The organism is Niveibacterium sp. COAC-50, assembly GCF_013184235.1.
GTDB classification, from domain to species: Bacteria; Pseudomonadota; Gammaproteobacteria; order Burkholderiales; family Rhodocyclaceae; genus Niveibacterium; species Niveibacterium microcysteis.
The window spans coordinates 172,335-229,337 of the sequence record NZ_JABCJM010000001.1; the positions used below are offsets into that span (position 1 = coordinate 172,335).

The following is a 57,003-nucleotide window of genomic DNA, read 5'->3' on the forward strand; positions in this document are numbered from 1 at the left end:
TCACGTAAGCCATGATCGACGCGAACGCGAGGCCGGCAAAGCCCGCCCAGATTACGCGCCGTGAGTAGGCGTAGCCATACACCTCGGTCAGGATGTCGCCAAAGATGTAGCTGATCGGGAAGAACAGTACGCCGGCGCCGAAGGTTAGCGTGCCCACCAGTGGCAGGTTCAGTTGCGCGGCCTTGGCGGGGCCGATCAGGTTGGAGCAGATCAGTACGGTGACGAAGGCGACCATCACCAGGTCGTAGTACTTGTACTGCCGGATAGGACGGTTCATTGGGGGGCTCTCTGTCTAGTGGATGGGGTTGAAGCCGATCTAGGTCTTGTGTCGCAATTCTGGCACGCGCGGACCAAGCCCGGAACCCATGCACTTCAGGGCAGGACAAACACCTCGATCGTAATTCTGCGGCGCGGGTCTGCGTCGTCAGTCAGTGAGCCGATGCGCGCTTCGATGCCGGTGCCGGCATCCATTGCGGCGGATACCGCGTCGTTTTCGGCGCGCGGCAGATAGCCGAGTTTCTGCCCTTGCCAGCTCACCGCGATCGCGCGGCGGTCGTGCGGGTTGTCGGGCTCGCGTTGCAGCGAGAGTGGTGCCCCAACGCGCAACTGCGTCCACACTCTCGGCGCTTCATAATGTGTGAACCCTGCGAGCGGTGTTCGCTGCACCAACACTCGCAGGCGCGGTGCGGCGAAGGCGGGTGCCAGTGCCGCGAACAGCGTGGCGGCGATCAGTACGCGTCGAACGCGCCGCGGATCCATTCGATGTGTGCAAGGTGAAGCCGATCGAGCAACACAACGTCGAAGCGGCACGGGCGCCCGGCCCAGGCCTTGCCGCCATTGGCGAGGAACCACTCCGCGGCGCGCACCAGCTTGGCCTGCTTGGCTGGCGTGATGCTGGCCGCGGCGCCGCCGAAACGCGGATCGGTGCGCATGCGGACTTCGACGAAGACCAGCATCTCGCCGTCGGTCGCTACCAGATCGATTTCGCCCAGCTTGCAGCGCACATTGCGTGCGATCACCTTGAGACCTTGTCGAGATAGCCAGGTTTCGGCCAGTCGTTCGGCCAGAGTGCCATCACGCAGATGCGGCGGAACTTGCGGTGCCTCGGGCCCGGCCGCAGAATGCCCGCCGCCCAGCACCTTTGAGAAGCCTTCATGGATTCGTCGGATCAGTCGCACGCTCTACCTCCTGCCAACCGCGTTTTGCTTGCGAAGCCGGCGCTCTACATCGTCGCGACCCCGCTCGGAAATCTATATGACATAACGATGCGTGCGCTGGCTGTGCTTGGCAAGGTGGACGCCATCGCGGCAGAGGACACACGTCACACCCGCCGCTTACTCGATCACTTCGGTATTCGCACGCGCCTGCTCGCGGTGCATCAACACAACGAGCAGGCGGCGGCCGATGGGCTCGTCGGCCTGCTTGAGCAGGGGCAGCACATCGCGCTGGTGACGGACGCGGGCACCCCGGCCGTTTCCGACCCCGGCGCGCGCGTCGTGGCGCGGGTTCAGGCCGCCGGTTTCCCGGTTGTGCCGGTTCCGGGGCCAAGTGCAGTCACCACCGCGCTGTCGGCGTCCGGCTTGGTCGAAGGGCGCTTCCTGTTCGTCGGTTTCCTGCCACCCAAGGCGACAGCACGCCGCGCGGAGCTCGAAGCCCTCACCAGCACGCCAGCCGCTCTGGTGTTTTACGAAGCGCCGCATCGGGTCGTGGAGTGCGTCGCCGACCTTGCCGCGGTGTTTGGCGGGCAACGCGAGTTGGTGGTGGCACGCGAGCTGACGAAGCTGCATGAGCAGATCGCGCGCATGCAGCTGGCGGAGGCCGCTGACTGGTTTGCGGCGGATTCCGACCGCAGTCGTGGCGAGTTCGTGCTGATCGTGGCGCCGCCGATCGCAACGGAGGGACTGTCGCCCGAGACCGAACGGACGCTGCGCCTGCTGCTTGACGAACTGCCGTTGAAGACGGCCGCAAAGCTTGCAGCCCAGCTGACCGGCGCCAACAAGAACGCGCTTTACGAGCGCGCGCTCGCGCTCAAGGACGCCGGCTGACGCCGGAGCGGCAAGCCCGGCTGGTAAACTGAAACATTCACCGTTTTCCGGATTCAAGCATGCAGACGATCACCATCACCCGACCCGACGACTGGCACCTGCACCTGCGCGATGACGCTGCGCTGGCGGCCGTGCTGCCCGATACGGCACGCCGTTTCGGTCGTGCGATCGTGATGCCGAACTTGCGTCCGCCGGTTACGACGGTCGCGCTGGCTGCGGAATACCGTGCGCGTATCCTCGGTGCGCTGCCGGCCGGCCTCAAGTTCGAGCCGCTGATGACGTTGTACCTCACAGACAACACGTCGCCAGACGAGATCGACCGCGCGAAGGCAAGCGGCTTCGTGCATGCCGTCAAGCTGTATCCGGCTGGCGCCACGACCAACTCGGACGCGGGGGTGACCGCGATCGACAAGGTCTATCCGGTGCTCGAGCGCATGGAGCGTGTTGGACTGCCGCTGCTGGTACACGGGGAGGTGACCCATGCTGACGTGGATGTCTTCGATCGCGAGCGCGTGTTTATTGATCGCGTATTTGCGCCGGTCACGGCGCGTTTCCCGGGTCTTCGCACGGTCTTCGAGCACATTACGACGGCGGATGCCGCGCGATTTGTGAGCGAAGCCGGCGACAACATCGCCGCCACGATTACCGCGCACCACTTGCTGATGAACCGCAATGCCATCTTCGCGGGTGGCATTCGGCCGCATCACTATTGCCTTCCGGTGCTCAAACGCGAGACGCATCGCCAGGCACTCGTTGCGGCGGCAATCTCTGGCTCACGCAAGTTCTTCCTCGGCACTGACTCGGCACCGCATGCCAAGTCGGCCAAGGAAGCGGCCTGCGGCTGCGCCGGCTGCTACACCGCCAACGCGGGCATCGAGCTGTACGCCGAAGCTTTCGACCAGGCCGGGGCGCTCGACAAGTTGGAAGCCTTCGCCAGCTTCAACGGGCCGGACTGGTACGGTCTGCCCCGCAATACCGATACGGTGACGCTGGCCAAGGAGGCGTGGACGGTGCCTGCGCAACTGGACTACCTCAACGGTGATCCGCTGGTGCCCTTGCGCGCCGGCGAGACGATTGCCTGGAAACTTCTCTGAGCAGAGCCATGCGCTTTAACCCACTGCTGCTGATTGCCGCTGCGACGACCCTGCCGCTCTTGCTCACGGGTTGCGAGAACAACGCGGCGGCGTATGAGGTGGACGGCCGCAATCACGCGATAACGCTGGTGCGCGAGCGCAACTACATCTGGAGCGACGAGGTGAAGCAGGCGCTCGTCGCGGCCCGGTTCCCTGCGTGCCAGCGCCGTTGGGAGATCGTGCCCGGCAATACCGAGGGGCCGAAGATGTCGCTGTACGGGATTCGCGATGGCTTGTTCGTGGCGGTGCAGGGCAAGCACTGGTACGCGATCGGCACTGAAAAATGTGAGGTCGCGAAGATGGAGCCCAGTGGCGATGCGCCACCGGGCCAGCTGCTCGGCGCCTTCGTGCGCAAAGATGGCGTGTTGAGTTTCGTGCCGGATCCTGCCGCCCGTGCCGCAACTGGCACGCCCGCCGACGGGCAGTCGGCTCCGCAGTGAGTGGCCTTGGGCCGGCGGCGTTTGCCGGGCGGCCACTGTTCGAACCCTACACCGACGCGTTGCTCGCCAGCGGCTGCCGCTTGCCGTCGCGCGACGCGCTCGATGATCTGCTGGGTCGGCCCGGCCCCCGCCCATGCTTGCAGGACGGTACGCGAATCCACCTTGTCGGCGAAACGCCTGCTCTCGGCTACGAGGCGGGCATCGCCGTGAGCGGTGGTGTGCCGACTCGCGAGTACGATTGGCATGACTACTTCAATGCGTTGGTGTGGCGCCGCTTTCCGCAGGCAAAGGCGGCGCTAAATGCGGCGCACATCGCGGCACTGCAGCAGCGTGGACCTCACGCGCCGCGTGGGCGGCGACGCGATGCGCTGACGCAATTCGATGAATGCGGGGTGGTCGTCTCGTCCTCTGATCCGACCCTGCTGGCGGCGCTGCGCGGCCATGAATGGCGCGAGCTCTTCTTCGACGCCCGAAACGCCTGGGGGCGTGCGATCGAGGTCACGGTGTTCGGGCATGCGACGCTCGACCAAATGCGAGCGCCGTTTGTCGGCCTGTGCGGAAAGGCGTTGCTGCAGCGCGTGCCGCATGACTGGTTCGAGCGTCCAGCAGCGCAGCGCTGCCAAGCGCTCGATCAGTGGCTGTCGGCGCAGATTGCCGACGAGGGCGGCATTGGTGGCGGCGTGCGTTTGCAGCCGATGCCGCTGCTGGGCATTCCTGGCGTGGCTGCCGAGAATGCGCACGCCGACTACTACGCGGATACGCGCCAGTTCCGGCCGCTGCGCGCGGCCGTGGCGCCTGCCTGACGGGCCGTCAGATGAAGGACTGAGCCTCGGCAAGCATTGCCGGGCCGTCGTCGAGGATCGTGCTCAGCTGTTCAGTGTCGAGCGCGAGTTTCTCCAGCCATTCTGCGGGCACCGCCTCGGCGATTGCGTCGCCGGACATGCCCTCCATCAGACCTTGCGCGCACGCGCTGGATACCGCAACGACAATGGCGAACGGGCTTGCTTGCTTGGAAACCGGGTAGGCATAGGCGCCCAGGGCATTCTGGATCGCGACTGGGAACTGCCACAGGCGTGCGAGTTCCGCTCCCGCGGCGCAGTGGTCCGCACCGAAGCGTTCGCGTTCCGCCTCGCAGCGCTCGGCCGGGCTTGAGTCGGCCATTTCCGCGGCAAGCGCCTGCGCCTCTGCCGGGTGGGCGAGGTGCAGCAGCAGGTCGCCAATGCGGTGCATCAGCGCTGCGGTGTACGAAAACTCGACGTCGATTCGCGCGCGGCGCGCGATCGCGCGGGCGAGCGCCGCGCTCAGCAGCGCATGGCGCCAGAACGGCTGCAGCTTGACGCCCGGCACCGCCTTGAAGGTGTTGGTCATGCCGGAGGCAATCACCAGCGTGCGCAACGCGTTAAGGCCGATGCGGGTCACCGCGTCTTCAATCGCGCCAATTTTGCGCGTGGCGCCGTAGTAGGCCGAATTGGCCATGCGCAACACGCGGGCGGAGAGGGTTGGATCGTGTTTGACGGAGTCAGCCAGATCGCTCAGATCCGCGCTGTCGTCCTCCATCGTACGCACCAGATCCTGCATGACCTTGGGCATGGCGGGCAGGTCAGGAATGCGTTCAAAGAGTTGTGCGATGGTACTCACGGTCGGACTCCGGCGGACTGTATTCCATGAATATCGGCGTCCCCCGGCCGGACTTGAATGCGGACGCGCCGACCGGCGTCACGGCCAGTCGGCGCTTGCAATGCTGACTCAGGTCTTCTTCATCGGGCAGGTATTGATGCCCAGTAGCCCGTAGGCCGGGCAAACGCCGAACAGGCCGGTTGCAAGTGGAACAATGCCGATCCAACCCCAGGCGCCAACGATGCCTGCGGCCGCGAGCCCTACCAGTACGGCGCCACCGCCGATGCGAACCACTTTGTCAATGCCACCCACATTTGCCTTCATGTCGTGCTCCTTTGCCGGTTTATGTGGGGCCATTTGAGCGCAGCGAGGGGGGCGATGTATGTAACCGCGGTTACATAGCCTCCGGCGCGGCAAGGCGGCGCAGGCCAGTCGGGTCGACAACCTCGATCTGCTCGCGCCCGAGGCGCACCAGGCCTTGGTCGGCGAATCCCTTGAGCAGACGGCTCACCATCTCACGCACGCTGCCCAATTCGTCCGCCAGCTGTTGATGCGTGACGTGAAGCAGGCGGCCACGGCCCAACAGATGGCTGGCGAGGCGGGCATCCAGGCGGCGGAATGCCACCTCCTCGACCAGTTGCATCAGATCGGCCATGCGTTCGGAGATCAGCCGGAAAATGAAGTCGCGGAAGGCGGGCTCCGCCATCAGTGCCTCGAATTCATTTGGCGGCAAAAGCAGTAGGGTGCTGTCGCGTTCGGCAATGCCGCTGGCGTTGTAGTCCGCATGCCCGAGCAGGCAGCTGGTTGAAACGATGCAGGTCTCACCCGGCAGTACGCGATAGAGCGGAAGCTCGCGCCCCTGTGCCGAGCGTTTGATCACGCGGATGGCGCCCTCCAGCACGAAGGGAAACCCGCCGCAGCGTTGATGCTCGTCGAACACCTGGGCGCCGGCCGGCACCTGGATCTGCTGGCTGTTTGTCAGTACGCGTTCGCGCGCCGCCGGCGAAAGCGCCGCGAGTGCGGTGTAACCGTCGAGCGGGTCGTTCATGAGCCGAAGATGGCGATCACCGGCGCATGATCGCTCGGCCGCTCAAGCACGCGGGTACTCTTGTCGACAGAGCATTGCTCCAGCGTCGCTGCCAGCGGCGCGCTGACGAGGATATGGTCGATGCGCAAGCCAAAGTTACGGCGGAAGGCGTTCATCCGGTAGTCCCACCACGAAAAGCTCTTCTCTGGCTGGTCGAACTTTCGGAATGCATCGACGAGACCGAGCCCGGTGAGCGCTGCAAATGCCTCGCGCTCAGGGGCCGAAACATGGATTTCTTCCTTCCAGTCGGGGGGGGCGTCGCGATCTTCCGGGGCGATGTTGAAATCGCCGGTCAGCACCAGTTTCGGATGCGCCGCGATTTCGACGCGCAGCCATTCGGTCAGCGCGGTGAGCCATTCGAGCTTATAGGCGAACTTCTCCGAGCCCACGGCCTGGCCGTTCGGGAAGTAGGCGCCCACGACGCGAACATCCCCGATGGTCGCTGCGATTACCCGCGCTTGCGGATCCGGGAAGCCCGGGATGTTGCGTTGCACGGCATCAATTGGCGCACGCGACAGGATCGCGACGCCGTTGTAGGTCTTCTGCCCGTGGGTTTCCAGCCGGTAACCCGCTGCTTCGATGTCGGCGCGCGGCACCGAAGCATCCTCGCATTTGAGCTCCTGCAGGCACACGACATCGGGTTGCTCGCGCGCGAGCCAGTCCAGCAGATGCGGCAGGCGGACCTTGAGCGAATTGACGTTCCAGGTGGCAAGCTTCAAGGCAGACCCCAAAAGAAAAAGACCCGCCGATTCTACCGGCGGGTCTCGTCTGGCGGGGGCTGTTCAGCGTGTCTTCGATGGGTATCCGGCGGTGGTGAGCGCCGCAGCCCAGCTCGATTCGGAGTAGCCCTCAAGCGGCTTACCGCCGACCAGCATGCTCGGGATCATGACATCCTTCGCTGCGTTCTTGCCGAGCAGCTTGGCGGCTTGCTCGCCTTCCGTCGTATTGGTGATCTTCACCTCGCTGAACGGCACGCCGCGGCTTTGCAGATACTGCCGCGCAGTGCCACAGGGTTCGCAGCTGTCCTGGGTGTAGAGCGTCACAGGAAAGCGTTCGGCAGCGACACGCGTTGCGTAGGGCTGCTTGTCCATCTGGATCGAGCTGCCCTTGAGCATGCGCTCCTCCACCCGCTTCGCGTCGGGCGGCGGTGGCATGTCCGAGTAGTGCACCCGGCCGGCCGAATCGACCCAGCGGATGATGCTCTCGGCGTGGGAGGCGGGCGCCGCGCCAAGGAGCCCAATCGCAAATATGGCGGAGTAAGCGATTTTGGTGTTCATGCCGTAATCATACCGTGATGGCGCAGCAATGCATCAGGCTTCGGTGGGCGACCGCGGAAAGCAGTGAAGGATTCCAGCGCTGGCCGCGAGCCGCCGACGCCGAGTACCTCCAGCATGAAGCGCTCGCCGGTTGCGCGGTCGAGCACGCTACCCGTCTTCTCGGCCGCTTCTTCGAAGGCAGAGTAGGCGTCGGCCGACAGCACCTCGGCCCAGTGGTAGCTGAAGTAGCCCGCCGAGTAGCCGCCGGCAAAGATGTGGCTGAACGCATTCGGGAAGCGCTGCCAGGCGGGCGGATGAATCACCGCGACTTCGTCACGCACCTGGCGCAACAGCGCCATCACGTCGTCCGCAGCGGGGTTGAATTCGCTGTGCAGGCGCATGTCGAACAGCGCGAACTCGACTTGCCGCAGCATGCCGAGGCCTGCGTGGAAGTTCTTTGCCGCGAGCACGCGATCGAACAACTCGCGCGGTAGCGGGGCGCCGGTTTCGGCATGCGCGGTCATATTGCGCAGCACTTCCCATTCCCAGCAGAAGTTCTCCATGAACTGGCTCGGCAGCTCCACCGCATCCCATTCGACGCCGTTGATGCCGGAAACGCCAGGCTCTGCCACCCGCGTCAGCAGGTGGTGCAGGCCATGGCCGGCTTCATGGAACAGCGTGATGACCTGGTCAAAGCTGTACAGCGCTGGGCGGCCATCGGCTGGGGGCGACGCGTTGCAGACAAGGTAGGCGATTGGCGCTTCGCGGCCGGCAGCGGTCTCGCGCAGCGAACGCGCTTCGTCCATCCACGCACCGCCGCGCTTGGTGTCGCGCGCATACGGGTCGAGGTAGAAGTGGCCGATGTCCTTGCCGTCGCGGGTTAGCGTGAAGTAGCGGACGTCCGGGTGCCACACGGGTGCCGTATCCGGCCGAATCGTCACGTCGTAAAGGCGTCCCACAACCCCAAACAGGCCGTCGAGTACCTTGTGCTCGGGGAAGTACTGCCGCAGCGCTTCTTCCGAGAAGTCGTAACGCGCTTGCCGCAGTTTCTCGGCGGCGTAACCCATATCCCAGGGCTGAAGGTCGGCGATACCCAGTGTTCCGGCGGCGAATTCGCGCAGCTCTGCCAAGTCGCGCTCTGCGGATGGCCGCGCACGGCGCGCAAGGTCGAGCAGGAACTCGATCACCTCGCCGGGCGAACCCGCCATCTTCGGCACCAGCGATACGCTGGCGTGGTTCGGGTAACCGAGCAGGCGCGCGGCCTCCTCGCGGAGCGTCAGGATGCGGGCGATCAGCGGGCCGTTGTCCCACTCGGGGTGGCCGATCTCGGCCGAGAACTCGGATGCGCGTGTGGCGTTGGCACGCCACACCCGTTCGCGCAGCCCGCGGTCGTCGGCCTGGCGCAGCACGGCCATCACGCAAGGGCCTTGCAGCGTGAGCCGATAGCCGGCAACGCCAGCCTTCGCCGCTACAGCCTTGGCATTCGCGATGGTGTCGGCCGGCAGGCCGGCAAGCGTCTCAGGGTTTGCGAAGTCCTCATGCCATGCGTTGGTGGCGTCGAGCAGGTTCTCGGAAAATTTGGCGGACAGGCCAGCCAGCTCTTCCTGGATCGCCTGAAAGCGCGGCTTGTCGGCCTCCGGCAACTCTGCGCCAGAAAGGCGGAAGTCGCGCACAGCATCCTCGACCACCTTGCGGCGTGCGCGTGGCCATGCTGCAAAGTCCGGGCGTGCTGCGAGGGCTTTGTAGCCGGCGAACAGCGCCGTGCTTTGACCGAGCTCGGCAAAGAAACGGGTTACCTCCGGCAGCATCGCGTTGTAGGCTTCGCGCCACGGCGGCAGATCCAGCACGGAATGCAAATGGCGTACGACTCCCCAGGCGCGACCGAGGCGGTCGGTCATGTCCGACAGCGGCTGAACAAAGTTCTCCCAGGTCGGCTCCCCGGGCTGGCTGGTCAGCGTCTCGACCAAGGCGCGGCCTTCATCGAGCAAGCTGGAAATTGCCGGCGAGACGTGTTCCGGGGTGACAATGTCGAAGCGCGGCGCGCCGGAGAAGTCGAGCAGGGGATTGTTCATGTCGATGACCCAAAAGTTGTGCCGCTATTGTGCCGAAAACACTGCCAGGGCGGGGCGGGCTTGAGAGCTGGCCCGGCGCGCCCGACCACCCCTTCACGGGGGGATCACTCTTCCGGAGGTAGGACCTGATGGACAACGCCCAGTCGCAGCGCGAGGCGCTTGGCGCCGAGATCGAGCGCGAACTCGCCGACGGCAGCCTGAGTTTCCCGACTTTTCTGGAGGTGTCGCAAAAAATCCAGAAGACGCTTGAACGGGAAGACGCCGGACTCGACGCGTTGGTTCCCCTGATCCAGCTTGAGCCGGTGCTGGCGGCGCGTGTCGTGGGTTTGGCGAACTCGGTTCTGTACGCATCAAGCGGCAACCCGGTGAAGGATGTGAAATCCGCGGTCATGCGCATTGGCCATGCTGCAGTGCGCAGCCTCGCGCTCGCGGTGGCAACCGCGCAACTGGCGCATGGCGAGCGCCTCGGCCCGGCACGGCGCTATGCCACGCTGCTATGGGATCACAGCCTTGATGTTGCGGGCTGGGCCTACGCGATCAGCGCAACATTCCGTACCGTGCGGCCCGACGACGCGCTGCTGGCCGGCATGCTGCACGACATCGGCCAGTTCTACCTGCTGGGCAAGGCCGCTGACTACCCCGCGCTGCTCGATTCCGAGAGCGAGTTGTCCGACATGCTGCTGTGCTGGCACAAACCCATCGGTGAAGCGGTCCTCAAGGCGCTGGGCATGGCACCCGAACTGGCGGATGCGGTGAACGACCGCGAGCTGTACGGTTCCATGTGGCCGCCGGCAAGCTTGCCGGACGTGCTGATGGTGGCTTGCCTGCTGGCGGATACACCAAGTCCGCTGACGCTGATGAGCGAGGACGCGCGTACCAGCCTGCGCAAGATCGTCGCGCACGGCATTCCAGAGGACGTGCTTGAGCAACTGCATCTGGATGCGGCGGACGAACGGCGCAAGGCGCTTGCCGCCTTGGCGGGTTGAGTTGGCTCGGCGCTGAACAACAAAACGCCCGCATCACGCGGGCGTTTTTATTGGGTCTGGCGGCGACTCAGCCGAGCGATTTGCCCGTCAGGCGTTCGTAGGCTTCAACGTACTTGGCCCCGGTGCGCTCGGCCACTTCGGCCGGCAGTTTCGGCCCTGGCGCTTGCTTGTTCCAGTCCAGCGTCTCCAGATAGTCGCGCACATATTGCTTGTCGTAGGAGGGCGGCGAGATCCCTTCACGATAGCTGTCGGCCGGCCAGAAACGCGACGAATCCGGCGTCAGCGCTTCGTCGATGATGTGCAGCGTGCCGGCAGCATCGAGACCGAATTCGAACTTCGTGTCGGCGATGATGATGCCGCGGCTGGCGGCATAGTCGCGTGCTTCGGAATACAGGCGGATCGCGGTGTCGCGTACCTGTGCGGCAAGGGCCGGGCCCACCAGTGCCTCACACTTCGCGAAGTCGATGTTCTCGTCGTGGGTGCCGAGTTCGGCCTTGGTCGACGGTGTGAAGATCGGCTGCGGCAGCTTGGCGGCCTGTTGCAGGCCGGCTGGCAGCGCGATGCCGCACACGGCGCCGGTTGCAAGGTAGTCCTTCCAGCCGCCACCAATGATATAGCCGCGCACCACCGCCTCGATCGGCAACGGCTTCAGGCGTTTGACGACCAGCGCACGACCGCGAACCTGGTTGCGTTCATCTTCAGCCACCACGCTTTCTGGATCGATGCCGGTGAGCTGGTTCGGCACGACGTGCGCGAGCTTGTCGAACCAGAAGTTCGCCAGCGCAGTCAGCACCTCGCCCTTGCGCGGGATCGGGTCGGGCAGCACGACGTCGAAGGCCGACAGGCGGTCGGTGGTGACGATCAGCAGCTTGTCGTCGCTGACGGCGTAGATGTCGCGCACCTTGCCGCGTCCGAGGAGCGGCAGGCTCTTGATCGAGGACTCGAAGAGCGGCTGGGTCATGGCTGGAATCCGGGCAAAACGCGGATTATACCGGTCGCGGCCGCCGTCTCAGATGCCCAGGAAGCGCATCGGATCCAGCTTCCACTTCACCGGGTCTTCGTGCCCGACGATACGGTCGCCACCACCACTGCCCAGCGGGCGCGAAAGGTCGAGCAAGTAGGGTTCGACATAGCCGTTCGACTTGGCAGAGAAGAACACCTTGATCACCGGCGTCAGCAGGCTGCTCTCGTTCTGTTCAGTGACCACGCCGAGCTTGCCTGATTCGAGCTTGACCAGGGTGCCGACCGGGTAAATGCCGACAATCCGCATGAAGGCCTGCACCAGCGTCGGCTCGAAGTGGAACTTGCTCCATTCGTAGAGCTTGCGAAGCGCGTCGGTGGCGGGCATGCCCTTGTGGTAGCAGCGGTCGGCGGTAATTGCGTCGTAGACGTCCACGATCGCGGCCATCTTGGCGAGCGTCGAGATCTTGTCGCCCGGCAGTTTGTCGGGGTAGCCGCTGCCATCGACACGCTCGTGGTGGTGCAGTGTGATGTCGAGCGGGATCTCGCCGATATCCGGCGTTTTCAACAGCACATCCCAGCCGTCCTTCGGATGGCGCTTGATCAGCTCGAACTCTTCGTCAGTCAGCCGGCCGGGTTTGTTCAGTACCTCGTCTGGCACGAAGGCCTTGCCGGTGTCGTGCAGCAGGCCACCGAGGCCGGCTTGGTGGGTCAGTTCGGCATCCATGCCGACGCCGCGGCAAAACGCGATCAGCAGCGTTCCAACGCTGACCGAATGCAGGAAGGTGTAGTCGTCCTTGTTCTTGATCCGCAGCAGCGTCAGCAGCGCGCCCCCGTTTCGCAGCACCGACTCGGTGATGTCCTGCACCAAGGGCTCAACGGCCTCCATCTCTACGGCCTTGCCCAGGCGCACGTCCTGCATCACGTTGCGCACCATCGCTTCGGCCTGGCTCTTGATCTGCTTGGCGCGCGCCATCTCGCTGGCTACGTCGACCTTCAGTGGCGCGGCGGGCTTTTGCGCCGCGAGTTCGATCATCTCGCGTTCGATCGTTGCACGGACCTCTTCTGCGGTCGGCGCATTCTCGACATCCAGCCCCCGCGAAGTGTCGATGTACACATCGTGTATCCCCGCGGCCATGACCTTCTCGATCTGCCCTTCATCGGACAGCAGGAAGCGGTTGCGCAGGAAGGGGTGCTCCATCCATCCGCAGTCCAGGTCATGCAGGAACATGCCAACGCGCAATTGTTCGGCGGAGATCTTCTTGATCGATGACACGGCAGGTGTTTCCGGGCGGTGTTGGTGACAACGCTTTAACGGCGGCGTCGGAAGGATCTGAACCGCCGCGGACGGCGGTGCGGTGCGGCCACATGCAATAATTGGTCAATTGGCGGCCCGCTTCCCTGCAGGGTCGCTCCAACCGAGACCGAGTCCTGTTCCTGGTTCCGTTCGCTCGGATTCAGCGCTCAAGTTACGCTTGGGTCTTCCTGTTGATCTGTAACCCCCGATTCTCCGACGAATGTCTTCTATTCCCCGCTTGCCGGCCGAGAGCGTGCCGGCTTGGCGTCATATCCTGAGCGCCGATCTTGCTGCCCATGCGCAGCACCCGGCCGCCAGTTTCGTGCAGCTCGCAACCCTTGATGCGGACGGTTTCCCTGCCAATCGCACGCTCACTTTTCGCTGCTTCGGGCGCGAGGGGGAGCTTGTGTTCACAACCGACCTGCGCAGCCAGAAATGCGAGCAGATCGCCCATCAGGGGAAGGCCGAGGCCTGTTGGTACTTTGCCGATGCCCGGGTGCAGTGGCGCTTGCGCGGGCGCGCGGTGGTGGCCGGCCCTCGAGCCCGAAAGCATTACGCATTGCGCGAGCGTGTTTGGGCGCGGCTGTCCGAGTCGTCTCGGCAGCGCTTCGTGTGGCCGGCGCCCGGGCAGATACTTGCCGCGGCATCCAAGGCTGGCGCAATCCCACCGACCGTGCCGCCCGCCAGTTTTGGCCTGCTGATTTTGTCGCCACAGCGTGCCGAGCGCCTTGACCTGCGCGCTGAGCCGAATCGCCATTTGCGCTGGTTGGCCATTCGCGGCGACTGGGCGATGACCGAGCTCAACCCGTGACGGGGTACAATCCGTCTCGGAAGTCCGCCAGGCAGTCGCGGTATCGCAAGGTATCGAGGAAAGTCCGGGCCCCGCAGGGCAGAATGCCGGCTAACGGCCGGGCGCTATAAGCCGAAAGGCCCAAGGCGACGGAAAGTGCAACAGAGAGCAGACCGCCGATGGCCCCGCAAGGGGATCAGGTAAGGGTGAAACGGTGGGGTAAGAGCCCACCGCGTCCGTGGTGACACGTACGGCACGGTAAACCCCATTCGGGGCAAGGCCAAATAGGGGAGCGTTGAGGCGGCCCGCTGAGCTCCCGGGTAGGCTGCTAGAGCTTCGCAGCAATGCGTCGACCAGAGGAATGACTGCCCCGTCTCCGCAAGGGGGCGCGACAGAACCCGGCTTATCGGCGGACTTCCACTTCCCGCCTTTTCTCTCCCGCCATGTTCGACCCGGATACGCATCTTGGGTATCGGGCCAATCGCGCGTCGCGCCTGCGATGCGGCGGATGACGACCTTCCGCTAGGCCATAAATTTCAAGCGCTTTCTGCGCTTGTCTCTCTATCCCATTGGATTGATTGAATATTTCTCTTCGTGAAATCTGGCGGAGAGCGATAAGTCATTGTGTTGCTTGAGAAAAACGTCGCGGGGCTCGCTTGACCGGGGTGTTTCTTTTACCTAAAGTGGTGCGAAGTGGAGAAAAATGGGAAAAAGTGGACGTAAGTCAGTCGCGCGTGTCGCGAAGTGGCTCAACCACCTCCCGATGAGCTGAAAGGGTTTCGATGTTTCAGGGCGCTGCCGCGCTGAGTCTCGATGCGAAGGGTCGCCTGGCGATCCCGTCGCGGCATCGTGACGCCCTGACAGTCATGTCGAGTGGTCAGCTCGTGATCACTGCACACCCGCATCGCTGCCTGCTCGTCTACCCGGTGCCCGCCTGGGAACCGATTCGCGACAAGGTGCTCGCTGCGCCCAGCCTTGAGGCGCGTTCCGCATTGCTCAAACGTTTGCTGGTTGGCTTCGCGCGCGACGAAGAAATGGACGCCGCCGGCCGCGTACTGATCGCGCCGGAGCTGCGCCAGTTCGCCCAGCTCGACAAGCAGGTCTGGCTGGTCGGCCAGGGCAACCACTTTGAGCTGTGGTCCGACGCTGGCTGGCAGAAGCAGCAGGAAGAAATGCTGGCGCTGGGCGCCGATTTGCTCCCACCTGGCCTGGAGACCTTGTCGCTGTGAGCGCCGAACTGGCGCACGTGACAGTCCTGCTGGACGAGGCGGTCGACGCACTCGCAGTCCGGCCGGACGGCATTTATGTCGACGGCACCTTCGGTCGCGGAGGTCACAGCGGCGCGATTCTGAAGCGTTTGGGGCCAGCCGGTCGCCTGATCGCCTTCGATCGCGATCCGGTTGCCATCGCGGCCGGCAAGGCGCTTGGCGATGCGCGGCTGACGCTGGTGCATGAGCCGTTTTCCGCGTTCTCCAACGCTTTGGAAGAACTGGGTATCGCGAAAGTGGATGGCGTGCTGCTGGATCTCGGGGTGTCTTCCCCGCAGCTTGACGACGCCGCGCGCGGCATGAGTTTCCGATTCGATGCGCCGCTCGACATGCGCATGGATACGACCCGCGGCGAAACCGCCGCGGAATGGCTTGCGCGGGCATCCGTGCAGGAAATCACCGAAGTAGTGAGGGGGTACGGTGAAGAACGGTTTGCTTACCAGATTGCAAAGGCGCTTGTTGCTGCTCGGGCAGGGCAACCTGTTACAACCACACGGCAACTTGCCGCGCTCGTGGAAAAGGTCGTGCGCACGCGCGAGCCGGGGCAGCACCCTGCGACGCGCACCTTCCAGGCTCTACGGATTCACGTCAATCGCGAGCTTGAGGAGCTGTCGCTGATCCTGCCGCAGTGCGTGGATCGGCTTGCGACAGGCGGGCGGATTGCCGTGATTGCCTTTCATTCCCTCGAAGACCGCATCGCAAAGCAGTTTCTGCGCGATGCCTCGCATTCGGTTGAGCCGCCGCGTGGCGTGCCGGTGCGTGCGGCAGATCTGCCGCCGCCGCCGATGCGCCTGATCGGCAAGCCGGTGCGGCCGAGCGCTGCCGAGGTGGCGGCCAACCCGCGCGCGCGCAGCGCAATCATGCGTATCGCGGAGCGGATCTGATCCATGGTTCGCCTCAACGTCATCCTGATCGTGCTGGTGCTGGCAAGCGCGCTTGCGCTGGTCTCGGCGCAGCACCAGTCGCGCAAGCTGTTTATCGAGCTTGAACGCCTGCAGACCCGTGAGCGGGCGCTGGAGGTGGAGTGGGGGCAGCTGCAGCTTGAGCAGAGCACCTGGGCGGCGCACTCGCGCGTCGAGAAGGTGGCTCGCGAGCGGCTTCACCTTGTTACCCCGGATCCGCGCCACGTGCTGGTGCTTGATGGCGACGCTGGAGCTGCACGGTGAAGAAGAATTTCACCTTCAACCACAACCCGCTGCTGTCCGAGAAGCTGCCGGTCTGGCGCGCGCGTTTCGTGCTGGTGATGCTGCTCTCGGCATCCGTGGCGCTGGTGTGCCGCGCGGTGTGGCTGCAAGGCGTGAAGACGGACTTCCTGCAGGCCAAGGGCGAGTCGCGCTATGCCCGCGTGATCGAGCTGCCGGCCGATCGCGGCAAGATCGTCGATCGCCACGGCGACGTGCTGGCGGTGAGCACGCCGGTTCGTTCGGTGTGGGCGATTCCGGACGATGTCACGCTGACGCCGGCGCAGTCGCGTGAGCTGGCGCGCATGCTTGGCATGGATGCGAGCGAACTCAACCGCAAGCTCGCGTCGGAGAAGGAATTTGTCTACCTGAAGCGTCAGGTGCCGCCGGAACTGGCTGATCGCATCGCGGCGTTGAACCTGCCCGGCATTCACGAACAGAACGAATTCCGCCGGTTCTACCCGACCGGCGAGGTCGCAGCCCACGTTGTGGGCTTCACCGATGTCGACGACAAGGGGCAGGAGGGCATCGAGCTGGCGTTCCAGAAGGATCTGGTTGGCCAGGCGGGCAGCCGTCGCGTGATCAAGGATCGCCGCGGCCACATCGTCGAGGACGTGGAGTCGATCAAGAAGCCGCGCGAAGGCGCCGACGTCGTTCTGGCGCTGGACTCCAAGATCCAGTACCTCGCCTACAGTGCGCTCAAGCAGGCGGTTACGGTCAATAAGGCCAAGGCCGGCAGCGCGGTTGTGATTGATGTGAAGACCGGCGAGATCCTCGCGCTGGTGAATAACCCCACTTACAACCCGAACAACCGTGTGCGCCTCTCCGGCGCACAGCTGCGCAACCGCGCGCTGACCGATACGTTCGAGCCGGGTTCGACGATGAAGCCCTTCACCGCAGCGCTGGCGCTGGACAAGGGCAAGTTCCGCTTCGATACCATCATCAACTGCGCGCCGGGCCGCATGACGATCGGTTCAGCGACGATTTCCGACGCCCACCCGCACGGCGCGCTGACGGTCGCCCAGGTGATCCAGAAGTCCTCGAACATCGGCTCGGCGAAGATGGCGCTGTCGATGCCGCCCGAAGAAATGTGGCAGATGTTCGATTCGCTTGGCTTCGGCTCGCAGCTCAAGCTGGGCTTCCCGGGCGAGGCGCCCGGCCGTCTGCGCCCTGCACGGATCTGGCGTCCGATCGAGCAGGCCACGATGTCCTACGGCCACGGCATCTCGGTGAACCTGATGCAGATCGCCCAGGCCTATCTGGTGTTCGCGCGCCAGGGTGATCTGATTCCGCTCTCGCTTACCCGTGTCGATACGCCGCCGCTGCACGGCAAGCCGGTCTTCTCCGAGCAAACGGCGCGTGAAGTGCGCGCGATGCTGGAAAGCGTGACGCAGCCCGGCGGTACCGCCACGCTCGCGCAGGTGCCGGGCTATCGCGTTGGTGGAAAGACCGGCACCGCGATGAAGATCGAGGGCGGTGTATACGCCAACAAGTATGTGTCCTCCTTCGTGGGGCTCGGTCCGATCTCGAATCCGCGACTGGTCGTCGCGGTCATGATCGACGAGCCAACCGGCGGCAAACACTACGGCGGTGAGGTTGCTGCGCCGGTGTTCTCCGAGGTGATGGCGGGTTCGTTGCGTGCGCTTGGCGTGCCGCCCGACGCACCGCTGCGCCCGATGCAGGTCGCGCAAACCCAGCGCACCGACGCCGACGTGAAGGAGGGCATGTGAGCCAGCGCGAAGCCCGTCTGATCCTGGATGCGCTGGCTTCCAGCGGCGTCGTGCCGACACGTCTCTGTGCCGATTCGCGCGCGATCGAGCCGGGCGACGTCTTCCTGGCGTATCCCGGTGCGCGCAGCGATGGCCGCCGCTACATCGCCGAAGCCGTGCGCCGTGGTGCCGCTGCGGTGTTGTGGGAGCGTACCGGCTATCACTGGGATGGCGCGGTTGTCGTGCCGCATCTGGGCTGGGAAGGCCTTGCGCATGTCGCGGGCGACCTCGCGAATCTCGTCTACGGCGAGCCGTCGCGCCAGTTGCGCCTGATCGGCATCACCGGCACCAACGGCAAGACCTCGTCATCGCAATGGCTGGCACGGTGTTTCACCGCACTGCATGAACGCTGCGGCGTGGTTGGCACCCTTGGCATCGGCTACCCCGACGCGCTTGAAGAAGGCCTCAACACCACGCCGGATTCGCTGGTGCTGCACGCCGCACTGGCGAACTTTGTTGCGGACGGCGCTCGCGCAGCCGCGATGGAGGTCTCCTCGATCGGTCTCGATCAGGATCGTGTTGCCGGCGCGCACTTCGATACCGCCGTATTCACGAACCTGACGCGCGATCACCTCGACTATCACGGCTCGATGGAGGCCTACGCGGCCGCCAAGGCGAAGCTGTTTCACTGGCCTGCGCTGCGTGCAGCGGTGATCAACGTTGACGACGAATTCGGTCTCGAGCTGGCGGCCGATTGCGGTGGGCGCTTGCCGCTCACGATTGGCTATACCGCCGGCGACTGCCTGGAGCATCTGCCTGCCGGGGTGCGTCCGCTGGTCGCGGCGGACATCCACGGTACCGCCACTGGCCAGCGCTTTACGCTGATGTGGAGTGGCATGCGCGAAGAGGTCGAGGTTGGCATCGTCGGCCGCTTCAATGTCAGCAACCTGCTCGCAGTCGCGGGTAGTTTGCTCGCCGCCGGCCATGCGCTGGACGATGTGGCCGGCGTGCTGCAGGCGCTTCACGCGCCGCCTGGCCGGATGCAGGCGATTGGCGGTGTGATGCAGCCGTTGGTGGTGGTCGATTACGCCCATACGCCGGATGCTCTTGAGCAGGCGCTGAAGGCGCTGCGCCCGGCTGCGCAGGCGCGCGGTGGGCAGCTCGTTTGCGTGTTCGGTTGCGGCGGCGATCGCGACCCCGGCAAGCGGCCGATGATGGGCGCAGTTGCGACACGGCTGGCAGACCGTGTGGTGCTGACGAGCGACAACCCGCGTAGCGAAGATCCGCTCGCGATTCTCGATCAGGTTCGCGCCGGGGCAGGTGCGACCGCCGTCGTGGTTGCTGATCGCGACCGCGCAATCGCCGAGGCGATCGTTCAGGCGGCGCCCGACGACGTGATCCTGCTTGCCGGTAAGGGGCACGAACCCTACCAGGAAGTGGCGGGCGAGCGGCATCCGTTCTCAGACCTTGAACATGCACAACTTGCGTTGAAGCAGTGGAAGGATCCGCAAGGAGCGTCAGCATGATGAAACTGAGTGAAGCCGCTGCTGCGTTGGGCGCTGAACTGCGTGGCGCCGATGCCGAGCTGACATCGGTCGGCAGTGACACCCGCGCGCTCGCGGCGGGCCAGCTCTTTGTTGCGCTGCGCGGTGACAACTTCGATGGCCACGACTTTCTCGCGCAGGCTGCCGAGGGTGGTGCCGCCGCTGCGCTGATCGATCAGCGCCATGCCGACGCAGCGACGGAATGGCCATTGCCGTGCGTGGTAGTCGCTGATACGCGTCTGGCGCTCGGCACGCTTGCCGCCTGGTGGCGCGGGCGCTTCAACCTGCCGCTGATTGGTGTAACCGGCAGCAACGGCAAGACCACGGTCAAGGAAATGTGCGCGGCGATTCTTCGTGCGCAAGCCCGGCTCGACGGGGCTGACGACTCGGCGGTGCTGGCAACGGTTGGCAATCTGAATAACGACATCGGCATGCCGATGATGCTGTTGCGCCTGCGGCCAACGCACCGTTTCGCCGTGATCGAAATGGGCATGAACCACCCGGGCGAGATCGACTACCTGACGCGCATCGCGCGCCCCACCGTTGCGCTGGTGAACAATGCGCAGCGTGCGCATCTGGCCGGTATGGGCGGGCTCGATGCAGTGGCGATCGAGAAGGGCGCGATCTACAACGGCCTCGGTGATACCGGCATTGCAGTGGTGAATGCGGACGATCCGCACGCTGATCGCTGGATCGCGGCCAATGCGGGTCGGCCTTGCAGTCGCTTCGCGATGAACGCCGACGCGGAAGTGCGTGCTTCGGCTGATTTGGGTGCGCTGGATGCGCGCGTCGTACTCGATACGCCGCAAGGCGAGGTGCGATTCACGCTGCAGGTGCCGGGCGTACACAACGTGCGCAATGCGGCGGCCGCTGCCGCGGCTGCGCTCGCTGCAGGGGCGTCGCTGCAGGCCGTGAGCGATGGCCTTGGCGGCTATACCGGTACCAAGGGGCGTCTGCAGTTGCGTCGTGCGACCGGTTCCGGCGCCACGCTGCTGGACGACACCTACAACGCCAACCCCGATTCGGTACGCGCAGGGCTTGATGTGCTTGCGATGACCGCAGGACGCAAGGTCTTCGTGTTCGGCGACATGGGCGAGATCGGTGACCGCGCGGCGCAGTATCACGATGAAATCGGCGGCTACGCGAAAAGCCAGGGTGTCGATGTGATGTTCGCGCTTGGCGAGCACGCGGCGGTGGCGGCCAGAAATTTCGGCGAGGGCGGTCGTCACTTCGGCGACATCGAAACGCTTATCGCTGCGCTGCGTGAAACGCTGACACCCGACACCGTCGTGCTGGTGAAGGGTTCTCGCTTCATGAAGATGGAACGTGTGGTCGACGCGCTGGCGTCGGCCGATTGATCGGCAGGACTCAAGGCAATGCTTCTCGAACTCGCTCTCTGGCTCGGTCAGGACATCCGCACCTTCAACGTGTTCGGCTACATCACGCTGCGCACGATGTTGGCGGCGCTGACCGCGCTGGTGATCTCCTTCATCTTCGGCCCGGGCGTGATCCGCTGGCTTGCCGCGAAGAAGATCGGCCAGGCAGTGCGGGATGACGGCCCGAAATCGCACCTGACGAAGGCGGGTACGCCGACGATGGGCGGCGCGCTGATCCTGATCGCGATCGCGATCACCACGCTACTGTGGGGCGACCTGAAAAATCGTTACATCTGGGTTGTCCTGTTGGTGACGCTGGGCTTTGGCGCAGTGGGCTGGGTCGATGACTGGCGCAAGGTCGTGTATCGCGATCCGAAGGGTCTGGCATCGCGCTGGAAGTACTTGTGGACCTCGCTGATCGCCGGTGGCGCAGCGGTGTACCTCGGCATGACGGCAACGGTGCCCGCGCAGACCGAACTGATCGTTCCCTTCTTCAAGAGTGCGGTCTATCCGCTTGGCGCGGTCGGTTTCATGGTGCTCGGCTATTTCGTGATCAACGGCACCAGCCACTCGGTGAACCTGACGGACGGCCTCGACGGCCTCGCGATCATGCCGACGGTGATGGTGTCCGCGGCGCTGGCGGTGTTTGCATACGTCGCCGGTCACATCGGTTTCTCGAAATACCTTGGGGTGCCCTACGTTGCGGGTGCTGGCGAGCTGGCCGTGTTCTGTGGCGCGCTGTGTGGCGCGGGACTTGGCTTCCTCTGGTTCAACGCCTATCCCGCCGACGTGTTCATGGGTGACGTGGGTGCGCTCGCGCTTGGCGCGGCGATGGGTACCGTCGCCGTGATCGTGCGCCAGGAAATCGTGCTCTTCATCATGGGCGGTCTGTTCGTTGCCGAAGCGATGTCGGTGATGGTGCAGGTGGCCTACTTCAAGTACTCCGGCGGCAAGCGGATCTTCCGCATGGCGCCGCTGCACCACCATTACGAACTCGGTGGCTGGAAGGAAACGCAGGTGGTCGTCCGTTTCTGGATCATCACGCTGATGCTTGTCCTGTTCGGCCTCTCCACGCTGAAGCTGCGCTGAGCATGGGTAATGCAGTGATCCTCCGCGACAAACCAGTGCTGGTGCTGGTGCTCGGGCTGGGTGAGTCCGGCCTGGCCATGGTGCGCCATCTGGTCAGGCAGGGCGCGCGCGTGCGCGTTGCCGACTCGCGTGCGACACCGCCGGGGCGCGAGGCGCTCGCCGCGTTGCCGCAAGTGGACCTGCGCTGCGGCACCTTCAGCGCCGACTTGCTCGATGGCATCGAGATGCTCGCGATCAGCCCCGGTTTGGATCCGCGCCAGGACCTGGTCGCTACCGCCCGGGAGCGCGGCATCCGCATTACCGGCGAGATCGAACTGTTTGCCGAGGCGCTCGCAGCGAGCGGACAGCGAGTGCCGGTCGTTGCGATCACCGGCACCAATGGAAAGACCACTACGACGGCATTGACCGGTGCGCTGTGCCGCGCGGCAGGTTTGGACGTCGCAGTCGCCGGCAATATCAGCCCCGCCGCGCTGGACGAGTGGATGCGCCGTGAGGACGCTGGCACACCGGCTCAAGCCTGGGTTCTCGAACTGTCGAGCTTTCAGCTCGAAACCTGCGACAGCTTTGCGCCGGATGCAGCCACGGTGTTGAACATCAGCGACGATCACCTCGATCGCTATGATGGTCTGGACGCGTATGCCGCAGCGAAGGCCGCGATCTACGATCGCTGCCGGGTGCAAGTGTTCAACCGCGACGATGCGCGCGTGGCGGCGATGCGCCGCGCTGGCGAGGCGTTCACTTTCGGGCTGGGCACACCGGCCGGTGAGTCTGAGTTCGGATTGATGGAGCAGGTGGGCGCAGCGTGGCTCGCCAAGGGCACACAGCCCTTGATGCCGCGTGCTGAATTGCCGCTGGCCGGGGCTCACAACGTCGCGAACGCGCTCGCGGCGCTGGCGCTCGGGCACGCGATCGGATTGCCGATGCCGGCGATGCTCGATGCTTTGCGCAACTTCCGTGGCTTGCCGCATCGTGTCGAACCGGTCGCCAAGCGTGCCGATGGCGTTGTGTTCTACGACGACTCCAAGGGGACGAACGTTGGCGCAACGCTGGCGGCGCTCGAAGGCCTTGGCCAGCGTGTTGCCCTGATCGCCGGCGGTGATGGCAAGGGCCAGGATTTCACGCCGCTGCGCGACGCCTTTGCGCGCCACGCCCGCGTCGTCGTGTTGATCGGTCGGGACGCCAAGCAGATTGAGGTCGCCGCAGAAGGCTGTGGCGTGCCGATGGTTCACGCCGCCGATTTGCCGGCTGCGGTAGAGCAGGCCAATGCGCACGCCCAGGCGGGTGATGCCGTGATGCTGTCGCCCGCTTGCGCCAGCCTGGACATGTTCCGCAACTATGCGCACCGCGCCGAAGTCTTCTGCGAAGCGGTTTGGCAACTGCCGGGGGTGGTGAGGCTATGAGCGTATTCGCCCGCTTTGCCGGCATGTTTGCGCGCCCCGAGCCGGGCTTGCCGATGGGCTCGCACGCGGCGCATCGCGCGGTTGGGCGCTTGACCGGCACGCCGCAGACGCCGCGCGAACTCGATCCGCTTCTGATCTGGTCGGCTGCTGCGCTGCTGCTGTTCGGCGTGGTGATGGTGTTCTCGTCGTCGATCGCAACCGCCGAAGGTAACCGCTTTACGCACTACCAGCCGACCTTCTTCCTGGTCCGCCATGTCGTGTTTCTGCTGATCGGGCTCACGGCGGGTGCGATGGTCTTCCAGGTGCCGATCGGGACGCTGCAAAAACTTGCGCCGGCCCTGTTTGCTGTTGGCGTCGTGCTCTTGCTGCTGGTACTGATTCCGCACGTCGGGCGCGATGTGAACGGCGCACGGCGCTGGATCGGATTCGGCTTCGCGAACCTGCAACCGTCCGAGCTGATGAAGCTGGGCGTTGCGCTGTACGCCGCCGACTACACGGTGCGCAAGCTTGGCGACATGAAGAGCTTCCGGCGCGGCTTCATGCCGCTCGCGGCGGTAGTGTTGTTCGTCGGTTTCCTGCTGCTGCGCGAACCGGACTTCGGCGCCTTTGTCGTGATCACCGCGATCGCATTCGGCATCCTGTTCCTCGGTGGCATCAACGTTCGCATCTTCGGCATGCTGATCGCGGTTGCGATCGTCGGCTTCGTGCTGTTGATCTGGCTGTCGCCTTATCGCCGCGAACGCATTCTCGGTTTCATGGACCCCTGGCAGGACGCCTTCGGCAAAGGCTATCAGCTCTCGCACGCGTTGATCGCGTTCGGCCGTGGTGAGTGGTTCGGTGTCGGTTTGGGCGCGAGCGTCGAAAAGCTCTTCTATCTGCCCGAAGCGCATACCGACTTCCTGCTCGCCGTGATCGCCGAGGAACTTGGGTTCGTCGGCGTGCTGGCGGTCATCACGCTGTTCGCGATTCTTGTGCAACGTGCGTTTGCGATCGGGCGGCAGGCGCATCTGATCGAGCGCCACTTTGCGGGCCTTGTGGCGCAGGGCATCGGCATTTGGCTTGGCGTCCAGTCCTTCATCAACATGGGCGTGAACATGGGCCTGCTGCCGACCAAGGGCCTCACGCTGCCGATGATGAGCTTTGGCGGCTCCGGCATTCTTGCCAACTGCGTTGCCTTGGCGGTGCTGCTGCGCATCGATTGGGAAACACGCCAACTGACCCGCGGAGGCCGCGCGTGAGCGCGCCGTCTCGTACCCTCATGGTGATGGCGGCCGGCACCGGCGGCCACATCTTCCCCGGCCTCGCGATCGCGCAGGCGATGCAGGCACGCGGATGGTCGGTGCGTTGGTTGGGCACCGCACATGGCATGGAAGGTGAGATCGTTCCGCGCCACGGCCTCGCGCTGGACACCATCGAATTTGCAGGCCTGCGTGGCAAGGGGGTCGGCCACGCGGTGCGCGGCGTGTTCGCCTTCTTCTCCAGCTTGGTTTGCAGCATCGGCTTGATCCGTGCTGCGCGCGCCGACGTCGTGTTGGGCATGGGGGGCTATGTGACGGTGCCGGGCGGCATCGCGGCGCGCATCAGTGGCCGTCCGCTTGCGCTGGTGAACGCCGATGCCGCGCCGCTCCTGTCGAACAAGCTGCTCGGGCCCTTCGCCCAGCGCGTGCTGTTCGGCTTTGCTGGCGACTTCGGTTCGCTGGCGGGGAAAGCTGTGGTTACTGGCAATCCGGTGCGTCGCGAGATCTGCGCGCTGGCAGACCCCGCCGCTCGCTATTCCGGCCGTAGTGGTCCGCTCAAGGTGCTGGTGGTTGGTGGCAGCCTCGGCGCGCGCGCGCTGAACGAGGCGGTGCCCGCTGCGCTTGCCCTGATTCCGGCGAATGAGCGGCCGCAGGTGACGCATCAATCGGGCAAGGCCAACATCGATTCGCTGCGCGAGCTTTACGCAAAGGCCGGCGTCGAGGCTGAGCTCGTGGCCTTCATCGACGACATGCCGCGCCGCCTGGCCGAAACCGACCTGGTGATCTGCCGCGCCGGCGCGGTCACTGCCGCCGAACTCACGGCTGCGGGCGTCGCCAGCATTCTCGTCCCGCTGGTCGTGTCGACGACTTCGCATCAGCGCGATAACGCCGAGTTGCTCGCAAAGGCCGGCGCCGCGCTGCACCTGCCGCAGGCCGAACTGTCGCCAGCGAAACTTGCATCCATGCTGCAACAGATCGACCGCGCACGTTGCCTCGCGATGGCCAACGCGGCGCGCAGCATCGGCAAGCCGGATGCGACCGAACGCATCGCAGACATCATCGAGTCGCTGGCCAGCGGGGGTAAGGCATGAAGGCCCCCGGTCTGACGCGCGCGGCCCGGTACACTAGAGGGTTTTTCCCTCCCGGGTGTGAGTCATGAAACACAAGATCAAACGCATCCACTTCGTCGGCATCGGCGGCGCCGGCATGAGCGCGATCGCCGAGGTGCTGGCGAGCCAGGGCTACGCCGTGAGCGGTTCCGACCTGGCTGACAATGCGACCACCCGTCGCCTTGCCGGCCTCGGGATCAAAGTGGTGCAGGGGCATGCGGCCGAGCATGTGGCCGATGCTGACGCAATCGTCACCTCCACCGCCGTGCAGCGCGACAACCCGGAAGTGCAGGCCGCGCGTGCGCGCCAGATTCCTGTAGTGCCGCGGGCCCAGATGCTGGCCGAGCTGATGCGCCTGAAGCAGGGCATCGCGATTGCCGGTACGCATGGCAAGACCACCACGACCAGCCTGGTCGCGAGCGTGCTGAACGCGGGCGGATTCGACCCCACCTTCGTGATCGGTGGCCGGCTCAACGCCGTCGGCGCGAACTCACGCGTTGGTACCGGCGAATTCCTGGTTGCCGAAGCGGATGAGTCGGACGCGTCGTTCCTGATGCTGAGCCCGGTGATTTCGGTCGTCACGAACATCGACGCTGATCACATGGAAACCTACGGCCACGATTTCGCGCGACTCAAGCACGCATTCGTGGACTTCCTCAACCGCCTCGCTTTCTACGGCGTCGCGGTGCTCTGTGTCGACGACCCGAACGTGCGCGAGATCATGCCCTTCGTGTCGAAGCAGATCATCCGTTACGGCCTGAGTCCGGATGCGCAGGTGCGCGCCGAAAACGTGCGTGCCGTGGATGGGCAGATGCACTTCGATGTGGTGCGCCAGAACGGCAGCACCGTGCGTTACCCGGTTACGCTGAATCTGCCGGGTATGCACAACGTGCTCAATGCACTTGCGACGATCGCGGTGGCGACCGAAGTGGGTGTGCCGGATGAGGCGATCGCTCGCGGATTGGCGGAGTTCCAGGGGGTCGGCCGCCGCTTCCAGCGTTATGGTGAAGTGGCGTTGCCGGCCGGCGGCAGTTTCACGCTGATCGACGACTACGGACATCATCCGGTCGAGATGGCCGCCACGCTGGCCGCAGCGCGTGGCGCGTTCCCGGGGCGTCGTCTCGTGCTGGCCTTTCAGCCGCACCGCTACACCCGCACGCGCGATTGCTTCGAAGATTTTGTCCGCGTGCTTGGCACGGTTGACGCTTTGCTGCTGGGCGAAGTCTACGCGGCCGGCGAGGCCCCGCTGGTGGCCGCTGACGGTCGTTCGCTGGCGCGCGCGATTCGCGTGGCTGGCAAGGTGGAACCGCTGTTCGTCGAGGATATTGCAGAGATGCCGGCGCGCATTCTGGAGTCCGCGCGCGATGGCGACGTTGTGATCACGATGGGGGCGGGCTCGATCGGCGCTGTCCCCGGCAAGCTGGCGCAGGTGTAGCAAATGACGGACGTGAAAGAACTGGGCAAGGTTGCAGTGCTGATGGGCGGCTCGTCGGCCGAGCGCGATGTGTCGCTGATGTCGGGCGGCGCGGTGCTCGAAGCCCTGCTTGCGCGAGGCGTGGACGCGCACCGCTTTGATCCATCGGAGCGCGATGTGATGGCGCTGCGCGACGAGGGTTTCGATCGCGCCTTCGTGATCCTGCACGGCCGCGGTGGAGAGGACGGTACCCTGCAGGGCGTGTTGGAAACGTTGCGGATTCCCTACACCGGCAGTGGCGTGATGGCGTCCGCGATCTCGATGGACAAGTGGCGCACCAAGCTGGTGTGGCTGGCCGCCGGCCTGCCGACGCCGCGCTTCCGCCTGCTCGATGCGGAAACCGACTGGGACGATGTGGCACGTGACCTCGGCCTGCCGATCTTCGTCAAGCCGGTGCATGAAGGCTCCAGCATGGGTGCGACGAAGGTCACCGAGGTGGCGCAGTTGAAGGAAGCCTGGGCGCTCGCAGCGCGCTTCGATTCGCTCGTCATTGCCGAAGAGTTCATCGAAGGTCAGGAGCTGACGGCGCCCTTCCTGGGTGACAAACCCTTGCCCCTGGTACGTATCGCCGCGCCCGATGGCAAGTACGACTACCAGAACAAGTACTTCACCGATGTCGTGCAGTATCACTGCCCGTGCGGCTTGCCCGCCGAGCGCGAGGCCGAACTGCAGGCGATCGTGATGCGCGCGTCTGCCGTGCTGGGTTGCCGGGGCTGGGGGCGTGCAGACCTGATGCTCACCGCCGACGGCCGTGCCTATCTGCTCGAAATGAACACCGCTCCGGGCATGACCTCGCACTCGCTGGTGCCGATGGCCGCGCGCGCTGCGGGTATCGCATTCGAAGACTTGTGCGTCGAAATCCTCAAGGGGGCTGCACTTGGCTGAGCACCAACCCGCCTTTGGCCGCAACGCCTCGACGGCGCGCCCCGCGCGCGCCGCTGTTGAGCCGCGCGGCCTCTGGCATCGACCGGAGTGGATGAACGGCATCGCGGATGCGCTGCTGCTCTTCGCCTCGGTCGCGCTCGGCTATGCCGCGATGCGCGCCGCGCTCGCCATGCCTCTTTTCGGTTTCCGTGAAGTCGTGGTGGTTTCACCGCTGTCGCAGGTGACCTCCGCGCAGCTTGAGTTCGCGGCGCGTTCCGGCCTGAAAGGCAATTTCTTCAGTGTCAGTCTCGACGACGCACGTGCCGCGTTCGAGAAGCTGCCATGGGTGCGTCGCGCAGAAGTGCGGCGCGTGTGGCCCGCAACACTTGAGGTGAAGCTCGAGGAACATGTTGCCGCGGCCTACTGGCGCGCCGGCGACAACGGCGACACACGCCTGGTGAATCAGCAAGGCGAGGTCTTCATCGCCGCGACCAATGCGCACCTGCCGGTCTTCTCCGGACCCGAGGGGAGCGCGTCGCAGGTGCTCGAGCGCTATCGCGACTTCGCGTCTCAGCTTGCATCGATCAGCGCCGTGCCGGCCGCCCTGAACTACTCGCAGCGGCAGGCCTGGCAGATCCGCCTCGAAGACGGGCTCGTGATCGAGCTTGGACGTGATCAGCCTAACACCCCGCTTGGCGAACGCCTGGCGCGGTTCGTATCAGTTTGGCCGCAGGCGCGCACTCGCCTGCAGGCACCCGCGACGGTGGCGGACTTGCGCTACCCGACCGGATTTGCGGTGCAGGTCGCCGTGGCCCCCAGCAACAAGGCAAAACAATGAGCAAGGAATACAAGGATCTGATTGTCGGCCTCGACATCGGCACCTCGAAGATCACCGCGCTGGTCGCCGAGATGAAGCCGGACGGCCGCTTCGAAGTGGTCGGCGCCGCGTCGCAGCCATCCAGCGGCCTGCGCAAGGGCGTCGTGGTCAACATCGAAGCCACCGTCGAGGCGATCTCGAAGGTCGTGCAGGAGGTCGAGATGATGGCCAACTGCAAGATCCGCGATGTCTACACCGGCATTGCAGGCAGCCACATCCGCAGCTTCAACTCGAACGGCATGACACCGATCAAGGATCGCGAGGTCACGCCGCTCGACGTTGAGCGCGTGATCGAAACGGCCAAGGCGATGCCGCTGCCGGCGGACCAGCAGATCCTGCACATCCTGACGCAGGAATTCATCATCGATGGCCAGGACGGTGTGCGCGAGCCGATCGGCATGAGCGGCGTGCGCCTCGAAGTGAAGGTGCACATCGTCACCGGAGCGGTGTCCGCGGCGCAAAACCTCGTCAAGTGCGTGCGCCGCTGCGGCCTGGAGGTCAACGACCTTGTGTTGCAGCCGCTCGCGTCGAGCTTCGCGACCCTGACCGAGGACGAGAAAGAGCTCGGCGTGTGTCTCGTCGACATCGGCGGCGGCACGACCGACATCGCCGTCTTCACGCAAGGCGCGATCCGCCACACGGCGGTCATTCCAGTTGCAGGCGATCAGGTTACCAATGACATTGCCATGGCGCTGCGTACGCCGACGGCCGAGGCCGAGGAGATCAAGATCCGCTACGGCGTTGCGATGCCGGCCTTGGTTGATCCGGAAGCGATGATTGATGTGCCGAGCGTTGGCGAGCGCGCCGCGCGCAAGCTCTCGCGTCAGGCCTTGGCCGATGTGATCGAGCCGCGCGTGTCCGAGTTGTTCGAGCTGGTGCAGGCCGAACTGCGTCGCAGTGGCTACGAGGAACTGCTGTCCTCCGGCCTCGTGCTGACGGGCGGCTCGGCGGTGCTGGCCGGCGTTGTGGAACTGGGCGAGGAGATCTTCCATACCCCGGTGCGCATCGGCATTCCGCATTACCAGGGCAGTCTCGCCGACATGGTTTGCCACCCGCAGTATGCGACCGCAATGGGCCTGCTTTTCGAGGCGGCAGCGCAACGGCGCAGGGGGCTGCACGCGCACGAAACACGTAGCGTGAAGCAGTCATTTCAACGAGTTATGGCGTGGTTTGCGCGCAATTTCTAAGCACGCGAGCCAAAGTATTTCACGGCGCAGCAATTGCATGTGGCATGGCGCCGATATTTAGTTGTAAACTTTCATTGGCGTACTATATTTAGGTGGTTGTTAAATTCCCCGACAGCGGGGTGCACCACCTGCGCCAGGGCTGAATCAGGAGGCTAGGCAGATGTTCGAGATCAGGGAAAAAGAAGCCGTCGGAACCGTCATCAAAGTGATCGGGATTGGCGGTGCGGGTGGTAACGCCATCGACCACATGATCCGCGAAGGGGTCAAAGGGGTTGAGTTCGTGTGTGCCAATACCGACGCCCAGGCTCTCAAGCGCAGCAGCGCTGCCACCAAGATTCAGCTCGGCGATTCCGGCCTCGGCGCGGGCGCGAAGCCCGAAGCTGGTCGCACAGCGGCGCTGGATGCGCGTGACCGGATCGCCGACGCGCTGACCGGCGCGCACATGGCCTTCATTACCGCCGGCATGGGCGGTGGCACCGGTACTGGCGCCGCGCCCGTTGTCGCAGAAGTCGCTCGCGAGATGGGCGTCCTGACGGTCGCCGTGGTGACCAAGCCGTTCGACTTCGAGAACCGCAATCGTGTCGCGGACAGCGGCATCGAAGAACTCGCCAAGCACGTCGACTCCCTGATCGTGGTGCTGAACGACAAGTTGATGGAAGTGCATGGCGACGACGCCAGCGTTGAAGAGTGCTTCCGTTCCGCCGACAACGTGCTGCGCAACGCGGTCGGCGGCATCGCTGAAATCATCAACATTCCGGGCCTGGTCAACGTCGACTTCCAGGACGTCCGCACCGTGATGGCCGAAATGGGCCGCGCGATGATGGGGTCGGCTGAAGCGGCCGGCATCGATCGCGCCCGCATCGCGGCTGAACAGGCTGCTTGCTGCCCGCTGCTTGAAGGCGTTGAACTCTCGGGCGCGCGTGGCGTGCTGATCAACATCTCGGCGAGCCGTTCGCTGAAGATGAGTGAAGTCCGTGAAGCGGTGAATACCGTGCGCGCCTTCGCCCATGCCGACGCATTCGTGATCTACGGCACCGTGTTCGACGAAGCGATGGAAGATCGCATCCGCGTGACCGTTGTCGCAACGGGCCTTGGCGTTGCGAAGGCTGCCGCGCAGAAGCCGCCGATGCACGTGATTCGCACCGGCACCGACAACGTCGGGATCGAAGTGAACTATGCCGATCTGGAACAGCCGGCGGTCATCCGTCGCCAGCACCGCCGTTCGACCGTCGAGGCGATGAGCGCCAACGGCTTCGGTACGCTGGATATCCCGGCCTTCCTGCGCAAGCAAGCGGATTGATCGGCAGATGGTGAATCGAACGCCCCGCCTCGGCGGGGCGTTTTCGTTTCTGGATATCCGTGGCCTATGCTGACGATAGCGGGTGTCAATCGTCGCCTGCTGCTCGCGTGATAAAATCGTTTCCGATCAATCTCTTGCCGGAGCCCGTCTATGCTCGGACAACGCACGCTGAAGACCATCGTCACCGCCACCGGTGTCGGGCTGCACAGCGGCATCAAGGTAACGCTCAGCCTGCGCCCGGCAGCACCGGATACCGGCATCGTCTTTCGCCGGGTCGATCTTGACCCGCCGGTCGATTTGCCTGCTTCGCCCTACTCGGTCGTCGATACGCGCCTGTGTTCGGGCTTGCAGCAGGGCGAGGCCAAGATCGGTACCGTCGAACACTTGATGTCCGCGTTGGCTGGCTTGGGTGTCGACAATGCCTATGTCGATGTAGATGGCCCCGAAATTCCGATCCTTGATGGGTCGGCAGCGCCCTTTGTCTTTCTGATCCAGTCCGCCGGTATCGAAGAGCAGGGTGCTCCGAAGCGGTTCCTGCGCGTACTGAAACCGGTTGAGGTGAGGGAGGGGGATAAATGGGTTCGCCTCGATCCGCATGAAGGCTTTCGCCTCGCGTTCTCGATCCAGTTCAATCACCCCGCAATCGATCGAACCGGCACCGAGGTCTCGGTCGATTTTGCCGAGCATTCATACGTGCGGGAGATTTCGCGTGCCCGCACCTTCGGCTTCATGCACGAGGTGGAGTACATGCGCGACGCGGGCCTCGCTCGTGGCGGCAGCCTCGACAACGCGATCGTGATGGACGAGTACCGTGTCCTGAATGCCGATGGATTGCGTTACGGCGACGAGTTCGTCAAGCACAAGGTGCTGGACGCCATCGGCGATCTCTACCTCGCGGGCCATCCCTTGTTGGCGGCGTACTCGGCGCACAAGTCCGGTCATGCGCTCAACAACCAGGTCCTGCGCGCGTTGCTCGAAGACAAGACTGCCTGGGATATCGTGAGTTTCGACCGCGATGAAGATGTACCGGCTTCGCTTTCGCGCGCCTTTGAACTCCACGCCGCGGCCTGAGGCGTGCTGATCTTACGGCTGCTCGTCGTTCTGGTTGCGATCGGTGGCGTTGCGAGCTACTTCGCCTACCTGTTCACCGGCCGCGCAGGCTATTTGCGCTTGGCGAAGAACCTGGCCCGCTTCACTCTCGTAGCGGTGCTCGTATTTCTTGGCTTGCTCCTGCTTGAGCGTGTGCTGATGCCGGTGTTCTGATTACGAGCGGCGCCGCGCGGCGCGCTCGATCAGCCGTGCCAGTGGCGCGGCGAGCGGTGACCGCTCGCTCAACTGTTCTTTCAGGTGCTCCAGTCCGGCGAGCACGTCCGCATCAATCTCGCGCACCGGCTGCGGCCGACGCGCATCGGTATTCTTCTGTAGTCGAACGCGCACGCGGATCTCCTCAATCTGCGCGCCTTGCGCCGCGAGGCCCTCGCGAAGTCGCGGCAACAGCATCTTGAGGCGCGCAGCCACTGTCGCGTTCTGCACATGCAGAGCAAGGACGCCGTTCTGCAGGTTCGCGACGGCCACTGCACCCTGCAGGTAGTCAGGCAGTTGCAGGTCAAGCTGGCGCTGCAGGCGTACGAGTTGGCGGGCGTGTTCCTGCAGTCGCGCGAGCGGCGAATCGCCGCCGACCAGGGTGCCAATCAGGCGCGCGCGGGGTGGTCGGCTCATGCGTTTGACCCCCGCGTCCGGGGGCATTGCGGCCCGCGTGTTAGAATCGCCGCTTTTACGCCTGACCCCCGAGTCAACATGATTGCAGGCCTCCTCAAGAAGATCTTCGGCAGCCGGAATGAGCGGCTGGTTCGCCAATACATGTCCACCGTGCGCGCCATCAATGCGCTGGAGCCGGGCATCGCGGCATTGACCGACGAACAGCTGCGTGCGAAGACGGACGAGTTCAAGCAACGCCACGCAAACGGCGAATCGCTCGACAAGCTTTTGCCGGAGGCTTTCGCGGTGGTGCGCGAAGCTGGCAAGCGGGTGCACGGCATGCGGCATTTCGATGTGCAGCTCATCGGCGGCATGGTACTGCACTACGGCAAGATCGCCGAAATGCGGACGGGCGAGGGCAAGACGCTGATGGCGACCCTGCCGGCCTACCTGAACGCGCTGTCGGGCAAAGGCGTGCACGTCATCACGGTCAACGACTACCTTGCCAGCCGCGATGCGGACTGGATGGGGCGTGTCTACGGCTTCCTCGGGCTGACCTGCGGCTGCAACCTGTCGCAAATGACGCACGAGGCCAAGCAGGCCGCGTATAGCTGCGACATTACTTACGGCACGAACAACGAGTTCGGCTTCGACTATCTGCGCGACAACATGGTCTATTCGACCGGCGAGCGGGTACAGCGTGGCCTGAACTTCGCGGTGGTCGACGAAGTTGACTCGATCCTGATCGACGAAGCCCGTACGCCGCTGATCATCTCCGGTCAGGCCGACGATCACACCGACCTGTATGTGAAGATGAACGCCGTCGCGCCGCTGCTGAAGAAGCAGGAGGGCGAGGACGAGAACGTTACGGTGCCCGGCGACTACACGGTCGACCTGAAGGCCCATCAAGTCCTGCTCACCGAGCAGGGGCACGAGACCGCCGAAGGGCTGCTGGCGAAGGCGGGCCTGCTGGCCGAAGGCTCCAGCCTGTACGACCCGGCAAACATCCTGCTGATCCACCACCTGTACGCAGCGTTGCGCGCGCATTCGCTGTATCACCGCGACCAACACTACGTTGTGCAGAACGGTGAAGTGGTGATCGTCGATGAGTTCACCGGCCGCCTGATGGCAGGGCGCCGCTGGTCCGATGGCCTGCACCAGGCGGTCGAGGCCAAGGAAGGCGTCCAGATCAACGCCGAGAACCAGACCCTCGCGTCGATCACTTTCCAGAACTACTTCCGCATGTACGCCAAGCTTTCCGGTATGACCGGTACGGCGGACACCGAGGCCTACGAATTCCATCAGATCTACGGCCTTGAAACGGTTGTGATCCCGACCAATCGCCCGATGATCCGTATCGACGCGAACGATCTGGTGTATCGCACCGCCAAGGAGAAGTACGACGCGATCATCCGCGACATCAAGGATTGCCACGAGCGCGGTCAGCCGGTGCTGGTCGGCACGACCTCGATCGAGAACTCCGAGCTGCTGTCGCACCTGCTCGATGCGCAGAAGCTGCCGCATCAGGTGCTCAACGCCAAGCAGCATGCCAAAGAGGCCGAGATCATCGTGCAGGCGGGCCGCCCGGGCGTGATCACGATCGCGACCAACATGGCAGGCCGCGGTACCGACATCGTGCTCGGCGGTAACGTCGAGAAGCAGATCGCCCTGCTGCGCGAAGACGCCTCGGTGCCGGAAGAGGAAAAGGCGGCGAAGATTGACGCGCTGCGCGCCGAGTGGAAGGTGCTGCACGAGAAGGTGATCGCGGCCGGCGGCCTGAAGATCATCGGCACCGAGCGTCACGAGTCGCGGCGTATCGACAACCAGTTGCGTGGCCGTTCCGGCCGCCAGGGTGACCCGGGTGCATCGCGCTTCTACCTGTCGCTGGAAGATCCGCTGATGAAGATCTTCGCTGGCGATCGCCTCAACGCGATCATGGTGCGGTTGAAGATGCCGGAAGGTGAGGCGATCGAAGCGGGCATCGTTACGCGTTCGCTCGAGTCCGCCCAGCGCAAGGTTGAACAGCGCAACTTCGATATCCGCAAGCAATTGCTGGAGTACGACGACGTTGCGAACGACCAGCGCAAGGTCATCTACCTGCAGCGCAACGAACTGCTTGAAGCAAACGAAATCGGCGAGACCATCACGGCGATGCGCCAGGGCGTGCTCCACGACCTGTTCCGCACCTATGTGCCGGCCGAGAGCGTCGAGGAGCAGTGGGATCTGCCGGGCTTCGAGCGTGCCTTGGAAGGTGAATTCCAGCTCAAGCTGCCGGTTGCACAGTGGAGCAAGGACGACCAGAGCCTGTCGGACGACGACTTGCTGCGCAAGATCATCGAAGCGGCCGATGCGGCCTACGCCGAGAAGATCGCGCCGGTCAATCCGGAAGCGTGGCGCGGTTTTGAGCGCAACGTGATGCTCAACAGCCTCGATACGCACTGGCGCGAGCATCTGGCTTCGCTCGACCATCTGCGGCAGGGGATCCATCTGCGCGGTTACGCGCAGAAGAACCCGAAGCAGGAGTACAAGCGCGAATCCTTCGAGTTGTTCGAGAGCCTGCTCTCCACCGTTCGAATCGAAGTGACGCGCCTGCTGATGACGGTGCAGATCCGCTCCGAGGAACAGCTGGAAGAGGCCGAGCCGCAACCGGCGCCGGTCGACAATGTCCAGTACCACCACGCCGACTATGACGAAGCGCTGGCCGCTGCGGAAGCCAGCAGCGAGGCGCGGCCGATGCCGGCTCAAGGTGGCATCAAGGTGGGCCGCAACGATGCGTGCCCGTGCGGGTCGGGCAAGAAGTTCAAGCACTGCCACGGCAAGCTCAGCTGATCGGCTGTCTTCCGTCCCCAGAAAACGCCGGCCGAGTGCCGGCGTTTTGCTTGCATGCGCTACAGCTTGCTGGTTTCGCTGCCGTTAAGGGTTTGTGACATGTAGGAGCCAGCCATCGTGACCACGCTGCAGGACGCTCGCCGCCTTGGGGCCCAGGGCTTCGTCGCGCGCATACGCGAACGCGACATGCCGGCGTTCGGGCGCACCGTGGACTCGATCCGCGAAGTCGCGGACGACGAGAAGGCGTCGGCCTCGGCGCTGGCTTCGATCATCCTGCAGGACGCCGCGCTGACGACCAAGGTGCTCAAGCTCGCCAACAGCGCGTACTTCAATCCCTCTCGCGCCCACATCAGCACGGTCAGCCGCGCCCTTGTGGTACTTGGTTTTGACGCGGTCGCCAACATGGCGCTGTCGCTCGTGCTGATCGACGCCTTGCTGCGTGGCGGCGTGCGGGAGCGCGTCGTGACCGAGATGGCGCGCGCCTTTCATGCTGCGGTTCAAGCGCGCACCCTGGCCGCGCTGAAGGCAGACCCGAACCCGGAAGAAGTCTTCATTTCCGCCTTGCTCGCCCGTGTCGGTGAGATGGCCTTCTGGTGCTTTGGCGATGAGGCGGCTCAGTCGCTCGACAGCACGCTGTCAACCGGCGTGCCCGCCGAAGTGGCCGAGCAGAATGTGCTGGGCTATCGACTGCGCCAGATTACCTTGGGCTTGGTGAAGGACTGGCGTTTGGGTGGCTTGCTGACCAGTGTCATCGAACAAGGCGAGCGGGGCGGGGACCGCGAGAAATCGGTTGCGCTGGCACACTCGCTCGCGCGGCAGGCGGAGGGAGGCTGGGAGGCGCCCGCCACAAGACAGGTGCTCGACCAGATCTCGAAGCATCTCGACCGGCCCCTGGACGAAATCCTGCCGCTGATCACCGATAACGCCGTTGCCGCTGCGCAGGCTGCGGTGAACTACGGGGCGCATGAGGCGGCGCGACTGATTCCTCTGCCGCGCAGCGGCGGCGCCGTGACGGTGCAGGAAGACGAGGATTCGAGCGGTCCGAACCCCTTGTTGCAACTCAAGATCCTGCGCGACCTTTCGATGCTGATCGCGGGCAAACCGAATTTGAACGACGTGCTGACGCTGGCGCTGGAGGGGATCTTCCGCGGCATCGGCATGGATCGCGCCCTGTTTGCGATGCTGACACCGGATCGCCAGCACCTGGTTGGCAAGGCCGGCTTGGGGCCCGGCGCTGATGCGCTGGTGCGGGCATTTCAGTTTGCGCTCGATGGCAGCCCCGGCGAGCTGGTCAACACCGTGGTGGCGCGCCAGCAGAGTTTCGTCGTTGCCAATGCCTTCGAGGCGCCGGTGCGCCTCGAGCGCCTGACTCGTGCCGGGGGCGTGCCACCGTTCGTCATCGCCCCAATCGTGGTGCATGGCCGGACGATCGGCGCGTTCTACGCAGATCGCATCAAGGCGGATGCGGTGCTGTCCGAAGAGGATGCGACTGGGGTGCTGCATTTCGTGCAGCAGGCGTCGATGGGCTTCGAACACGTAGCGGCTCGGGGGGCACGTGCCTGATCCGTTAAACTTGCAGGCTGATCGGCCGCCCTGTCGCGGCCTTAACTGCCTGGAGCCGCCATGCCTGTTTGCCTGAATCCGCCCATCGCCTCTGAACTGCTGCCGGTCGCCGGCGTCCGACTGGGCGTCGCGCAGGCAGGTATCCGCAAGGCCGATCGTCGCGACCTGACCCTGATCGAATTGGCGGAAGGCAGCCGCGCTGCCGGCGTGTTCACGCAGAACCGTTTCTGCGCGGCACCGGTTCAGGTCTGCCAGGCTCACCTGGAGGCGGGCTCGGCGATTCGCGCCTTGGTCATCAACACGGGTATCGCGAATGCGGGTACCGGCGCGCTGGGTTTGCAGAACGCCCGCGCAACCTGTGAGGCGGTCGCCTCGCGCCTGGGTATTGCGGCGACGTCGGTACTGCCGTTCTCGACTGGCGTGATCCTTGAGCATCTGCCGATGGATCGCCTGGTGGCCGGGCTGCCGGCTGCGCAGTCTGACTTGCGTGCCGATGGCTGGTATGACGCTGCGCACGGCATCATGACGACCGATACGATCGCGAAGGCCACGTCCCGGCGCATCGAGTTGGGCGGCAAGACGGTGACGATCACCGGCATCAGCAAGGGCGCCGGCATGATTAAGCCGAACATGGCGACCATGCTCGGCTTCATGGCGACCGATGCGGCTGTCTCGCAAGCGTTGTTGCAGCAGTTGGTGCGTGAGGCGGCGGATCTGTCCTTCAACAGCATCACCGTCGACGGCGACACCTCCACCAACGATTCCTTCATCCTGATCGCGACCGGGGCGGCCGGCGCCGCAGAAATCACCGACGCGGCCTCCGCCGACTATGCCGCGCTGCGTTCGGCCGTGATCGAGGTGGCGGTGTGGCTGGCTCAGGCGATCGTGCGCGATGGCGAGGGCGCCACCAAGTTCATGACCATCGCGGTTGCGGGCGGCGCGAACCGGGAGGAATGTCGCAAGGTCGCCTACGCCGTTGCGCATTCACCGTTGGTCAAAACCGCCTTTTTTGCCTCCGACCCGAATCTCGGCCGCATCCTGGCGGCAATCGGCTACGCTGGCGTTGCGGACCTCGATGTCGATCGACTGCGCGTCTGGCTGGGCGATGCTGCCGGCGAGGTCCTCGTCGCTGAGCTGGGCGGCCGCGCGGCGGCCTATCGCGAGGCCGACGGTGCACGTATCATGAAATCGCAAGAGATCACCGTGCGTATCGATCTCGCCCGCGGCCCCGCGGCGGCTACGGTCTGGACCTGCGACTTCTCTTACGACTACGTGAAGATCAACGCTGACTACCGCTCCTGATGTCACGACGCCCAATGCCACTCAGATTTCTTGCCTGGCTAGCGCTGGTGCTGGCGGTATTGGGCGCGTCCGTTCCCGCGTGGGCGGTGGCGCCGCAAGGGTTTGCGCGTATTCACTTCCACCGCGCGGATGGCCTCTACAACGGTTGGGGGCTTCATGTCTGGGGTGAGGGGCATAACCTTGGCGAGGACACCCGCTGGACCGAGCCGCTGAAGCCGGCCGGCACCACTGACTTCGGCGTGTATTTTGATGTGCCGATTGCAGAAGAGGCGACGCAGCTGAACTTCATCATCCACCGAGGCGCCGAGAAGAGCGTGTCGACGGATCAGCTGCTGCCGCTTGAGGAATTCAACCGCGAGGTCTGGGTCATCGCCGGCGACCCCAAGCTATACGCCGCCGAGCCGGGCGCGATGCCGATCAAGTCCGGTATCGCGGTGGCGCGGCAGGCCGTCGATCGCCAGCCGATGGCGGTCTGGATCGCGCTTGCGGTATTGATCTCGGTGCTGGTGGTCGGCGTCGTCGCGAGCCGGCGCAGCAATCGCTTGCGCGAGGACATCAGCCGGCAGACGGCCCTGCTCGCCGAGGCGCGCGCTGAACTCGTGCGCCAGACCGCCGCGCAAAGCGAGGCGCATGCGCAAAGCCGCTCGCTGGCCGGCATCGATGAGCTCACCGGCCTTCTTACGCGGACGGGCTTCCGTCAGGCGCTCAACGCCATTCAAGCCAAGGCGCGGCGCAACCGGGCTGGCTTCGCGTTGTTTTTCATCGATCTGGACAACTTCAAGCCGGTCAACGATCAGCATGGCCACGCTGCGGGTGACCAGGTTCTGCGCACGGTGGCAAGCCGCCTCGTTGCCGCGGTGCGCGAGAGCGATACCGTTGCGCGCCTGGGTGGCGACGAATTCGTGGTCATCGCCGATGAGCTGGCCGATCCGCTCGCGGCGGCACGCTTGGCCTACAAGCTGGTGGCCTGTGCCACCGAGGTCATCGAATACGGCGATCATCTGTTGCGCGTAGCGGCCAGCATCGGCGTTGCCGTGTATCCGCATGACGGCGAGGACGACGCCCTGGTTGCGATTGCCGATGTGGCCATGTACCGCGCGAAGAATGCGGGTAAGAACTGCTTCCGCTTCGCCGCACCTGAGTTCGATGAGTTGGTCGCGCAGCAGGACGCGGCGGAGGCGAGCTGGCGTGCTGCCATGGCCGAGGGTGCGCTTGGGGCCCACTGGGACGTGCTCGTCGGTGCGGACGGCCAAATCTGGACCCGACGCCTGCACGCCGCGGCGTGGTCTCGAGACCAGGCGCGTGATGTTCTACTGCCGGATCTTGTGGCGCCGGATGCCGGGCTGGCGCTGGATGCGGATCTTCAGTTGCTTGAGCGCCTCGCGGTGGCCGCAGAGGGCGCCGCAGGCGGTGTGTGGGCGATGGCGCCTGCGCGGTCCAGTCTCAGCGACCCTCGCTTCGTGACGGCCTGTCGTGGCGTCGTGGCGCGCATTGGCGCGGTGGGCGCAACGCTGGTCCTCGAGTTCGACGCAGGCATGGTGCGTCCTGAAGCGCTGTCGGATCTGATTGCGCGCGGTTTGCGCTGCGCTTTGCGGGTGTCGGACCCGGTGCGTTTGAGAATTGAAACCTTGCTTGGCAGTGCCTTGCACTACGTCAGCGTCTCCGCCGCAGGAGACGACCTGCACCGCCGCGCCGTGGCGGCCGTTGCGGCGGCGGCGGAATCGGCCGGCGTGCCGGTGGTCGTCCGTCTGGTCGGCGACGAGACGGCGCCCGAGTCGCTGCACGCGATAGCCACGCTGCGCCTCGCCTGAGGCCCTGCGGCGCGGTTAGGGCCGTAGCCGCGTTCAGTGAAGCATGCCGGGCGCGGCGAGCACGAATTCCGGAATCTCGGCCTCGAACTGTGTGCCGTCTTCCGCCACCATCTGATAGGCCCCTCGCATCGTACCGACCGCGGTCGCAATGGCGCAGCCGCTGGTGTACTCGAAGGCTTCGCCTGGAGCGAGCCGAGGCTGCTCGCCGATCACGCCGATGCCTCTTACTTCCTGCACATGCCCTGCGGCATCGGTGATTACCCAGTGACGGCTGACCAACTGTGCCGGCGTATCGCCTGTGTTCTCGATCGTCACCTTGTAGGCAAAGACGAAACGGCCCGCCTCCGCGTCCGACTGCTCTTCGATGTATTGCGCTTGCGCGGACACGGTAATCGCTGGCGACTTTGCTTCAGGCATGGCGGGTTGGCCGGGTTTGAGTCAGACCCTCATTCAAACGGGCATTCGCCCGGCGCGCCATGTTCGAATTCACGGTCCGTTTCCGGAATCCGTCCGCATCTGGGAAAATCGCGGTTTTGGGGTGGGGGAACACCGTGAGTTATCGCATCGCGCCGAGCATCCTGTCGGCAAACTTCGCCAAGCTTGGCGAAGAGGTTTTGAACGTTCTGGCGTCCGGCGCTGACTGGATCCACTTTGACGTGATGGACAACCATTACGTGCCGAATCTGACGATCGGCCCGCTCGTTTGCGAGGCGCTGCGCCCGCTGACGAACGCGACGATCGATGTGCACCTGATGGTGGAGCCGGTCGACGCGTTGGTGCCGATGTTCGCCAAGGCGGGCGCCAATGTCATCACCTTTCATCCGGAAGCAACCCGTCATGTGGATCGCACGCTGGCGCTGATCCGCGACCACGGTTGTCAGGCCGGCCTGGTGTTCAATCCGGCAACACCCTTGTCCTGGCTCGATCATGTGATGGACAAGATCGACTTGATCATGCTGATGTCGGTGAACCCCGGGTTCGGCGGCCAGAAGTTCATTCCGCAGACCTTGGTGAAACTCGCCGAGGCGCGCAAACGCCTCGATGCATGGGAGCAGCAAACCGGCAAGAAGGTGCTGCTGGAGATCGACGGTGGCGTGAAGGTCGACAACATTGCCGAGATTGCCCGCGCGGGCGCCGACACCTTCGTGGCCGGGTCGGCCGTGTTCGGGGCCGGCAAGGCGAGTGACCCCAATCGCTACGACAGCGTGATCGCCGCGCTGCGCGAGCAGTTGGCCCAGGTCTGAACGATGACGACGCCCCGCTTCGATGTGGATGTGGTGCTGTTCGACCTGGACGGCACGCTGCTCGACACGATCCCCGATCTCCACGAGGCCGCACGGCGGATGCTTGAGGAGCTGGGCGAGCCGACTCGCTCGCTGTACGAGGTCACGCGGTTTGTCGGGCGGGGTATTCCGAACCTTGTGGAGCGCTGCCTGACTGACGGGCGCGCCGCGCGTGACGGGGCATCGCTGGAAGCCGCGGTCGCGGTATTCCGCCGCCATTACGCTGCAGTGAATGGGCACTCCACACGAATTTACGAAGGCGTGGCGGACACGCTCGGTGCCTTGCAGGCACAGGGCATCCGAATGGCGTGCATCACCAACAAGGCCGGCGCCTTTACGCTGCCCTTGCTCGATCACATGGGCCTGGCGCAATTCTTCGGCTGTGTTGTCAGCGGAGACACCTTACCGGTGAAAAAGCCCGATCCCGCACCGTTGCTGCATGCGTGCGAAGCGCTGGGCGTGTCGCCGACGCGTGCGCTGATGGTTGGTGATTCGGCGAACGACGCGCTGGCCGCTCAGTCGGCAGGGATACCAGTGCTCTTGATGACCTATGGCTACAGCGAGGGGCGCGCCGTGGACACCATCGAATGCGACGGGTTAGTATCGGCATTCCCCGGATTGCTGCGCCTGATCGGGCGCGCTTCGGCCTGAACCTCGACCCTCATGACCTGCGAGAACCTGAACATCGGAAAGGAGCACCTCCCGTCTCGCGCCGCCGCACGATGGCAGCGCACCGGGTGCTCGTGGCGGGCTCTTTAAGCCCCCACACCGCAGTTCTGGCGCGGTTCGCCCGCGCCCTGATGTTCAGGACAATCCGCCCGCGACCAGCTTGAAGTGCGCCTCACCGATTGGGCGCCCGGCGCGGGACAAGAACGTGGAGTCATGATGACCGAATCCGAATTTCTCGCGTTGGCCCAACAGGGTTACAACCGCATCCCCCTGACGCTCGAGACCTTTGCCGATCTCGATACGCCGCTGTCGATCTACCTGAAGCTCGCCAACGAGTCCTGGACCTACCTGCTCGAATCCGTGCAGGGCGGTGAGCGCTTCGGCCGCTACTCCATCATTGGCTTGCGCGCCAACACCCGCATCGAGGTGTACGGCCGCTCGGCCCTGCTGCTGACCAATGATCGCCTCGTCGAGCGTCGCGACTACGGCGATCCGCTCAACTACATTGGCGAATTCATGCAGCGGATCAAGGTGCCGCCGCGCGATGGCCTGCCGCGGTACTGCGGCGGCCTGGTCGGTGCCTTCGGCTACGACACCGTGCGTTACATCGAGCCGAAGCTGGCCAAGCATGAGCCGAAGGACCCGCTCGGCGTGCCGGACATCGTGTTGCTGCTGTCCGAAGAGATCGCGATTGTCGATAACCTTTCCGGCAAGCTGACGCTGGTGGTGTACGCCGAGCCGGAAGTGCCCGGTGCGTACAAGCGCGCGCAGCGGCGCCTGAAGGAGCTGCTTGCGAAGCTGCGTGAGCCGGTCGCGATTCCGCAGGATGTGTCGGTCGAACCGGCCGAAGCGGTCAGCAGCTTCGGCGAAGAGGCTTTCAAGGCGGCGGTCGGGCGCGCCAAGCAGTACATCGTCGATGGCGACATCATGCAGGTGGTGCTGTCGCAGCGCATGAGCAAGCCCTTCGCGGCCAGTCCGATGGCGCTCTATCGCAGTCTTCGCGCGCTGAACCCCAGCCCGTACATGTTCTACTTCAACTTCGAGGACTTCCATGTCGTCGGCGCTTCGCCGGAGATCCTGGTCAAGCTCGAAGACGGCACCGTCACTGTGCGACCGATCGCCGGCACGCGCAAACGCGGCGCGACGCATGAAGAGGACCTGGCGCTGGAGAAGGATCTGCTCGCCGACGAGAAGGAGCGCGCGGAGCATCTTCAACTGCTCGATCTCGGTCGCAACGATGTCGGCCGCGTTGCAGCTACCGGCACCGTCAAGGTCACCGAGCAGTTCATCGTTGAGCGTTACTCACATGTGATGCACATCGTCTCGAATGTCGAGGGTGAGCTCAAGGAACTCGAAGACAAGCGCGCTGCGCCGCTTGCCGTGCTGCGCGCCGCGTTTCCAGCCGGCACCGTGTCCGGCGCGCCGAAGGTCCGCGCGATGGAAATCATCGACGAGCTGGAGCCGGTCAAGCGCGGCATCTACGCGGGTGCCGTCGGTTATCTGGGCTTCGATGGTGAGCTGGACGTCGCAATCGCGATCCGCACCGCAGTGCTCAAGGACGGTCAGCTGCATGTACAGGCGGGGGCCGGCATCGTTGCCGACTCCAATCCCGAATCGGAATGGCAGGAAACGCAGAACAAGGCCCGTGCGGTCTTGCGCGCTGCCGAGATGGCCGAACGCGGCCTCGACACCCGATTCGAATAAGGAGCCCTGCCATGCTGCTGATGATCGACAACTACGATAGCTTTACCTACAACCTCGTGCAGTACTTCGGCGAACTCGGTGCCGATGTGCGGGTGTTTCGCAATGACCAGATCACCGTCGAGCAGATCGAGCTGATGCAGCCCGAGAAGCTCGTCGTCTCCCCCGGCCCGTGTTCGCCGGCCGAGGCGGGCATTTCGGTGCCGGCGATCAAGCACTTCGCCGACAAGCTGCCGATCCTTGGCGTGTGCCTTGGGCATCAGTCGATCGGCGCGGCCTTCGGCGGCAAGATCGTGCACGCCAAGCGCCTGATGCACGGCAAGACTTCGCCGATCTCGCATGCCGACAAGGGTGTGTTCCGCGGGTTGCCCAATCCCTTCACGGCAACGCGTTACCACTCGCTGGCGATCGAGCGTGAAACGTGCCCCGATTGCCTGGAAGTCACTGCGTGGACCGAGGACGGCGAGATCATGGGCGTGCGGCATCGCACGCTGCCGATCGAAGGCGTGCAGTTCCACCCGGAGTCGATCCTGACCGAAGGTGGCCACCAGTTGCTGAAGAACTTTCTCGACATGTGAAAGCACATGAATGAAGCGGCTGAGCGCCGCTTCATTCACATGTGCGGAGGATGAGCATGACCCCCCAAGAAGCCCTTCAACGCGTCATCGAACACCGCGAGATCTTCCATGAGGAGATGGTCGATCTGATGCGGCAGATCATGTCCGGCCAGGTGTCGCCGGTGATGATCGCGGCCATCATCTCCGGACTGCGGGTGAAGAAGGAAACCGTTGGTGAAATCGCCGGCGCTGCCACCGTGATGCGTGAATTCGCGACCAAGGTGCCGCTGAAATCCGATGTGCAGACTCTGGTCGATACCTGTGGCACCGGTGGTGATGGCGCGCACACCTTCAATATTTCAACCGGCGCGATGTTCGTTGCCGCCGCCGCCGGGGCGCGGGTGGCCAAGCATGGCGGTCGTTCGGTGTCGTCGCAGTCCGGCTCGGCCGACGTGCTCGAGTCGCTCGGTGTGAATCTCTCGCTGAGCCCGGAACAGGTGGGCGCCTGCATCGACGACATCGGTGTTGGCTTCATGTTCGCGCCCAGCCACCATGCGGCCATGAAACATGCGGGCCCGGTACGGCGCGAGTTGGGCGTGCGGACGATCTTCAACATCCTCGGCCCGTTGACCAACCCGGCCAATGCGGCGAATCAGTTGATGGGCGTGTTCCACCCCGATCTGGTCGGCATCCAGGTGCGGGTGCTGCAGCGCCTGGGCGCACGCAATGTGATGATCGTCCATGGCTTGGATGGTCTCGACGAGCTGTCGATCTCCGCGCCGACGATGGTGGGCGAGTTGCGCGACGGTGTGGTGCGCGAGTACCGCTTGTCGCCGGAAGATGTCGGCCTGCCGCTGCACGCAGCCTCGGCCTTGCGTGCTGCGACCGTTGAGGATTCACGTGAGATGTTGCTGGGCGCATTGACCGGCAAATTGCCTGCGGCGCGCGATATCGTTGCCTTCAACGCCGGTGCCAGCCTGTACGTGGCGGGCATTGCCGACTCGCTGGCCGATGGCGTCGAGCGCGCCATCGCGACGATCGCGAGCGGCGCAGCGCGGGCCAAGGTCGATCAGCTGGTCGAGTACACCAAGAAATTTGCCGCCTGAGCGACGGAAGAGCCGATGTCAGACATTCTTCAGAAGATCATCGCAACCAAGCGCGAGGAAGTTGCAGCGGGCGCTGCAGTGGTGTCGCGCGAAGCGATGCGTGTGGCGGCCGATCAAGGTGGGCCGCTGCGTGATTTTGTCGGGGCCCTGCGTGCAAAGATTGCGGCGGGGCAGTCCGGTGTGATCGCCGAAATCAAGAAGGCAAGCCCGTCCAAAGGCGTGATCCGCGCCGATTTTCGCCCGGCCGAGATCGCAATGTCCTACGAGCAGGGTGGGGCGGCCTGCCTGTCGGTGCTCACTGACCGTGACTACTTTCAGGGCTCGCCGGACTACCTCAAGGCAGCACGCGCCGCCTGCTCACTGCCGGTGCTGCGCAAGGACTTCATTGTCGACAGCTACCAGGTACATGAAGCGCGCGCCATGGGCGCCGACTGCATTCTGCTGATCGTGGCGGCCTTCCTGCCGCCCGAGGGCGCGGTGGGCCACGCTCCGGCGACTGCGCTGGCGCAGTTGTCCGCGCTTGAGGCAGAAGCCAACGCCTTGGGAATGGCGGTGCTGGTCGAGGTGCACGATGCGGACGAACTCGATATCGCGCTGCAATTGAAGACGCCGCTGGTCGGCATCAACAACCGAAACCTGCGCAGCTTCGAAGTGAGCCTCGACGCCACCTTGTCGCAGCTGCATCGCATTCCTACCGACCGAATCGTCGTCACCGAAAGCGGCATTCTGTCGACCGCTGATGTCGCGACGATGCGCGCGCGGCAGGTCAATGCGTTCCTCGTCGGCGAGGCGTTCATGCGCGCGGCGGATCCTGGCGCCGAGCTGGCGCGACTGTTCGCCTGAGTCGGCGTCGGCCGCAGCATGCAGGCTGACGAAGCCACTCCCGAGACCCCGGCGCCAGCCTCGGAGCCGCGACCCGGCATCGTGGGGCGTGCGGCGCGGCGTCCGCTGGCGATTCTGCTGGGGGCAGCGGCGGCGGTACTGCCTTGGGTGGCCATCAGCTGGTCGATCGGTACCGAAGGCGGGTTGCGCTTTCTCGCGCATGCGCTGGACGTCGCGACCCGCGGCCAGATCCGCATCGAGCAACCGAGTGGTCGGCTGGCTGATTCCCTGCGTGCGGAGCGCTTCGTGTTCGCCATGGCGGGCGTCGATGTCGATGCCCGCAAGCTCGCCATCGACTGGTCGCCCTCGGAACTGCTGAGCGGTTGGGTGCACGCAAAGCGGGTCCGGGTGCAGAGCCTTTCGGTCACCTACACGCTGTCACATGAGCCCAGCGGCCCGCTCAACGCCATCGCCTTGCCGATAGGGCTGCGCCTGGATGATGTGGCACTCGGCCATTTCACGTTGTTCCAGCGCGATGGCGCGAAGCTCGACCGCATGTTCGAGTTGCGCGAGGCGTCTGCCGCCGCGGACATGGGGCACGAGCTTTGGCGGTTTTCGCACGTCTCCGGCACCACCGACTGGGGCCCGGCACGACTCGATGGCACGCTCGCGACGATGGCGCCGTTTGCCATCGATGCCGTGGGCAACATTTCGGCGCACTACGGCGCGCATCCGATCGAGGCCAAACTCGCGGCGCATGGGTCGCTGACCGACATGACGCTGGGCTTGCAAGCGAGCAGCGACGCAATGAAGGCCGACGGGGAACTCGGCTTGCGGCTGTTCGAGCCGATGTTGCTCCGGACCATTGCGCTGGAGGGCGGCCCGATCGATCCGAGCCGTTTTCATCCGGATGCGCCAGAGGCTGCGTTGCAGGTGCGTGTGCGGCTGCAGCCGGCGCTTGACCCGCACGGGGTGCCAGAGGCTGCACGGCTGGCCGAGTCGCGAATCGAAGGGCCTTTTGAGATCACCAACGCCGCACCGGGGCGTATCGACCAAGGGCGTCTGCCGATCGAACGGGCCTCCGGGCGCCTGACCTTTGACGCGAGCGAGTTGATCGTCAAGGAATTGGCGCTTGCGCTGCCGGGGGCGGGGCGTATCGCCGGCGCCCTGGCCTGGCGTCCGTCGCCAGAAGGGGCGCCGGATGCGATTGGCCGCACCGACGCGAGGATCTCGCTTGCTGGCATCGATCCGGCAAAGCTGCACAAGGCGCTGCCGACGGCGCGCCTGGGTGGCGAGCTGGTCGCGCGTGGCGAGCCGGCGCGTCAACGCCTCGAAGGCAAGCTGAGCGATGGCCGCCTGGTTGCCGATCTCGCCGGGGATTTGCGCGGGGAGCGCATCGAAGTGGAGCGACTGCGCCTGACCATGGGCGCCATGCTCGCGAGCGCGACGGGCTGGTTCGATCTCGGCGCCGCGAAGAACTTCAAGGTCAACGGTGAAGCTCGCGACCTTGATCCGGCTGCGTTTTGGAACCAGGCACCGCGTGGCCAGTTGAACGGCACGCTGGCGGCGAGCGGCCGCTTGTCACCGCGTCTAGCGCTCGACGGCCAGTTGCAGCTGACGGATAGCCGGCTTGCTGGCATGCCGCTATCGGGGGGCGGTTCGCTGTCGCTCGATGGCTCGCGAATTCATCATGCCGATGTGAGCCTCGCCGCGCTCGGCAATCGGCTGGCAGTCCAGGGCGCTTTCGGCGCGGCTGGCGATCGGCTCACGCTGCGGGTCGACGCGCCGCAACTCGAACATCTGGGGCAAGGCTTCTCGGGCCGCCTGTCCGCTCGCGGCACGCTGGATCAGCCCGCCGGGCAGATCGACCTCGTTGCCTCGCAGCTCGCGGTGCCCGATGTCGTCCGTGTGGATGCGGTGAATCTGCGTGGCCGATTGAGTGAGGGGCGAGAAGGCGCGATCGACATACGGTTTACGCTGGGCGGCCTGCGCTCGGCGGCGGGCGCGGAACAGATCGTTCATCGCGGCGCCCTTACCGTGCTTGGCAAGCGCTCGGATCATCGCGTGACCCTGGAGGCGGACTTCCCGCGCTCCCATGCACTGCAGCTCGCCGCGCATGGCGGCCTGTCGGATCGCCTTGACTGGAACGGCATGCTTGACCGCTTCGACCTTGAGTGGAACGGCGAGGCGTCGCTGGCCGAGCCGGCTACGTTGGAAGTCGGGCCAGACCACTTCCGACTTGGCAAGACGCGCTTGCTCGGTGATCGCGCATCGTTCCGGCTCGACGAAACCCGCTGGAACCCGGACGAGATTGTTGCCAAGGGTTCGATGACGGGGTTGCGCCTGGGGCTTGCGCTCAATGAATCGCAGCAGGTGGTCGCACGCGGCAACACGCTGCAGATGGGTGCCGAATGGGACTTGCATCTGCAGAAGGCGGTCAACGGGCAGATCCGTGTGTTCCGCGAAGCGGGTGACCTGGTGCTTGAGGGGGACGCGCCGGTTGCGCTGGGCCTCACCGAATTCGAAGCCATCATCGCAGCCAACGACGACCGGCTTGCCCTTGCTGCAAGTGCTGCCGGTACGCGCATCGGCGTCATTTCGGCCTCCGCCACCGCGCAGTCGCGCCGCGAAGGCAAGGGCTGGCGAATCGCACGCAGCCTGCCGCTGTTGGGCCGCGCGCGCCTTGAGGTGCCGTCGGTTGATTGGATCGGACCCCTGCTCGATCCGAACCTGCGCACCGAGGGCGGATTGACCGGCGACTTTTCCCTGAGCGGCACGCCGGACAACCCGGTTGCTACTGGTGCCATCAGCGGCGAACGCTTGGGGCTGATGCTGGTCGAGCAAGGGCTGCGGCTCGGCGGTGGGGTGCTGAAGGCGCGCTTCGATGCCGATCGGCTTTATCTCGATGATCTGTCCTTCACGTCACCGAGTCGCGTGCGGCCCAACGAAAAGCGTATCGACTACGCGGGCCTGACCGTCCAGCCCGGTAGCGCGACGGCTACCGGCACAGTGGAGCTCGCAACCGGCGAGGGCAGTTTCCGTATCAACGCCGATCGTCTGCCGATCCTGCAACGGCGTGACCTGTGGCTGATGTTGTCAGGCGAGGGACAGATCAAGACGGGCTGGGATTCGATGGCGGTGACGGGCAGCGTGACGGTGCCGGCCGGCTTCATTGGGCCGACGCGTACCGGCGCGCCAACGCTTGACGACGACGTTGTGGTGCGCGGGCGTACCAAACCGCAGGAGAAGCCGTTCCGTATCACCGCTGATGTCGAAGCCGATCTGGGCAATGCGCTCTACCTGCACGCCTTTGGTGTCGATACCCGACTTGCCGGCGCGATCCGTTTGCGCGCACGCCCGGGCGAGGCGCTGCGTGCCAGTGGGCGTATCGAAACCCGTGATGGGCAGTACGACGCCTATGGCCAGCGCTTGTCGATCGACGAGGGTCTGATTACCTTTCAGGGGCCGCTGGACAATCCGACCTTGTCGATCGAAGCGGTCCGTAAAGGCCTGGCAGTAGAGGCCGGCGTGCAGATCAGCGGCTCGGCGCAGCGGCCCAAGGTCCGGCTGATTTCAGAACCGAACGTGCCGGACGCCGAGAAGCTCTCGTGGATCGTGCTCGGTCGGGCACCGGGCGGCAACTCCGATGGCGATGCGGCCTTGCTGATGGCGGCGGCCGGTGCTGTGTTGGGCGACCAGACAGGCGGGCTGACGAACCAGATCGCGAATACGTTCGGTATCGATCAGATCATGATCGCGCAGTCGGAAAACCGTGGCCTCGGCCATGGCGCGACGAGCCAGGTTGCCGGCTCGGCAACCGGTTTTTCAAGCAGCAGCGCGAGCGCAGGTGGCGATACGGTCGCCGGCCAGGTGGTGATGCTCGGCAAACGGCTGACGCGGGATATCAACCTGACCTACGAGCAAAGCCTCAGCGGGAGTGAGAGTCTGGTGAAGCTGAGCTATGCGCTGACGCGCCGCGTATCGATGGTGGCGCGCGCGGGTAGCGACAACGCGATCGATCTGCACTACAACATCAGTTTCCGTTGAGCCACTTCGCGGACTTCTGCCCGTTGGCGTGCGCCCTGACGAGAATCTCCGCGGTCTGGCGCGATCTGCAGACACCCAAGGTCAGCGCGCCGGCGCGCGCAACCCACTCTCCATAGCGGCCATCGAGGGTTCCCGCGACGCGACCATCAGGTGTGCGAACGATCCAGATCCCGTCCGCTTGTTTTTCTACCTTCATGATTTTCGCGATCGGCAGATCGGCCGAAAAATTGAGCGCTGAACTGTGAAACAGTGTTGCATTGCTGCGGTCGAAACGGAGTGCGATTGGCTGGTCGCAAGTTTACACGGAGGTGAGCGATGGATGTACGGGCAGGTGTGCAGTCGGCAGTGCTGGGCGGGGGATGCTTCTGGTGCCTGGAGGCTGTCTTCGAGCAGATGAAGGGGGTGCTGGCGGTGACGTCAGGCTATTGCGGTGGGCATCTTCCCGATCCGTCGTACGAGGCTGTATGTCGTGGCGACAGCGGGCATGTTGAAGTGGTGAAAGTCGATTTCGACGCGGGTGTCGTCAGCTATCGCGATCTGCTGGAAGTGTTCTTCGCAATCCACGACCCGACGACCCCAAATCGGCAGGGCAACGACGTCGGGCCGCAGTACCGCAGCGCGATCTTCTACACCGACGAGGCACAGGGTGCCGAGGCGCGATCCTTGATCGAAGCGCTGACGCGTGATCGTGTTTTTGCTGACCCGATCGTTACCGAGATCGCACCCTTGCCACGGTTCTACCCCGCGGAACGCTATCACCAAGGGTATTTTCGGGGTCATGAAGCGCAACCGTATTGCTCACTCGTGGTCGCGCCGAAGCTCGCAAAATTCCGCAAGAAGTTCAGCAACTTGTTGAAGTGACGGGTTTTTCTTGATTGTTGTGGGCGAAAGGCCGTTCGTGGCATAAAATTACGCTTTCGTTACATTTGGCCGAGAGCCCCCATGTTTGCTCGTCTGATGCCCCGAGAGGGGCGTTTTTTTGAATCCTTCGATGCTGTTGCCGTCAAGGCCGTTGAAGCCTCCCGTGAACTTGCTGCGCTGATGACGGACATCAACCAGCTGCCCAGCCGTCTTCGCCGCATTGAGGCGGTGGAGAAGGAAGCGGATACGCTGACCCATGGCACGCTGGAATTGCTGCACAAGACCTTCATCACGCCGATCGACCGCGAAGACATCCACGCTCTGGCGCTGCGGCTCGACGACATCCTCGACGTGTGTGAAGCGGCCGCACTGACGGTGTACGAGTACGACATCCAGAAGCTCACGCCGGAGGCCAAGGAGCTGGCCGACTTGTGCGTGCAGGCCACCGAGAAGGTGCGCGAGGCAGTGGCCCTGATCTCCAACATGGAGAACGCCAAGCGCATTCTGGAGCTTTGCAAGGAAATCGGCAGCATCGAGGACGAGACCGACGTCGTCATGCGGGGCGCGATGGCCCGCCTGTTCCGCGAAGAGCCGGAGGTCCGTCAGGTGATGAAGATGCGCACGGTGTACGAGCGCCTCGAAGACATGGCGGATCGTTGCTACATCGTTGCCACCATTCTCGAAGGCATCGTGTTCGAGAACGCGTAAGCGTCCCCGAACATGATTGCTGGACTCACCGGGGTTTCCTGATGACCTTCGAGGTTTTGCTCGTTTTGCTGGCACTCGCGTTGCTGTTCGATTTCATGAACGGCTTTCACGATGCAGCAAACTCCATTGCCACGGTCGTGTCGACCGGCGTGCTCCGCCCGCAGTGGGCGGTGCTGTTCGCCGCGTTCTTCAATTTCGTGGCGTATTTCCTGTTTCCGTTGAAGGTGGCTGCCACCATTGGCAAGGGCACGATCGATCCCTCGATCGTCGATCACTACGTGATCTTTGGCGCACTGATGGGCGCCATTGTTTGGAACCTGATCACTTGGTGGTACGGCATCCCTTCCAGCTCATCCCATGCGCTGATTGGTGGCTTGGTTGGGGCGGCGGTTGCAAAGTCGGGCACCGACTCGTTGATCGCCTCGGGTGTGCTGAAGACAGTTGCCTTCATCGTCGTGTCGCCGATGCTCGGCATGCTGCTGGGCTCCCTGCTGATGTTGGCCGTCTCCTGGATCTTCTTCCGAACCGCGCCACGGCGGGTCGATAAGTGGTTTAGGCGATTGCAACTGATGTCAGCCGCGCTCTACAGCTTGGGTCACGGGGGCAACGATGCGCAGAAAACGGCCGGTATCATCTGGATGATGCTGGTGGCGGCAACGGTTTCGCACCCGGAAATGGTGCCGCACTGGATGCAGGCAACGCCGGACCATCTGCCGCACTGGGTGGTGATCGCGTGTTACGTGATGATTGGCCTCGGCACCATGTTCGGCGGCTGGCGAATCGTGAAGACCATGGGTCAGAAGCTCACCAAGCTGAAGCCGGTCGGCGGCTTCTGTGCTGAAACGGGTGGCGCGATGACGTTGTTCCTCGCCACCTCGCTTGGCATTCCGGTGTCGACGACGCACACGATTACCGGTGCGATCGTCGGCGTGGGCTCATGCAACAACGTCAAAGCGGTGCGCTGGGGCGTGGCGGGCAACATCGTCTGGGCTTGGATCCTGACGATTCCGTGTTCCGCGTTTGTTGCTGCGCTGTCCTGGGAAATCGGTCGCCGAATCTTCTGAAGTCGGATCAGCGGCGGGTAGTTTCGCAAGGGCGGCCTTCGGGTCGCCCTTGCTGCATTTTGTGGCGCCAACATGCGATGATCGTAGACCACGATCAGCACAGGTGTTGGTCGTGCGTTCGGCGGGCCACGACCGGCCCGCCTCGTATTTGGAGATCGAAATGAAGAAGTCACCCCTCGCGCCACGCAACCCACTGGTTGCTGCGGCGCTGCTCCGCAAGGCCGGAGCGCATCAGAAGACCGGTAAGGCGCTGCGCCGTGCCGAGCGCATTGCCCTGCTGGCGGCCTTTGGGCGCCGTGGCGATCGGGACGACGGCAGTTTTTCCGGCAAAGCCCATGCGCATCGCGTGGGCTTCGCCGGAGCGAACTGACCGTTTGCCTCGCTGACTAAACCGCCACAAGCCGGATAAAACGATGAACAGCCCCAGCACCCAACGCGAAACCGAGATCCGCGCGCGCATCGACCAGCTGCGCGCCGCCCTGCGCCGCCACGGCGTGGATGCCTGCCTGGTGCCGTCTGCCGACCCGCATCTGTCGGAATACCTTCCTGAGCACTGGCAAGCCCGGCAGTGGCTGTCCGGCTTCACGGGTTCGATGGGTACGCTGGTCGTTACAACCGATTTCACGGGCGTGTGGGCCGACAGCCGTTACTGGGTGCAGGCCGAGGCCGAGCTCGCTGGCACCGGCATCACGCTGATGCGCATCCCGACGGGTAACAACAGCCAGCATGTCGACTGGCTTGCGGCTAACCTGCCGGAAGGCGGCTCGCTGGCGGTCGATGGCAGCTCGCTCGGGCTGGCCGCGGCGCAACAACTGCGCGCGGCATTCGGTGCGCGTGCAATCACGCTGCGCGCTGATCTGGATCTCGTCGCCGAGGTGTGGTCCGATCGCCCGGCACTGCCAGCGGCGCCGGTGTATGAGCATTTGCCTCCGCATGCCGCGACTTCGCGTGCGGACAAGCTCGCCGGTGTGCGCGCTGCGATGGCGGCACATGGGGCAGGCTGGCATTTCCTCTCGACGCTCGACGACATCGCCTGGCTCTTCAATCTGCGCGGTTCGGATGTCAGCTATAACCCGGTGTTCATCGCTCACGCATTGATCGGTGCCGACACGGCGACGCTGTTTGTGGGTGGAGGGAAAGTGCCGGCCGCCCTGGCTGAGCGGCTGACAACGGACGGTGTCGTGCTGGCGCCCTACGACGCGGCGCCTGCGGCCCTTGCGGCATTGCCGGCCGACGCGACACTGCTGCTCGACCCGCGCCGCGTGACGCTGGGGCTGCGCGAAAAGGTGGCGGAAGGGGTGCGTGTTGTCGAGGCAATCAACCCGAGCACCTTGGCCAAGTCGCGCAAAACCGCCGCCGAAGCGGCGCATGTGCGCGAGGCGATGGCGCAGGATGGCGCCGCGCTGGCCGAGTTCTTTGCATGGTTCGAATCGGCGATCGGCCGCGAGACGATCACCGAGCTGACGGTCGACGAGAAACTCACCGCCGCGCGTGCGCGTCGCCCCGGCTTCGTCAGCGCGAGTTTCGGCACCATCGCGGCCTGGAATGCCAATGGCGCGATGCCGCACTACCACGCGACCGATGCCTCGCATGCCACGATCGCGGGCGATGGTTTGCTGCTGATCGATTCGGGTGGTCAGTACCTCGGCGGCACCACCGACATCACCCGCGTCGTTGCGGTGGGTACCCCTTCCGCGGCCCAGAAGCGCGATTTCACGCTGGTCCTCAAGGGCATGATCAGCCTGTCGCGTGCGAAGTTTCCGCGCGGCACCCTGTCGCCGGCACTCGACGCGCTGGCGCGTGCGCCGATCTGGGCCGAGGGCATCGAGTACGGCCACGGCACCGGCCATGGGGTCGGCTACTTCATGAATGTGCACGAAGGCCCGCAGTCGATCTCGAAGGCGATTCCGAATGCCGACATGGCGATGGAGCCGGGCATGATCACCTCCAACGAACCGGGCATCTATCGCCCCGGCCAATGGGGCGTGCGGATCGAAAATCTGCTGCTCAACGTTGAGGCCGGCAGCACCGAGTTCGGCGACTTCCTTGCCTTTGAAACGCTGACCCTGTGCCCGATCGATACCCGTTGCATCGACCGCGGCCTGCTGCGCGACGACGAAGTCTCCTGGCTCAACGCCTATCACGCAACGGTGCGTGAGCGTGTTGCGCCGCTGGTGACCGGAGCAGCGCTCGCCTGGCTTGAGGCGAACACGCAGGCGATCTGATCGCGCATGGGCAGGCGCGTGAGACTGGCAGGCATGGCGGCGGTTTCGGCCGCCGTCGCGCTGCTGTTCGGGCTATCCGCGTGTTCCGTCTCGCCCGCGTACTACCTGCAGGCGGCCGGCGGGCAGATCGCGCTGCTGAGTCACAGCCGCCCGATCGACGAGGTGGTGGCGGAGGGCGATACCCCGGAGTCACTGCGCGCAAACCTCGAACGCGCACGCCAGATCCGCCGCTTTGCGTCCGACACACTCGGCTTGCCGGACAACGACAGCTACGCGCGCTACACCGCGCTGGACCGCCCGTACGTGTCGTGGAACGTGTTCGCCGCCGATCCGCTGTCGGTGCGTCTGAAGGAGTGGTGCGTACCGGTGGCTGGCTGCATCGGCTACCTCGGTTACTTCGACAAGGCAGATGCCGACGCACGCGCAGCCGAGCTGCGTGCGCAGGGCTACGACGTGTATGTCGGCGGCGTGCCCGCCTATTCCACGCTGGGCTGGTTCTCTGACCCGCTGCTGTCCACCTTCATCGCGTGGCCCGAGACGGAGTTCGCCCGCCTGCTGTTCCACGAGCTGACGCATCAGGTCGCCTACGTCAAAGACGACACCGAGTTCAACGAATCCTTCGCTACGGCGGTGGAGGAGGCCGGCGTCGAGCGCTGGATGGCGCAGCCGGGGAAGGCCACATTGCGTGACGGCTTTGAACGGGCCCAGCGCATGCGCGAGGACTTTCGCGCGCTGGTGCTCGACTACCGCCGCCAACTCGAAGCGCTCTATGCGAGCGATCTGCCCGCCCCGGACAAGCTCGCGCGCAAGGCTGCGCTGATCGCTGCCATGGGCGAACGCTACCAGCAGATCAAAACCGAGCGTTGGGGCGGCTACGCCGGTTACGACCGCTGGTTCGCGCAGCCGATCAACAACGCCTTGCTCGCGTCGGTTGGTGTCTACACCGGCAAGGTGCCAGCGTTCCGCCAGATGCTGGCCGCCTGTGGCGACGCCTTGCCGCGTTTCTACAAGGGCGTGAAGCAGATTGCATCGCAGCCGCGCGATGCACGCGAGCGCGCACTCACTGCCGGGGTCTGCCCGAACTGACGCCGGCAGCGCCCTCGGGCACAATCGCGCCTCGCTCTTCTTCGCCGGACGCCGCTTTGATGAACATCCCGCTCGACACCCTTGACGCCACGGTTGCCCGCGACGCCCAGGAACAGGCTGCCCGCCTGGTTCAGGATGCCTTCGTGCAGATCTTTCGCCACACGCTTGAATCCGAACAGCAGGAGCGCGTCGGCGCGGTGGTGACGATCTGCGGCCAACTCGCCGAGTGGGCAGGCATGGCCGACGCCGAGGGCGCCGCGGCGCGCAAGGCGCTGCTACTGGCCGGCCTCGATCAGTGGGGGCTGGCGTGGAGCCAGGCTTTCGGCCCCGCGTGCATGCTTGGCATCACCGCCTTGGTCGGTGCCTTGCGCG

The 57,003-nt window shown here is 64.7% G+C and carries 55 protein-coding genes and 1 other RNA gene (2 of these 56 running past the window's edge); 42 read left to right on the forward strand and 14 right to left on the reverse strand.

The annotated features are described in order from the left end of the window. The 3 genes from HH302_RS00765 to HH302_RS00775 all read right to left on the reverse strand — a co-directional run. On the reverse strand, positions 1-277 hold the 5' end (the start) of the coding sequence (locus tag HH302_RS00765) for a queuosine precursor transporter (protein WP_172196818.1). It extends 437 nt beyond the left edge of the window; only the first 277 of its 714 coding nucleotides appear in the window; the start codon lies at positions 275-277; its stop codon lies off the left edge, out of view. A gap of 95 nt (positions 278-372) precedes the next feature. Beyond that, the gene (locus tag HH302_RS00770) at positions 373-759 is read right to left on the reverse strand and encodes an HIRAN domain-containing protein (protein ID WP_172196820.1); all 387 of its coding nucleotides are present in this window, start codon (positions 757-759) and stop codon (positions 373-375) included. Beyond that, the gene (locus tag HH302_RS00775; protein WP_371814540.1) at positions 729-1,178 is read right to left on the reverse strand and encodes a YraN family protein; all 450 of its coding nucleotides are present in this window, start codon (positions 1,176-1,178) and stop codon (positions 729-731) included. The genes HH302_RS00770 and HH302_RS00775 overlap by 31 nt, the downstream gene beginning before the upstream one ends. Before the next feature lie 87 nt (positions 1,179-1,265). Here HH302_RS00775 and rsmI point away from each other — a divergent pair, with 87 nt between their 5' ends. Genes rsmI through HH302_RS00795 form a run of 4 tightly spaced genes read left to right on the forward strand, consistent with a single transcriptional unit; the run spans position 1,266 to position 4,421 of the window. Then, positions 1,266-2,045 carry a 16S rRNA (cytidine(1402)-2'-O)-methyltransferase gene (rsmI, locus tag HH302_RS00780; RefSeq protein ID WP_253945974.1) on the forward strand — a complete coding sequence of 260 codons (780 nt, stop codon included), beginning with the start codon at positions 1,266-1,268 and terminating at the stop codon, positions 2,043-2,045. Between the two features lie 59 nt (positions 2,046-2,104). Then, entirely contained in the window at positions 2,105-3,139 is a 1,035-nt protein-coding gene (gene pyrC, locus HH302_RS00785) for a dihydroorotase (RefSeq protein ID WP_172196824.1), read from the forward strand. A gap of 8 nt (positions 3,140-3,147) precedes the next feature. Next, the gene (locus HH302_RS00790; protein WP_172196826.1) at positions 3,148-3,618 is read left to right on the forward strand and encodes a hypothetical protein; all 471 of its coding nucleotides are present in this window, start codon (positions 3,148-3,150) and stop codon (positions 3,616-3,618) included. Further along, the gene (locus tag HH302_RS00795; RefSeq protein WP_172196828.1) at positions 3,615-4,421 is read left to right on the forward strand and encodes a DUF3025 domain-containing protein; all 807 of its coding nucleotides are present in this window, start codon (positions 3,615-3,617) and stop codon (positions 4,419-4,421) included. Before HH302_RS00790 ends, HH302_RS00795 begins: the two co-directional genes overlap by 4 nt. 7 nt (positions 4,422-4,428) lie before the next feature. Here the strand turns inward: HH302_RS00795 and HH302_RS00800 are convergent, their stop codons facing one another. From HH302_RS00800 to HH302_RS00825, 6 genes are all read right to left on the reverse strand, one after another. Further along, the gene (locus HH302_RS00800; protein WP_172196830.1) at positions 4,429-5,256 is read right to left on the reverse strand and encodes an HDOD domain-containing protein; all 828 of its coding nucleotides are present in this window, start codon (positions 5,254-5,256) and stop codon (positions 4,429-4,431) included. Positions 5,257-5,364: 108 nt separating this feature from the next. Continuing rightward, positions 5,365-5,559, reverse strand: coding sequence for a DUF2892 domain-containing protein (locus tag HH302_RS00805; protein ID WP_172196832.1), 195 nt, complete (start codon positions 5,557-5,559; stop codon positions 5,365-5,367). A gap of 70 nt (positions 5,560-5,629) precedes the next feature. Then, positions 5,630-6,283, reverse strand: coding sequence for a Crp/Fnr family transcriptional regulator (locus tag HH302_RS00810; RefSeq protein ID WP_172196834.1), 654 nt, complete (start codon positions 6,281-6,283; stop codon positions 5,630-5,632). Then, on the reverse strand, positions 6,280-7,041 hold the full coding sequence (gene xth, locus HH302_RS00815; protein WP_172196836.1) for an exodeoxyribonuclease III: 762 nt from the start codon (positions 7,039-7,041) through the stop codon (positions 6,280-6,282). The genes HH302_RS00810 and xth overlap by 4 nt, the downstream gene beginning before the upstream one ends. 63 nt (positions 7,042-7,104) lie before the next feature. After that, positions 7,105-7,599 (reverse strand): DUF4124 domain-containing protein, encoded by a 495-nt coding sequence (locus HH302_RS00820; RefSeq protein WP_172196838.1) that lies wholly within the window; start codon positions 7,597-7,599, stop codon positions 7,105-7,107. Then, positions 7,596-9,650, reverse strand: a complete 2,055-nt coding sequence (locus HH302_RS00825) for a M3 family metallopeptidase (RefSeq protein ID WP_172196840.1) — start codon at positions 9,648-9,650, stop codon at positions 7,596-7,598. The genes HH302_RS00820 and HH302_RS00825 overlap by 4 nt, the downstream gene beginning before the upstream one ends. 128 nt (positions 9,651-9,778) lie before the next feature. On the opposite strand from HH302_RS00825, the gene HH302_RS00830 reads away from it, so the two are divergent. Further along, a complete protein-coding gene (locus HH302_RS00830; protein ID WP_172196842.1) occupies positions 9,779-10,636 on the forward strand; it encodes an HDOD domain-containing protein in 858 nt (285 codons plus the stop codon). A 67-nt stretch (positions 10,637-10,703) separates the two neighbouring features. Here HH302_RS00830 and HH302_RS00835 read toward each other — a convergent pair whose 3' ends face one another. Together HH302_RS00835 and HH302_RS00840 are read right to left on the reverse strand one after the other, a co-directional pair. Further along, the gene (locus HH302_RS00835) at positions 10,704-11,597 is read right to left on the reverse strand and encodes a phosphoribosylaminoimidazolesuccinocarboxamide synthase (protein WP_172196844.1); all 894 of its coding nucleotides are present in this window, start codon (positions 11,595-11,597) and stop codon (positions 10,704-10,706) included. A gap of 48 nt (positions 11,598-11,645) precedes the next feature. Further along, the gene (locus HH302_RS00840) at positions 11,646-12,872 is read right to left on the reverse strand and encodes an HD-GYP domain-containing protein (RefSeq protein WP_246479661.1); all 1,227 of its coding nucleotides are present in this window, start codon (positions 12,870-12,872) and stop codon (positions 11,646-11,648) included. Positions 12,873-13,113: 241 nt separating this feature from the next. Here HH302_RS00840 and HH302_RS00845 point away from each other — a divergent pair, with 241 nt between their 5' ends. The 19 genes from HH302_RS00845 (at position 13,114) to HH302_RS00935 (ending at position 32,562) form a co-directional block, all read left to right on the forward strand. Continuing rightward, positions 13,114-13,704 (forward strand): pyridoxamine 5'-phosphate oxidase family protein, encoded by a 591-nt coding sequence (locus tag HH302_RS00845; RefSeq protein WP_172196846.1) that lies wholly within the window; start codon positions 13,114-13,116, stop codon positions 13,702-13,704. 19 nt (positions 13,705-13,723) lie between these two features. Further along, positions 13,724-14,105: RNase P RNA component class A (gene rnpB, locus HH302_RS00850), an RNA gene on the forward strand. Between the two features lie 360 nt (positions 14,106-14,465). Further along, positions 14,466-14,912, forward strand: a complete 447-nt coding sequence (gene mraZ, locus HH302_RS00855) for a division/cell wall cluster transcriptional repressor MraZ (protein ID WP_172196848.1) — start codon at positions 14,466-14,468, stop codon at positions 14,910-14,912. Beyond that, the gene (gene rsmH, locus HH302_RS00860) at positions 14,909-15,835 is read left to right on the forward strand and encodes a 16S rRNA (cytosine(1402)-N(4))-methyltransferase RsmH (protein ID WP_172196850.1); all 927 of its coding nucleotides are present in this window, start codon (positions 14,909-14,911) and stop codon (positions 15,833-15,835) included. Before mraZ ends, rsmH begins: the two co-directional genes overlap by 4 nt. A 3-nt stretch (positions 15,836-15,838) precedes the next feature. Continuing rightward, positions 15,839-16,117 carry a cell division protein FtsL gene (gene ftsL, locus HH302_RS00865; protein WP_172196852.1) on the forward strand — a complete coding sequence of 93 codons (279 nt, stop codon included), beginning with the start codon at positions 15,839-15,841 and terminating at the stop codon, positions 16,115-16,117. Beyond that, positions 16,114-17,862 (forward strand): penicillin-binding protein 2, encoded by a 1,749-nt coding sequence (locus HH302_RS00870; protein WP_246479660.1) that lies wholly within the window; start codon positions 16,114-16,116, stop codon positions 17,860-17,862. The genes ftsL and HH302_RS00870 overlap by 4 nt, the downstream gene beginning before the upstream one ends. Next, a complete protein-coding gene (locus HH302_RS00875; protein WP_172196854.1) occupies positions 17,859-19,367 on the forward strand; it encodes a UDP-N-acetylmuramoyl-L-alanyl-D-glutamate--2,6-diaminopimelate ligase in 1,509 nt (502 codons plus the stop codon). Before HH302_RS00870 ends, HH302_RS00875 begins: the two co-directional genes overlap by 4 nt. Next, complete coding sequence (murF, locus tag HH302_RS00880) at positions 19,364-20,743, forward strand: UDP-N-acetylmuramoyl-tripeptide--D-alanyl-D-alanine ligase (protein WP_172196856.1); 1,380 nt, start codon at positions 19,364-19,366, stop codon at positions 20,741-20,743. Before HH302_RS00875 ends, murF begins: the two co-directional genes overlap by 4 nt. Before the next feature lie 18 nt (positions 20,744-20,761). Further along, on the forward strand, positions 20,762-21,850 hold the full coding sequence (gene mraY / locus HH302_RS00885) for a phospho-N-acetylmuramoyl-pentapeptide-transferase (protein ID WP_172196858.1): 1,089 nt from the start codon (positions 20,762-20,764) through the stop codon (positions 21,848-21,850). Positions 21,851-21,867: 17 nt separating this feature from the next. Continuing rightward, entirely contained in the window at positions 21,868-23,250 is a 1,383-nt protein-coding gene (gene murD, locus HH302_RS00890; RefSeq protein WP_371814607.1) for a UDP-N-acetylmuramoyl-L-alanine--D-glutamate ligase, read from the forward strand. Next, positions 23,247-24,488: a putative lipid II flippase FtsW gene (gene ftsW, locus HH302_RS00895; RefSeq protein WP_172196862.1), complete on the forward strand. Its 1,242-nt coding sequence runs from the start codon at positions 23,247-23,249 to the stop codon at positions 24,486-24,488. Before murD ends, ftsW begins: the two co-directional genes overlap by 4 nt. After that, positions 24,485-25,579, forward strand: coding sequence for an undecaprenyldiphospho-muramoylpentapeptide beta-N-acetylglucosaminyltransferase (murG, locus tag HH302_RS00900; RefSeq protein WP_172196864.1), 1,095 nt, complete (start codon positions 24,485-24,487; stop codon positions 25,577-25,579). The genes ftsW and murG overlap by 4 nt, the downstream gene beginning before the upstream one ends. Positions 25,580-25,643: 64 nt before the next feature. Continuing rightward, positions 25,644-27,032, forward strand: coding sequence for a UDP-N-acetylmuramate--L-alanine ligase (gene murC / locus HH302_RS00905; protein ID WP_172196866.1), 1,389 nt, complete (start codon positions 25,644-25,646; stop codon positions 27,030-27,032). A gap of 3 nt (positions 27,033-27,035) precedes the next feature. Further along, a complete protein-coding gene (locus HH302_RS00910) occupies positions 27,036-27,956 on the forward strand; it encodes a D-alanine--D-alanine ligase (protein WP_172196868.1) in 921 nt (306 codons plus the stop codon). Between the two features lie 91 nt (positions 27,957-28,047). Next, entirely contained in the window at positions 28,048-28,773 is a 726-nt protein-coding gene (locus HH302_RS00915; RefSeq protein ID WP_172196870.1) for a cell division protein FtsQ/DivIB, read from the forward strand. Next, positions 28,770-29,999 (forward strand): cell division protein FtsA, encoded by a 1,230-nt coding sequence (ftsA, locus tag HH302_RS00920; RefSeq protein ID WP_172196872.1) that lies wholly within the window; start codon positions 28,770-28,772, stop codon positions 29,997-29,999. Before HH302_RS00915 ends, ftsA begins: the two co-directional genes overlap by 4 nt. A 160-nt stretch (positions 30,000-30,159) precedes the next feature. Then, positions 30,160-31,299: a cell division protein FtsZ gene (gene ftsZ, locus HH302_RS00925; protein ID WP_172196874.1), complete on the forward strand. Its 1,140-nt coding sequence runs from the start codon at positions 30,160-30,162 to the stop codon at positions 31,297-31,299. Positions 31,300-31,449: 150 nt separating this feature from the next. Next, positions 31,450-32,370 carry a UDP-3-O-acyl-N-acetylglucosamine deacetylase gene (lpxC, locus tag HH302_RS00930; RefSeq protein ID WP_172196876.1) on the forward strand — a complete coding sequence of 307 codons (921 nt, stop codon included), beginning with the start codon at positions 31,450-31,452 and terminating at the stop codon, positions 32,368-32,370. Between the two features lie 3 nt (positions 32,371-32,373). Then, positions 32,374-32,562, forward strand: a complete 189-nt coding sequence (locus HH302_RS00935; protein WP_172196878.1) for a hypothetical protein — start codon at positions 32,374-32,376, stop codon at positions 32,560-32,562. Here HH302_RS00935 and HH302_RS00940 read toward each other — a convergent pair whose 3' ends face one another. Continuing rightward, positions 32,563-33,018, reverse strand: coding sequence for a DciA family protein (locus HH302_RS00940; protein WP_172196880.1), 456 nt, complete (start codon positions 33,016-33,018; stop codon positions 32,563-32,565). 78 nt (positions 33,019-33,096) lie between these two features. On the opposite strand from HH302_RS00940, the gene secA reads away from it, so the two are divergent. The 4 genes from secA (at position 33,097) to HH302_RS00960 (ending at position 40,502) form a co-directional block, all read left to right on the forward strand. Continuing rightward, on the forward strand, positions 33,097-35,826 hold the full coding sequence (secA, locus tag HH302_RS00945) for a preprotein translocase subunit SecA (RefSeq protein WP_172196882.1): 2,730 nt from the start codon (positions 33,097-33,099) through the stop codon (positions 35,824-35,826). Between the two features lie 117 nt (positions 35,827-35,943). After that, complete coding sequence (locus HH302_RS00950; protein WP_172196884.1) at positions 35,944-37,389, forward strand: HDOD domain-containing protein; 1,446 nt, start codon at positions 35,944-35,946, stop codon at positions 37,387-37,389. A gap of 60 nt (positions 37,390-37,449) precedes the next feature. Then, complete coding sequence (gene argJ, locus HH302_RS00955) at positions 37,450-38,691, forward strand: bifunctional glutamate N-acetyltransferase/amino-acid acetyltransferase ArgJ (RefSeq protein ID WP_172196886.1); 1,242 nt, start codon at positions 37,450-37,452, stop codon at positions 38,689-38,691. Positions 38,692-38,705: 14 nt separating this feature from the next. After that, positions 38,706-40,502, forward strand: a complete 1,797-nt coding sequence (locus HH302_RS00960; protein ID WP_172196888.1) for a diguanylate cyclase domain-containing protein — start codon at positions 38,706-38,708, stop codon at positions 40,500-40,502. Positions 40,503-40,535: 33 nt separating this feature from the next. Here the strand turns inward: HH302_RS00960 and apaG are convergent, their stop codons facing one another. Beyond that, on the reverse strand, positions 40,536-40,919 hold the full coding sequence (gene apaG / locus HH302_RS00965; RefSeq protein ID WP_172196890.1) for a Co2+/Mg2+ efflux protein ApaG: 384 nt from the start codon (positions 40,917-40,919) through the stop codon (positions 40,536-40,538). 134 nt (positions 40,920-41,053) lie between these two features. Here apaG and rpe point away from each other — a divergent pair, with 134 nt between their 5' ends. From rpe to HH302_RS01000, 7 genes are all read left to right on the forward strand, one after another. Then, positions 41,054-41,746 carry a ribulose-phosphate 3-epimerase gene (rpe, locus tag HH302_RS00970; protein ID WP_371814541.1) on the forward strand — a complete coding sequence of 231 codons (693 nt, stop codon included), beginning with the start codon at positions 41,054-41,056 and terminating at the stop codon, positions 41,744-41,746. 3 nt (positions 41,747-41,749) lie between these two features. Further along, positions 41,750-42,436 carry a phosphoglycolate phosphatase gene (locus HH302_RS00975; protein ID WP_172196894.1) on the forward strand — a complete coding sequence of 229 codons (687 nt, stop codon included), beginning with the start codon at positions 41,750-41,752 and terminating at the stop codon, positions 42,434-42,436. A 234-nt stretch (positions 42,437-42,670) separates the two neighbouring features. Next, entirely contained in the window at positions 42,671-44,158 is a 1,488-nt protein-coding gene (trpE, locus tag HH302_RS00980) for an anthranilate synthase component I (RefSeq protein ID WP_172196896.1), read from the forward strand. 11 nt (positions 44,159-44,169) lie between these two features. Next, positions 44,170-44,733, forward strand: a complete 564-nt coding sequence (locus tag HH302_RS00985; protein WP_172196898.1) for an aminodeoxychorismate/anthranilate synthase component II — start codon at positions 44,170-44,172, stop codon at positions 44,731-44,733. A 50-nt stretch (positions 44,734-44,783) separates the two neighbouring features. Further along, complete coding sequence (gene trpD / locus HH302_RS00990) at positions 44,784-45,818, forward strand: anthranilate phosphoribosyltransferase (protein WP_206253866.1); 1,035 nt, start codon at positions 44,784-44,786, stop codon at positions 45,816-45,818. 15 nt (positions 45,819-45,833) lie between these two features. Further along, entirely contained in the window at positions 45,834-46,661 is an 828-nt protein-coding gene (gene trpC / locus HH302_RS00995; RefSeq protein ID WP_172196902.1) for an indole-3-glycerol phosphate synthase TrpC, read from the forward strand. Between the two features lie 18 nt (positions 46,662-46,679). Next, the gene (locus tag HH302_RS01000) at positions 46,680-50,687 is read left to right on the forward strand and encodes a translocation/assembly module TamB domain-containing protein (protein WP_172196904.1); all 4,008 of its coding nucleotides are present in this window, start codon (positions 46,680-46,682) and stop codon (positions 50,685-50,687) included. On the opposite strand, the gene HH302_RS01005 is transcribed toward HH302_RS01000, so the two are convergent. Beyond that, the gene (locus HH302_RS01005; RefSeq protein WP_172196906.1) at positions 50,674-50,883 is read right to left on the reverse strand and encodes a hypothetical protein; all 210 of its coding nucleotides are present in this window, start codon (positions 50,881-50,883) and stop codon (positions 50,674-50,676) included. The two genes, HH302_RS01000 and HH302_RS01005, sit on opposite strands and share 14 nt — an antisense overlap. 119 nt (positions 50,884-51,002) lie before the next feature. Here HH302_RS01005 and msrA point away from each other — a divergent pair, with 119 nt between their 5' ends. From msrA to HH302_RS01040, 7 genes are all read left to right on the forward strand, one after another. Beyond that, positions 51,003-51,548: a peptide-methionine (S)-S-oxide reductase MsrA gene (gene msrA, locus HH302_RS01010; RefSeq protein ID WP_172196908.1), complete on the forward strand. Its 546-nt coding sequence runs from the start codon at positions 51,003-51,005 to the stop codon at positions 51,546-51,548. An 81-nt stretch (positions 51,549-51,629) separates the two neighbouring features. Next, a complete protein-coding gene (locus HH302_RS01015) occupies positions 51,630-52,256 on the forward strand; it encodes a DUF47 domain-containing protein (RefSeq protein WP_172196910.1) in 627 nt (208 codons plus the stop codon). A gap of 41 nt (positions 52,257-52,297) precedes the next feature. Beyond that, a complete protein-coding gene (locus HH302_RS01020) occupies positions 52,298-53,320 on the forward strand; it encodes an inorganic phosphate transporter (RefSeq protein ID WP_172196912.1) in 1,023 nt (340 codons plus the stop codon). Positions 53,321-53,480: 160 nt separating this feature from the next. Next, positions 53,481-53,690 carry a hypothetical protein gene (locus tag HH302_RS01025; protein WP_172196504.1) on the forward strand — a complete coding sequence of 70 codons (210 nt, stop codon included), beginning with the start codon at positions 53,481-53,483 and terminating at the stop codon, positions 53,688-53,690. A 43-nt stretch (positions 53,691-53,733) separates the two neighbouring features. Next, positions 53,734-55,545 carry an aminopeptidase P family protein gene (locus tag HH302_RS01030; RefSeq protein ID WP_172196914.1) on the forward strand — a complete coding sequence of 604 codons (1,812 nt, stop codon included), beginning with the start codon at positions 53,734-53,736 and terminating at the stop codon, positions 55,543-55,545. A 33-nt stretch (positions 55,546-55,578) separates the two neighbouring features. Beyond that, a complete protein-coding gene (locus HH302_RS01035) occupies positions 55,579-56,631 on the forward strand; it encodes an aminopeptidase (protein WP_172196916.1) in 1,053 nt (350 codons plus the stop codon). Positions 56,632-56,690: 59 nt separating this feature from the next. Further along, a protein-coding gene (locus HH302_RS01040) for a hypothetical protein (RefSeq protein ID WP_172196918.1) crosses the window boundary here: on the forward strand, positions 56,691-57,003 show its beginning. 431 nt of this gene lie beyond the right edge of the window; the window shows 313 of its 744 coding nt (coding positions 1-313); it begins with the start codon at positions 56,691-56,693; its stop codon lies beyond the right edge, outside the window.

Bases quoted from the DNA above. Each gene is read 5' to 3' on its own strand.
- ftsW (WP_172196862.1), top strand. From the start codon at position 23,247: ATGAGCGTATTCGCCCGCTTTGCCGGCATGTTTGCGCGCCCCGAGCCG.
- HH302_RS00940 (WP_172196880.1), bottom strand. From the start codon at position 33,018: ATGAGCCGACCACCCCGCGCGCGCCTGATTGGCACCCTGGTCGGCGGC.
- rsmI (WP_253945974.1), top strand. From the start codon at position 1,266: ATGCGTGCGCTGGCTGTGCTTGGCAAGGTGGACGCCATCGCGGCAGAG.
- HH302_RS00835 (WP_172196844.1), bottom strand. From the start codon at position 11,597: ATGACCCAGCCGCTCTTCGAGTCCTCGATCAAGAGCCTGCCGCTCCTC.
- trpD (WP_206253866.1), top strand. From the start codon at position 44,784: ATGAGCATGACCCCCCAAGAAGCCCTTCAACGCGTCATCGAACACCGC.
- lpxC (WP_172196876.1), top strand. From the start codon at position 31,450: ATGCTCGGACAACGCACGCTGAAGACCATCGTCACCGCCACCGGTGTC.
- pyrC (WP_172196824.1), top strand. From the start codon at position 2,105: ATGCAGACGATCACCATCACCCGACCCGACGACTGGCACCTGCACCTG.
- HH302_RS00985 (WP_172196898.1), top strand. From the start codon at position 44,170: ATGCTGCTGATGATCGACAACTACGATAGCTTTACCTACAACCTCGTG.
- mraY (WP_172196858.1), top strand. From the start codon at position 20,762: ATGCTTCTCGAACTCGCTCTCTGGCTCGGTCAGGACATCCGCACCTTC.
- HH302_RS00820 (WP_172196838.1), bottom strand. From the start codon at position 7,599: ATGAACACCAAAATCGCTTACTCCGCCATATTTGCGATTGGGCTCCTT.
- HH302_RS00830 (WP_172196842.1), top strand. From the start codon at position 9,779: ATGGACAACGCCCAGTCGCAGCGCGAGGCGCTTGGCGCCGAGATCGAG.
- mraZ (WP_172196848.1), top strand. From the start codon at position 14,466: ATGTTTCAGGGCGCTGCCGCGCTGAGTCTCGATGCGAAGGGTCGCCTG.
- HH302_RS01035 (WP_172196916.1), top strand. From the start codon at position 55,579: ATGGCGGCGGTTTCGGCCGCCGTCGCGCTGCTGTTCGGGCTATCCGCG.
- HH302_RS01005 (WP_172196906.1), bottom strand. From the start codon at position 50,883: ATGAAGGTAGAAAAACAAGCGGACGGGATCTGGATCGTTCGCACACCT.
- ftsA (WP_172196872.1), top strand. From the start codon at position 28,770: ATGAGCAAGGAATACAAGGATCTGATTGTCGGCCTCGACATCGGCACC.
- HH302_RS01025 (WP_172196504.1), top strand. From the start codon at position 53,481: ATGAAGAAGTCACCCCTCGCGCCACGCAACCCACTGGTTGCTGCGGCG.
- HH302_RS00975 (WP_172196894.1), top strand. From the start codon at position 41,750: ATGACGACGCCCCGCTTCGATGTGGATGTGGTGCTGTTCGACCTGGAC.
- HH302_RS00810 (WP_172196834.1), bottom strand. From the start codon at position 6,283: ATGAACGACCCGCTCGACGGTTACACCGCACTCGCGGCGCTTTCGCCG.
- ftsL (WP_172196852.1), top strand. From the start codon at position 15,839: ATGGTTCGCCTCAACGTCATCCTGATCGTGCTGGTGCTGGCAAGCGCG.
- ftsZ (WP_172196874.1), top strand. From the start codon at position 30,160: ATGTTCGAGATCAGGGAAAAAGAAGCCGTCGGAACCGTCATCAAAGTG.
- HH302_RS00845 (WP_172196846.1), top strand. From the start codon at position 13,114: ATGTCTTCTATTCCCCGCTTGCCGGCCGAGAGCGTGCCGGCTTGGCGT.
- HH302_RS00805 (WP_172196832.1), bottom strand. From the start codon at position 5,559: ATGAAGGCAAATGTGGGTGGCATTGACAAAGTGGTTCGCATCGGCGGT.
- HH302_RS00910 (WP_172196868.1), top strand. From the start codon at position 27,036: ATGACGGACGTGAAAGAACTGGGCAAGGTTGCAGTGCTGATGGGCGGC.
- trpC (WP_172196902.1), top strand. From the start codon at position 45,834: ATGTCAGACATTCTTCAGAAGATCATCGCAACCAAGCGCGAGGAAGTT.
- murC (WP_172196866.1), top strand. From the start codon at position 25,644: ATGAAACACAAGATCAAACGCATCCACTTCGTCGGCATCGGCGGCGCC.
- argJ (WP_172196886.1), top strand. From the start codon at position 37,450: ATGCCTGTTTGCCTGAATCCGCCCATCGCCTCTGAACTGCTGCCGGTC.
- msrA (WP_172196908.1), top strand. From the start codon at position 51,003: ATGGATGTACGGGCAGGTGTGCAGTCGGCAGTGCTGGGCGGGGGATGC.
- HH302_RS01020 (WP_172196912.1), top strand. From the start codon at position 52,298: ATGACCTTCGAGGTTTTGCTCGTTTTGCTGGCACTCGCGTTGCTGTTC.
- HH302_RS01000 (WP_172196904.1), top strand. From the start codon at position 46,680: ATGCAGGCTGACGAAGCCACTCCCGAGACCCCGGCGCCAGCCTCGGAG.
- HH302_RS00790 (WP_172196826.1), top strand. From the start codon at position 3,148: ATGCGCTTTAACCCACTGCTGCTGATTGCCGCTGCGACGACCCTGCCG.
- murF (WP_172196856.1), top strand. From the start codon at position 19,364: ATGATGAAACTGAGTGAAGCCGCTGCTGCGTTGGGCGCTGAACTGCGT.
- HH302_RS00770 (WP_172196820.1), bottom strand. From the start codon at position 759: ATGGATCCGCGGCGCGTTCGACGCGTACTGATCGCCGCCACGCTGTTC.
- HH302_RS00825 (WP_172196840.1), bottom strand. From the start codon at position 9,650: ATGAACAATCCCCTGCTCGACTTCTCCGGCGCGCCGCGCTTCGACATT.
- HH302_RS00915 (WP_172196870.1), top strand. From the start codon at position 28,048: ATGAACGGCATCGCGGATGCGCTGCTGCTCTTCGCCTCGGTCGCGCTC.
- HH302_RS01030 (WP_172196914.1), top strand. From the start codon at position 53,734: ATGAACAGCCCCAGCACCCAACGCGAAACCGAGATCCGCGCGCGCATC.
- trpE (WP_172196896.1), top strand. From the start codon at position 42,671: ATGACCGAATCCGAATTTCTCGCGTTGGCCCAACAGGGTTACAACCGC.
- secA (WP_172196882.1), top strand. From the start codon at position 33,097: ATGATTGCAGGCCTCCTCAAGAAGATCTTCGGCAGCCGGAATGAGCGG.
- HH302_RS00960 (WP_172196888.1), top strand. From the start codon at position 38,706: ATGCCACTCAGATTTCTTGCCTGGCTAGCGCTGGTGCTGGCGGTATTG.
- HH302_RS01015 (WP_172196910.1), top strand. From the start codon at position 51,630: ATGTTTGCTCGTCTGATGCCCCGAGAGGGGCGTTTTTTTGAATCCTTC.
- apaG (WP_172196890.1), bottom strand. From the start codon at position 40,919: ATGCCTGAAGCAAAGTCGCCAGCGATTACCGTGTCCGCGCAAGCGCAA.